Genomic DNA, 57,240 nt, shown 5'->3' on the forward strand with positions numbered 1-57,240 from the left:
GGCTGGCGGCCGGTCTGGCCCGTTTGGAGGGAGCGCTGCGGGCCGAGCGGCGCCGGCGGGAGGAGTTACGGGCGCAGCTGGCGGGTGCCTGGTCGACGGTGGCCGTGCTGGCGCTGCTGCCGGTGCTGGGTCTGGGGCTGGGCGCGGCGCTCGGGGCCGACCCGTTGCGGGTGCTCCTGCACGGTCCGGCCGGGTTGGTGTGCCTGGCGGTCGGCGGCCTGCTGGAGACGGCCGGTCTTCTCTGGGCCGGCCGGATCGTGCGGGCGGGGGAAGCCGCGTGAGCCGGGTGGCAGGCGAGGTTGTGCACCTTGTCCACGGGGTGGGTCTGCTGGGGGTGGTCCTGGGCGCGGTCGCGTATCCGGCTCTCGCCCTGGCCGGACGGCGGCGGGAGCGGGCGGTGCTTCGCCGGGGCGCGTTGCTGCTGGCGGTCGACCCAGGGAAGCGGCGGCACAGGTGGTCGGTGGGCGGGGCCCGGGTCAGGGATCTGGCCGCGCCGCTGGGCGCTGTGGTGACCGGCTGGATTCTGGTCGGTGGTCCGGTGGGGTGCGCGGCCGGACTGGCGGCCGCCTACGGCACCTGGCGGTGGCAGCGGACGCGCCATCGGAGCAGACCAGGTGTGCCCGCGGCGGAGCTGGCGGAGACCGCACAACAGCTCCCGCTGGCAGCCGATCTGCTGGCGGCCTGCATCTCAGCCGGAGCCGGGCCGTGTGAGGCGGCCGAGGCGGTGGGGGAGTCGCTCGGCGGTCCGGTCGGCGAACGGCTGGCGCGGACGGCGGCGGAGATCCGGCTGGGCGGCGAACCGGCCGTCTCCTGGGGGAGGTTCGGTGAGATACCAGGCGCCGGCGCACTGGCTCGCTGTCTGGAACGGGCGGGCTCGACGGGGGCTCCCGCGGCGGAGCCGGTCTCCCGCCTGGCCGAGGCGATGCGGGCGGAACGGTCGAGTGCGGCCGTGGCGCGCGCCCAGCGGGCCGGCGTGCTGATCACGGCGCCGGTGGGGCTCTGTTTCCTGCCCGCCTTTCTCGCGGTCGGGGTGGCGCCCGTGGTCATCGGCCTGGCGACCGGGCTGCTGCACACCGGTTGAGACAAGAGCGGCAATAGGTATTCATCCGAATTAATTCGAACCATTCTCGGGGGTTGAAATGGCACAGCGAATCAGGAGCTGGGTGCGGGGCATGGTGCGCCGAGCCCGCTCGGACGGCGGAATGACGACGTCCGAATATGCGGTGGGGACGATTGCGGCCTGCGCGTTCGCAGCGGTGCTCTACAAGGTGGTCACCAGTTCGCCTGTCATGTCGGCGCTGCAGTCGCTTCTCAAGGACGCGCTCGATGCGAAGTTCTGAGAGGCGGCCTCCCGGGAGCGGGAGCGGCGAGGCCGGGGGCGGCGGAGGGGGAGGCGACCGGGGCGCGGTGACGGCGGAGGCGGCCATGGTGATTCCGGTACTGGCGTTGTTCGCCCTGGCGCTTGTCTGGGCACTGATGGCCGCCTCCGCCCAGATCCGGTGTGTGGATGCGGCGAGGGCCGGTGCTCGGGCGGCGGCCCGCTCCGAACCGGAGGCGCAGGTGCTCGCGGCCGCCCGTTCGGCGGCACCCGACCGGGCTCGGGTCGATCTGGAACGGGCCGGGGAACTGTGGCGGGTACGGGTCGCTGCGCCGACACCCGGACCCGGCCCGCTGACCCTCACGCTGAGCGCGGAGGCGGCAGCGCTGGCCGAGGACACGGTGGGGGTGGTGCCGTGACGAGGGAGGATGCCGTCTCGGGCCAGGCGGCCCGGCGGCGGATCCGGCAGCCATGGCGGGCATGGCCGGTTCGGTGGGTGCGGTGTTTCCCGGGGGCGCGGCGGTGCGGGGGAGGGGATCGGGGAGTGGCGACCGTGTGGGTGGCGATGACCACGGCCACGCTGTGTGCGGTCTTCGCGGTCGTGCTCGCGCTCGGACAAGTGGTGGTCGCCCGGCACCGGGCCGGTGGGGCGGCGGACCTGGCGGCCCTGGCAGCCGCCGACCGGGCCCTGTGGGGGACGGAGGCCGCGTGCCGGGCGGCCGAGGAGGTGGCCGGGGCTCAGGGGGCGGTGGTGGTGCGGTGTGCGATGCAGGGGGAGATCGCCGATGTGACGGCCCGGGTGCGGTTCGGGCCGTACACGCCGACGGTCAGGTCCCGGGCGGGCCCTCCTGAGACCGTTCCGGGTCCGTCCGGCCCCCCGTGGACCGCTCCGGGACCGGGCTCGGCCCCTCCGGCTCTCCCGGCTCTTCCGGATCGGCTGGGGCGGACCTGAGGAGTTCGCCGAGGAGGCGGACGGCGCCTCGCTTGTGCAGCGGATCGTTGCCGTTGCCGCACTTGGGGGACTGGATGCAGGACGGGCAGCCCGCCTCGCACTCGCAGGAAGCGATGGCCTGGCGGGTGGCGGTGAGCCAGCTACGGGCGGTGTGGAAGGCCCGCTCGGCGAATCCGGCACCGCCGGGGTGGCCGTCGTACACGAAGACGGTCGGCAGCAGCGTGTCCGGATGGAGCGGCACCGAGACACCGCCGATGTCCCAGCGGTCGCAGGTGGCGAAGAGGGGCAGCATTCCGATCGACGCGTGCTCGGCGGCATGCAGCGCCCCGCCCAGGATCTCCGGATTGATGCGGGCGGCGTCCAGCTGGTCCTGGGTGACCGTCCACCACACGGCGCGGGTGCGCAGCGTGCGGGGTGGCAGGTCCAGCTTGGTCTCGCCGAGGACCTCGCCGGTGATCAGTTTGCGACGCAGGAAGGAGACGACCTGGTTGGTGACTTCTACGGAGCCGTAACAGAGCCGTCCGTCACCCCACGGGATCTCGGTGTCGGTCTCCAGGACGGCGATGGAGGTGGTGTCGCGGGCGGTTGTCGAGTACGGCGGGTCGGCCTGCTCGACCAGCGCGACCGAGTCCTCCAGATCCAGTTTCCGGACCAGATAGGTGCGGCCCTGGTGGAGGTGGACGGCTCCGTCGTGGACGGCGGTGTGTGCGGCCGATTCGTCGACTGTGCCCAGCAGCCGGCCGGTGCCCTCCTCGACGATCTGGACCGGACGGCCGCCCTCGCCACGGATGTCGGTGAGATCGGCGGCCCGCTCACGGCGGGTCCAGTGCCAGCCCGAAGCCCGCTTGCGGAGCAGTTTCGCGGCCTCCAGCTGCGGCAGCAGCTCGGGCACGGCGGGCCCGAACAGCTCGAGATCGGTCTCGGTGAGCGGAAGCTCCGCGGCCGCCGCGCACAGGTGGGGGGCGAGGACGTACGGGTTGTCCGGGTCGAGGACGGTCGACTCCACAGGCTGCTGGAACAGTGCCTCGGGGTGGTGGACGAGGAAGGTGTCCAGCGGGTCGTCGCGGGCCACCAGGATGGCCAGGGCGCCCTGCCCGGCGCGGCCGGCCCGGCCGGCCTGCTGCCACAGCGACGCCCTGGTACCGGGATAACCGGCGATGACGACGGCATCCAGGCCCGAGACATCGATGCCGAGTTCGAGGGCGGTGGTGGCGGCCAGGCCCAGCAGCCGGCCGGAGTGCAGGGCGCGCTCCAGGGCGCGGCGTTCCTCGGGGAGGTATCCCCCGCGGTAGGCGGCGACCCGGGCGGGCAGTGAGCGGTCCACCTCGGCGAGCCGCTCCTTGGCGATGACGGAGATGAGCTCGGCGCCGCGCCGGGAGCGTACGAAGGCGACGGAGCGGACGCCCTGGACGGTCAGATCGGTGAGGAGGTCGGCGGTCTCGGCGGTGGCCGTACGGCGTACGGGGGCGCCCTTCTCGCCGTGCAGCTCGGTCAGCGGTGGCTCCCACAGGGCGAAGACCATTTCGCCGCGGGGCGAGGCGTCGTCGGCGACCTCCCTGACGGGAAGACCGGTGAGACGGCCCGCGGCCACCGAGGGCTGCGCCGCGGTGGCCGAGGCGAGCAGGAAGACCGGGTCGGCTCCGTAGCGGGCGCAGAGGCGGCGGAGCCGGCGCACCACCTGGGCGACATGCGAGCCGAAGACGCCGCGGTAGGTGTGGCACTCATCGATGACGACGAAGCGCAGGGCGCGCAGGAAGGAGGACCAGCGGGGGTGGGACGGCAGAATCCCGCGGTGCAGCATGTCGGGGTTGGTCAGGACGTAGTTGGCGTACTGACGTACCCACTCGCGTTCCTCGACCGGCGTGTCGCCGTCGTAGACCGCCGGCCTGATCCCGTTGGCGAGCGGCGCCGCAAGCTCCTTCACCGAACGCCGTTGGTCGGCGGCCAGGGCCTTGGTGGGTGCGAGATACAGGGCGGTCGCGCCGCGGCCGTTGGGGGCCTCCGAGCCGTCGAGCAGGGCGCTGAGGACCGGGGCGAGGTAGGCCAGCGACTTGCCGGAGGCGGTTCCGGTGGCGATCACGACGGATTCGCCGTCCAGGGCGTGCTCCGCAGCGGCTGCCTGATGCGCCCACGGGTGGTCGATACCGGCTTTCTGGATGGCGGTGATCACTTCTGGTCGGATGCGATCCGGCCAGATGGCATGGGTTCCCGTACGCGGGGGCAAGTGCTCCGTATGAGTGATGCGCGCGGACCGGCCCGCCCCTGCGGCGAGCCGGTGGAGGATCATTGCCGGAGAGGGGCGGGAGTCCCCGCTCACGGGTGGTCGACTGGGGTGGTGATTCTTGGCCATCAGCACCGAGTGTGTCACCGCCGTGACGGACAATGGTCCCAAGGCGTCGTGCATGGCTGCTGGTAAGTGATTGAATGCCATCGCGGCTGGCGATCCGTCCCCTGGCTCCGTCGGGGAGACCGAGGGGCGACCGCTCGATAGCAAGGTGCTGGAGGATCCGTGGACCTGTCCTTGTCGACTCGCAATGTGTCCGGCCCTGGTGGCGACCGTACGGTCGTCGAGGTCGGTGGCGAGATTGATGTGTATACCGCGCCCAAGCTGCGCGAGCAGTTGGTCGAGTTGGTGAATGACGGCAGCTACCACCTGGTTGTCGACATGGAAGGTGTCGACTTTCTCGACTCCACCGGCCTCGGCGTGCTTGTGGGCGGCCTGAAGCGTGTCCGGGCCCATGAGGGCTCGCTGCGCCTGGTCTGCAACCAGGAGCGCATTCTCAAGATCTTCCGGATCACAGGTCTGACCAAGGTGTTTCCGATTCACACCACGGTCGACGAGGCTGTCGCGGCCACCGACTGAGGTCGGTCCGCGGCCGGATCGGCGAAGGCCGGTCCGGCAGGCAGCCCGTTCGGCGGACAGGCGGTCCATTGGGTCGTCGGTCCGCCGGGCCGGGCCGTCGGCTGCTGGTGGCCGGTGGTCGGACCGGTGTGTCGGCGGCAAGCTGTCGGCTGCTGGTCGGCCGGTGGCTCCGTCGGCTTCCGGAGGAAGAGAGCAGGGGTACCGGGCGGGCACGCCCGGGCCCTTGATATGCACGCCCGTACGTCTGAGGGGGATCGCATGGCCACCGTTGAACTCCGCTTCAGCGCCCAGCCTGAACACGTCAGAACGGCCCGCCTCGTGGCGGCCGCAGTGGCGCGCCGGGCCGGGGTCGACGAGGCTGCGCTCGACGAGGTCAGACTCGCCGTCGGTGAGGCCTGCAGCCGCGCTGTCGGACTGCACCGCAGCCATGGCATCACGGCTCCGATCAAGGTCGTCCTGACCGAGGAGGAGAAGTCCTTCTCCATCGAGGTCGGCGACGAGGTGCCCGGCCCGGGCAGCGAAGCCGGGTCCGCAACGGCGTCCGGGACACCCGGCGCCACGCCCGGTGGAGGGCTCGATGTGCCGGAAACCGAGGTTGACGCGGACGGCGAGGACGAGATGGGTCTCGCGGTCATCAGCGGCCTCGTCGATGATGTGGAAGTCAGATCGGCGGCCGACGGCGGAGTGATCCGGATGAGCTGGCCGAAGACGCCCGCACCTCTGGCCCCCTGAGGCGCCGCAGGCGCGACGGCCGGTCGGCTCGTCCCGGCGCGCAACGCTTGATCCGTTCTTCGAGGCCCTGCTGAGCAGGGCCTTTTTCATTTGTTCTTGATCAATGATCAACGGAAAATGTGTCTGCCCCATTACTGCATTCGGCTCAATCCGAGAATGCGATCATTTGCCGATCTGGTGTAGAAGGTCAATTACATTTACCGCGCACTGTTTTGATCAGGTTCCGCTCCCTACAATCCGTCCACGTCTTGAGCGCTGAGCGTCGAGGAGGACGTATGGCGGGGTTCTTCAACACACCACTGGCAGAACTGCCCGAAGTTTCCGCACTTTCCGACCGGCCCACCTCACTCGCGGCCGCGGTGCTGACCGATGACAACCGCGTCATCGTGATCGTCGTCGCCGCCGTGGCCGTCGCCGCACTGATCGTTGCCAGGCTGCTGGTACGCCAGGTGCTGGCGGCCGGTGAGGGCACCGACCGCATGAAGGAGATCGCGGCAGCCGTCCAGGAAGGCGCGAATGCCTATCTGGCCCGGCAGCTGCGGACCGTCGGCGTCTTTGCCGTCGTGGTCTTCTTCCTGCTCCTGCTGCTGCCGGCCGACAACTGGTCGCAGCGTGCGGGCCGTTCAGTGTTCTTCCTGGTGGGTGCGCTTTTCTCGGCAGCCACCGGATACATCGGCATGCGTCTTGCCGTACGCAGCAATGTGCGAGTGGCTGCCGCGGCCCGTGAGGCGACGCCCGCTGAGGGTGAACCGGAAAAAGATCTCACCGCCGTGTCGCACCGGGCGATGAAGATTGCTTTCCGTACGGGCGGCGTAGTCGGCATGATCACGGTGGGGCTCGGGCTGCTCGGTGCCTCCTGCGTGGTCCTCGTCTATGCCGCCGACGCGCCCAAGGTCCTGGAGGGCTTCGGTCTCGGTGCCGCGCTGATCGCCATGTTCATGAGGGTCGGCGGCGGCATCTTCACCAAGGCCGCCGACGTCGGTGCCGACCTCGTCGGCAAGGTCGAGCAGGGCATCCCGGAGGACGACCCGCGTAACGCCGCCACCATCGCCGACAACGTGGGCGACAACGTCGGCGACTGCGCGGGCATGGCGGCCGACCTCTTCGAGTCGTACGCCGTGACCCTCGTCGCCGCGCTGATCCTCGGTAAGGCCGCCTTCGGCGACGCCGGGCTGGCCTTCCCGCTGATCGTGCCGGCGATCGGCGTGATCACCGCCATGATCGGGATCTTCGCGGTCGCCCCGCGGCGCGCCGACCGCAGCGGGATGACCGCCATCAACCGTGGCTTCTTCATCTCCGCGGTGATCTCGCTCGTCCTGGTGGCGGTGGGCGTCTTCCTCTATCTGCCGTCCTCGTACGCCGATCTGGACGGCGTCACCGACCGCGCCATCACCTCGCACGGCGGCGACCCGCGGATCTTCGCCTTGGTCGCCGTTGCCATCGGCATCGTGCTGGCCGCGCTGATTCAGCAGCTCACCGGCTACTTCACCGAGACCAACCGGCGCCCCGTCCGGGACATCGGCAAGTCCTCGCTGACCGGCCCGGCGACCGTTGTGCTCGCCGGGATCTCCATCGGTCTGGAGTCCGCCGTCTACACCGCGCTGCTGATCGGCCTCGGTGTCTACGGGGCGTTCCTGCTCGGCGGTACGTCGATCATGCTGGCGCTGTTCGCGGTGGCCCTCGCCGGGACCGGGCTGCTCACCACCGTCGGGGTGATCGTGGCCATGGACACCTTCGGTCCGGTCTCCGACAACGCCCAGGGCATCGCCGAGATGTCCGGTGATGTCACCGGCGCCGGTGCCCAGGTCCTCACCGACCTGGACGCCGTCGGCAACACCACCAAGGCGATCACCAAGGGCATCGCCATCGCCACCGCCGTTCTCGCGGCGTCGGCGCTGTTCGGCTCGTACCGCGACGCCATCGCCACGGCGGTCGACGACGTCGGGGCCAGCGCCGGAGCGATGGGGCTGAGCCTCGACATCTCGCAGCCCAACAACCTGGTGGGGCTGATCCTCGGCGCTGCGGTCGTCTTCCTCTTCTCCGGTCTGGCCATCAACGCGGTGTCCCGGTCCGCCGGGGCCGTGGTCTACGAGGTGCGGCGGCAGTTCCGCGAGCACCCCGGGATCATGAACTACACCGAGAAGCCCGAGTACGGACGCGTCGTCGACATCTGCACCAAGGACGCACTGCGGGAGCTCGCCACGCCCGGACTGCTCGCGGTGCTCGCACCGATCGCGGTCGGCTTCACCCTCGGCGTCGGGGCACTCGGTTCGTATCTCGCGGGCGCGATCGGCACCGGGACGCTGATGGCGGTCTTCCTCGCCAACTCCGGAGGCGCCTGGGACAACGCCAAGAAGCTGGTGGAAGACGGTCATTACGGCGGCAAGGGCAGCGATGCCCACGCCGCGACGGTGATCGGCGACACGGTCGGCGACCCGTTCAAGGACACGGCGGGACCGGCGATCAACCCGCTGCTCAAGGTGATGAACCTGGTGGCGCTGCTCATCGCCCCCGCGGTGGTGCAGTTCAGCTACGGGGCGGACGCGAGCGCGGGTGTGCGGACGGTGGTGGCGGTGCTCGCCATCGCGGTCATCGTCGGCGCGGTCTATGTCTCCAAGCGGCGTGGGATCGCCGTGGGCGAGGAGGGTGACTCCGGCGGCGGCGACGACGACGGCGACGACGACGAGGACGGCGGCAGGACCGCCGAGACGACCGATCCGGCGGCCGTTTCATGAGGCGGGCGCCGGGAACGGCGCGGCAGCCCGCAGGAAGCGGCTGATCGCCGGCTGGTCAGCCCACCGGCGGCAGTCGGCCGAAGGATGAAGGGGCGTGCGGCACATCATCTGATGTGCCGCACGCCCCTTCATTTGTTCGAAGCGTTCGTCTGTTCGGCTTGTTCACCCGTCCGCGTAGGAGTGGTATCTCCCTCATTTCCCTTGGTGCAAATGGCTGCAAAAGGTCACCCACTGGACGCCCGGCACCCGGATGGAGGCCTTCCGGCGTGTAAGTTCCGGGGCCGAGAGCCTTGGAAGGGACCGATCCGGTGAACAAGAAGCTTGCAGCCGCACTGTCCGGCGGTGCGGTACTCGTACTTGCGCTGTCGGGCTGCAGCGACGACAGCAGCAGCGACGACAAGGTCAACGACTGGGCCAAGAAGGTCTGCGACCAGGTCAAGCCCCAGCTGCAGAAGATCGCGAACGCCAACGCCGCCATCCAGCAGCAGACCGCCGACAACAGCAAGCCCGCCGACGTCCAGGAGACGGACTCGGCCGCCTTCCAGCAGATCTCGCAGGCGTACAAGGCCCTGGGCGCAGCGGTGGAATCGGCGGGCGCGCCGCCGGTCGACGGCGGCGAGGCCACGCAGAAGGAGGCCGTGAAGGAGCTCAACGCCTCCTCGGTGGCGTACGCGAACCTGCAGAAGAAGGTCGACGAGCTCAACACGAAGGACCAGGCGAAGTTTGCCGACGGTCTGAAGGGCATCGCCGACGAGCTGAACAAGATCAGCAACAACGGTGACGAGGCGCTGCGGAAGCTCCAGTCCGGCGAGGTCGGCACCGCCATGGCCAAGCAGCCCGGCTGCCAGAAGCCGAAGGCTTCGGTCGCGCCGACCGCTCCCGCGCCGTCCGCCTCGCCCAGCAAGAAGTCGTAACCGGCAGCCGTACGACCGGCCCGGCGGCCCAGGTGGCTGCCGGGCCGGTGCCGTTGTCGGCGGGAGCGGCCACAATGGGCGGGTGAGTACGACCAGCCTCCCCGCGTCCGACCGTTCGCCCCGGCTCCGCGAAGCCCTGCTTGCCGCCGCCTTCACCGCCGACGGGCTCCTCGACCTGCTCGGCGCGCCCGCCTATGCCGCGCTCGCCCGCAGCGAGACGGTTCCGGCGCTCCGCGCCACCCGGGGTGACGCCCCGCTCGACACGCTGGTGCGGCTCTTCCTGCTTCAGCGCCCCGTTCCGTACGAGCGGGCCCGGGCCGCGCTCCCGCTGGCCGAGTGCATCGAGGACGGCTGGGTGGTTCAGGAGGACGACGAGGTACGGGCCACCGTCGATGTGCGGCCGTACAGCGGGCCCGAGGACCAGGACTGGTTCATCGTCTCCGACCTGGGCTGTGCCGTCGGCGGCGCGGGTGGCATCGGTTCGCACGAGGAGGGGGTGGTCCTGGGGGTCGGCGGGGCGTCCACCACGCTCGCCGGAATCACCGTGCGCAAGCCGGTCGCATCCGCGCTCGACCTCGGTACGGGCTCCGGCATCCAGGCGCTGCACGCCTCGCAGCACGCCACCCGGGTCACGGCCACGGACCTCAACCCCCGAGCCCTCGTCTTCACCCGGTTGACGCTCGCCCTGTCCGGTGCCACCCCGGCCGACCTGCGCGAGGGTTCCCTCTTCGAGCCGGTCGGCACCGAGACGTACGACCTGATCGTCTCCAACCCGCCGTTCGTCATCTCGCCCGGCGCCCGCCTCACGTACCGCGACGGCGGCATGGGCGGCGACGAGCTGTGCCGGACGCTGGTGCAGCAGGCCGGCGACCGGCTGAACGAAGGGGGTTACGCACACTTCCTCGCCAACTGGCAGCACGTCGACGGCGAGGAGTGGCAGGACCGGCTGCGTTCCTGGGTGCCGCGCGGCTGCGACGCCTGGATCGTCCAGCGGGAGATGCAGGACATCACGCAGTACGCGGAGCTGTGGCTGCGCGACAGCGGCGACCACCGTACGGACCCCGCGCAGTACGCCGCGCGGTACGACGCCTGGCTCGACGAGTTCGAGGCCCGCAAGACGAAGGGTGTCGGCTTCGGCTGGATCACGCTGCGGAAGTCGCGATCGTCCGCGGAGGACCCGTCGATCGTGATCGAGGAGTGGCCGCATCCGGTGGAGCAGCCGCTCGGCGAGGCGGTGGAGGCCCACTTCGCGCTACAGGACTACCTGCGGACCCACGACGACGCGGCTCTCCTCGCCGATCACTTCACGCTGGCGCCGGAGGTGATGCAGGAGCAGGTCGGGCTGCCCGGCGCGGAGGACCCCGAGCATGTGGTGCTGCGTCAGAACCGCGGCATGCGGCGCGCGACGAAGGTCGACGCGGTCGGCGCGGGTTTCGCGGGCGTCTGTGACGGGACGCTGCCCGCGGGCCGGATCCTCGACGCGATCGCCCAGTTGATGAACGAGGACCCGGTGCTGCTGCGCGACCGCACTCCGCAGGCGATCCGGCTGCTGGTGGGGGAAGGGTTCCTGGAACCGGCGGGGCAGGCCTGACCGGGTGCACGTCGACGGGCGGGGAGATTCGATGAGGCCGGAGGGGACGGTGAGGGCGCGATGATCCGGATCGAGCTGGACGAGGCGACGCTCGGCGCGACCCGGATCGCCATCAGCCCGCTGTGGGACGCCTTCTGCAGCCTGCATCTGGCCCGGCCGCACCGCACGCCCTCCTGGCCGTTCGAGGAGTGGGCCGTACGGGCCCGCGAGGTGCTGCGTGAGGACGACCGGACCGCGGCACTTCAGCTGCTGGTCGACGGCCCGGCGAACTTCCCGGACTTCCTGCTTCCGGTTCCGGTCGGGGCCTCTTCCATCGAGACGGAGCTGGACACCATCCGGGCGACGCCGCCCGAGGTCGTGCGGGCCGGGGTCGAGGAGCACTATCGGGGGCTGGAGGACCATCCCCGGATCCGCCCCTACCTGGACGACCCCGCGGCGGCCTGCGCCGCACTCGCCGATGCGTACCTCGCGTACTGGGAAGGCGCACTGGAGCAGCAGTGGCCGACCATGCGCCGCCTGGTCGAGGACGAAGTCCTCATCCGGGCCCGGACCTTCGCGACCGAAGGGATCGACGCGCTCTTCGCCGGGCTGGAGGCACGGGCCAGGTGGACGCCGCCCGTCCTTGAACTGACGAAGCACATCGACGCCGAGTACCGGGCGGGCGAGCGGCGGCTCCTGCTCGTGCCGCTCGTCTTCGCCGAGGGCTGCCGGCTCTACTCCACGGACGATCCCGAGGTCCTCGCCGTCTCCTTCCAGGCCCGGGGCGCGGGCGCGCTGCGCGAGCGGGCCGCGACCGGGCCGGAGGCCACCGACCGGCTCGGTGTGCTGCTCGGACGGGGCCGGGCATCGGTGCTGCGCCAGCTCGGTGGACCGCTCACCACGGCAGGGATAGCCGACCGGCTCGGCCTCGCACCGAGTACGGTCTCGGAACATCTGTCCGTCCTCGCCGACGCAGACGTCGTCACCCGCCATCGGGTCGGACGCAGCGTCTACTACCAGCTCACCGACACCGGCCGGGCGCTGCTCGCGCTGCTGTCGGGCGAGGACGTGCTGCGCGCCGTGTCCTGACCGGACCACCGGACCGGGACGTGAACGACGATTCGGCAGCCACCGAATTGATGGCGGGCGCCGTACGGGCGGGCCTAGCGTCCCCGCCATGCTTGCGATCGAGGCGAAGAATCTCCGCCGCACCTACACCAGCCGCACCGGCTTTCTGCGCCCCCGCCGCACCACGACCGAGGCCGTGCGTGGCGTCAGTTTCGAGGTCGCGCGCGGCGAGCTGTTCGGGCTGCTCGGCCCCAACGGCGCGGGCAAGACCACGACCATCAAGATGCTCAACACCCTGCTGCTGCCCACCTCCGGCACGGCTCGTGTCCTCGGCCACGACGTGGCGTCCGACCCCGTGGCCGTACGCCGCAGGATCGGTTACGTCTTCGGTGGCGACCGGGGCCTGTACGACCGGCTCTCCGCTCTCGACAACCTGCGCTACTTCGCCGAGCTGTACGGGGTCGAGCCACGCGAGCAGAAACGCCGGATCGCCGAACTCCTCGACCTGGTCGGCCTGGCCGGCCGGGAGAGGGAGCGTGTCGAGGGCTACTCGCGCGGGATGAGGCAGCGTCTGCACATCGCCCGCGGTCTGCTGCACAAGCCCGATGTCCTCTTCCTCGACGAGCCGTCCATCGGTGTCGACCCGGTGGCGGCGCGCGATCTGCGCCGTACGGTCGCCGATCTGCGGACCGGTGGCACCACCGTCCTGCTCACCACCCATTACATGGCCGAGGCCGACGAATTGTGCGACCGGATCGCGGTGATCGCGGGCGGCACGATCCGGGCGCTCGGCACCCCGGACCGGCTCAAGTCCCGGGTGCAGGAGCGCGACATCCTCGAGATCGAGGCGTACGGGGCTGCAGACGAGCACCTCGATCGCATCCGGGAACTGCCGGCAGTGCGCGGGGTGGCGGCCGAGGACCGCGGTAGCCGGCAGGCCGTCATGGTGCAGACGGAACGCGGGGCGGAGCTGCACGCGCAGGTCCTGGCGGCACTCGACGGGATCCGGATCGGACGGGTCGTCACCCGTGAACCCACCCTGGAGGACGCGTACATCGCGATCGTCGAAGAGGCTGAGCGGGCCGAGCGGGCCGAGGAGTCGGAGGAGTCAGAGATGGCGGGGATCGGCACGGCCGGTGGCGCGGGCACCGGCTCGGGCGGCAGCGCGGGCGACGACTCCCGCGCCGCGACGGCCGGCCGGTCCGAGGAGGCCTCGGTATGACTGTGTCGCGGGCCCTTCGCCTGACCGTCGTCGGAGTGCGGACCCATGTCTCGTACATGAGCCGTTCACCGCTCGAAATCACCTTCGCCGTCCTCGTGCCCCTGGTGTACGCGACCCTCGCCGTCTACCTCTTCCGCGCCGCCGACGACCCCGGCCAGCCGCTCACCGCAGTCGTCGGCGCGGGGCTGATGGGCATCTGGTCCTCGGTGCTCTTCGGGTCGGGCGGAGCCGTACAGAACCAGCGCTGGCTCGGCACGCTGGAGACGCTGGTCAGTTCGCCCACACCGCTCTCGCTCGTCCTTCTGCCCATCACCCTGGCCACGGCCGTCATCGGTACGTACGCCATGGGCGCGACCGTGGTCTGGGGCGTCGTGCTCTTCGACGTGCCCCTCGACTTCGCGCACCCGCTGCTCTTTCTGGTGGCCGTACCGGTGTGCGTCCTGTCGCTCGGGATGATGGGGCTGCTGCTCGCCGCCACGTTCGTCCTGCTGCGCAACGCCAACGCGCTCGCCAACCCGCTGGACGCCCCCGTGTGGCTGCTGTCCGGACTGCTCGTGCCGGTCGCCGTGCTCCCGGACTGGACGCGTCCGGTCTCCTGGGCGCTGCCGACCACTTGGGGTTCGCGGGCCGTGCACGCGGCGACATCGGGTGATGCGTCCGTCGGTGAGGTACTGACCCCGATGGCCGTCGCCCTCGCCCTAGGGGCGGTCTACGCGCTGGCCGCCGTGCTCGTCCTGGGGCGGGTCGAGCGCCGTGCGCGGGCCGCTGCCACCCTCTCCCTCGCCTGAAGCCCAGGAGTTTCGCCGTATGTTCCACCGGATTGCTCACCTCGCCCGACGCATCGTCCGCACGCTGCGACTCGTCGTGATCGGTGGTGCCCTCTCGTACCGGGCACTGTTCAACTGGACGACGCCGCCCATGTTCATCGGCACACTGCTGGTCGGCCCGCTGCTTCAACTGCTGTTCTTCGTCTTCCTGGGGCGACAGCTGGGTGTCGCCGACGACCGCTTCTACCTGCTGGGCAACGCCGTTGTCGCCGCCTCCACGGCCTGCGTCTACGGCGGCACCATGGCCATCGCCAACGAGCGCCGCTACGGCACCCTCGGAGCGGTGTTGCTGAGCCCTCGGCATCGGGCTCCGCTCTGGTTCGGGCGCGCTCTGCCCTATGTACTGAACGGCCTCCTCATCAGCGTCTTCACGCTCACTGCCGCCTGCCTCCTGCTGGGACTGCGGGTTCCGGTCGGCTCGCTGCCCGGTCTCGGAGCAGTGCTCGTCGCCGCCGCGGCCGGATGCTCCGCCTTCGGGCTCGCCCTGGGGGCTCTCGGACTGCGTTTCCGCGATGTGTTCCTGGTGTCCAACGTGGCGAGTTCCGTCCTCCTTCTGCTCACCGGGGCCAATGTGCCGCGCGAGACCCTGCCGGGGTGGATGCGGGCCTTCGGGGACGTACTCCCGCTGACCCACGCCGTCGAGGCCGCCCGGCAGTTGTCCGCGGGCGGTGGGCTCGACCGGGGGCGGCTCGGTGCCGAGCTGGCGACGGGGGCCGGGTATGCGGTGCTCGCCGTCGTTCTGCTGGCGCTCTTCGAACGCGGCAGCAGACGACGCGCGACGCTCGATGTGATGTGAATCCGGGTGATGTGAATCCGGCCATCGCGCACGGCCATCGGGTGCGGCGTCGGGTGCGGTCGCGGCACCGGCCGCTGCCGGGGCGCACCGCCGCCGACCATCGCCACGGGCCGGGGTGCTGGAGTTCACCCGGGGTTCGTGTCCACGACGCCCGTGCGTGGCAGCCTCCCCTGGCGAGACGACTCGACGCGGGGCACGGGCTCCGCGCCGGGGGCAGACAGAGAGGCGTACGGACATGGAGAGCGGACCTGCGGTCTTCGCCGGGACGGTGTTCGCGCTGTTCGGGGCCGCGCTGCTGGTATGGACGGGGGCGCGCATCGTCCATCGCGCGCCGGTCGCGCACGGGGTGAGCCCCGTCGTCTCCACCGCACTCGCCACTTTGTTCGGCGTACTTTTCCTCGTCCTCGGCGTGTGGTGCTTCACTCACATCTGATCCGTTCCCCGGCCCGGCGCCACCGGGCTCCCACCGCCTCCCCGACCGTGCCGCCACCGGGTCCGGACCCGGGAACACGCCCGGCGGCGGCGCCTCTCTCCCCCGGCGATCACAGCGCGGCCACCGGGCCCCGAAACCCGCAGGCAGCGACCGTGCGCACCGCGTAACGGGCACTCGGGCGGCAGGAATGGCGGAAGTCGGGTTACCGTTCGAGTGGCCGTTGCGGGCTTTTGCCGTTTGACACGGGGGCGGGTTGTACCGTCACACTCCGCAGCGACAGCACCGTCGGCAGCGCCATCGCGCTGCCCGGATGCCCACTGAGTGTCGACCGGAGAGAAGAGCGAAGTTGTCCCCGACCAGCGAGACCGCACAGGGCGGCCGCCGACTCGTCATCGTCGAGTCGCCTGCCAAGGCGAAGACGATCAAGGGCTACCTCGGCCCCGGATACGTCGTCGAGGCGAGCGTCGGGCACATCCGCGACCTGCCGAACGGCGCCGCAGAGGTGCCCGACGAGTACACCGGCGAGGTCCGTCGGCTCGGCGTCGACGTCGAGCATGACTTCCAGCCCGTCTACGTCGTCAACGCGGACAAGAAGGCACAGGTCAGGAAGCTCAAGCAGCTGCTGGCCGAGTCCGACGAACTCTTCCTCGCCACCGATGAGGACCGCGAGGGCGAAGCCATCGCGTGGCACCTGCAGGAAGTGCTCAAGCCGAAGGTTCCGGTCCACCGGATGGTCTTCCACGAGATCACCAAGGACGCGATCCGGGAGGCGGTGGCCAACCCGCGCGAGCTCAATCAGCGCATGGTCGACGCCCAGGAGACCCGTCGTATCCTCGACCGTCTCTACGGCTACGAGGTCTCGCCGGTCCTGTGGAAGAAGGTCATGCCGCGACTGTCGGCCGGCCGCGTCCAGTCCGTCGCCACCCGCCTCGTCGTCGAGCGGGAGCGCGAGCGCATCGCCTTCCGCTCCGCCGAGTACTGGGACCTGACCGGCACGTTCGCCACCGGCCGGACCGGTGACGCCTCCGACCCGTCGACGCTGACCGCCCGCCTGAACGCGGTCGACGGCCGCCGGATCGCCCAGGGCCGCGACTTCGGTCCGGACGGGCAGCTGAAGTCCGGCTCCGGCCAGGTGCTGCACCTGGACGAGACGAACGCCCGGGCCCTGGCCGCCGCGCTCGCCGACTCCGCGTTCGCCGTACGGTCCGTCGAGTCGAAGCCGTACCGTCGCTCCCCGTACGCCCCGTTCCGTACGACGACCCTCCAGCAGGAGGCGAGCCGCAAGCTGGGCTTCGGGGCCAAGGCCACCATGCAGGTCGCGCAGAAGCTGTACGAGAACGGCTTCATCACGTACATGCGTACCGACTCCACGACCCTCTCCGACACCGCGATCTCCGCGGCAAGGGCGCAGGTCACGCAGTTGTACGGCGCCGACTACCTGCCGGAGAAGCCGCGTACGTACGCCGGGAAGGTCAAGAACGCGCAGGAGGCGCACGAGGCGATCCGTCCCTCCGGCGACCGCTTCCGCACGCCCGCCGAGACCGGCCTCACGGGCGACCAGTTCCGGCTCTACGAACTGATCTGGAAGAGGACCGTCGCCTCCCAGATGAAGGACGCGGTCGGCAACTCCGTCACCGTGAAGATCGCCGGCCGGGCGAGCGACGGCCGGGACGCCGAGTTCTCCGCGTCCGGCAAGACGATCACCTTCCACGGTTTCATGAAGGCGTACGTCGAAGGCGCCGACGACCCGAACGCCGAGCTCGACGACCGTGAGCGGCGGCTGCCGCAGGTAGCCGAGGGCGACGCGCTGTCCGCCGAGGAGATCTCGGCCGACGGCCACGCGACCAAGCCGCCGGCCCGTTACACCGAGGCCTCGCTGGTCAAGGAGCTGGAAGAGCGCGAGATCGGCCGTCCCTCGACGTACGCCTCGATCATCGGCACCATCCTCGACCGCGGCTATGTCTTCAAGAAGGGCACGGCGCTCGTCCCGTCGTTCCTCTCCTTCGCCGTGGTCAACCTGCTGGAGAAGCACTTCGGCCGGCTCGTCGACTACGACTTCACCGCGCGGATGGAGGACGACCTCGACCGCATCGCGCGGGGCGAGGCCCAGTCCGTGCCGTGGCTGAGGCGCTTCTACTTCGGCGAGGGCGACGACGCCGTCAGCGGCGCGGCCTCCGCCGCGGGCAACGGCGACGGCGACCACCTCGGCGGTCTGAAGGAGCTCGTCACCGACCTCGGCGCGATCGACGCCCGGGAGATCTCCTCCTTCCCCGTCGGCAACGACATCACGCTCCGCGTCGGGCGGTACGGCCCGTACATCGAGCGCGGTGAGAAGGACGCCGAAGGCCACCAGCGCGCGGATGTGCAGGAGGACCTGGCGCCCGACGAGCTGTCCGTCGAGTACGCGGAGGAGCTGCTGGCCAAGCCGAGCGGCGACTACGAGCTCGGCGCGGACCCGGTGACCGGGAACCAGATCATCGCGAAGGACGGCCGGTACGGCCCGTACGTCACCGAGGTGCTGCCCGAGGGGACGCCGAAGACCGGCAAGAACGCGGTGAAGCCGCGGACCGCGTCGCTCTTCAAGTCGATGTCGCTGGACACGGTGACGCTGGCCGACGCGCTCAGGCTGATGTCGCTGCCGCGGGTCGTCGGCGAGGACGCCGAGGGCGTCGAGATCACCGCGCAGAACGGCCGCTACGGCCCGTACCTGAAGAAGGGCACGGACTCGCGTTCGCTCACCTCCGAGGACCAGCTCTTCGACATCACGCTCGAAGAGGCCCTCGCGATCTACGCCCAGCCGAAGCAGCGCGGACGGGCCGCCGCCAAGCCCCCGCTGAAGGAGCTGGGCACCGACCCGGTGAGCGGTGCTCCGGTCGTCGTCAAGGACGGGCGCTTCGGTGCGTACGTCACCGACGGCGAGACGAACGCCACGCTGCGCACCGACGACAGCGTCGAGGACATCACGCCGGAGCGCGGCTACGAGCTCCTCGCGGAGAAGCGCGCCAAGGGACCCGCCAAGAAGAAGACGGCGAAGAAGGCCCCGGCGAAGAAGACGGCCGCGAAGAAGGCGACGGCGAAGAAGACGACGGCGACGGCGGCCAAGAAGACCGCGGCGAAGAAGACGACGACCGCAAAGAAGGCGACGACGGCGAAGAAGGCCGTGGCCAAGAAGGCGACTGCGGCGTCCCCCGCCGAGGACTGACGGCACTCGGCTGACGGCCGAGCACGTGTGAGCGACAGGACCCGGCACCTCTCAAGGTGCCGGGCCCGGCGTTTTTCGGTGGGCGACAAGCCCGCCGCAGGCGCCCGAACACCGCCCCATCCGGCGCCGGGCGCCCATATGTTCGGATGGGGCCACCGGTGACCGCACCGCTCCGGATAGGCTGGGCGGATGACGCGAGCCGAGCAGCCAACGGTCGTGAGCCCCACCTCCGACACACTTGCCGCAGACTCACGCGAGCGCGCCGTACGAGCCCTGTTGCGTGTTCCCCCGCTGAAGCGGTTGTGGAGCGCGCAGCTCGTCGGCGGAATCGGCGATGCACTCGCCCTTCTCGTGCTGGTGCTGCTGTCGCTGCAAGCGGCGGTCCTCGAGGGCTCATTCGGATCCGGATACCGCGGGGCGGCCTTTGCCGTCGCCGCTGTCTTCGGGGCCCGAATCCTTGCCACGCTCCTCTTCGGAGCCGTACTCCTGGGGCCGCTGACGACGCTCACCGCGCCCGGCGGACCGCTGGACCGGCGGTGGCTGATGATCGGAGCGGACGGGCTGCGGCTCGCACTGCTCGTCGTCGCACCGCTGTGGATCGACTGGGTGCCCGACAAGGCGCTCATGATGATCCTCATCACCGTCTTCGTCACCGGCATCGGCGAACGGCTGTGGACCATCGCCAAGGAGAGCGCCGCGCCCGCGCTGCTGCCCGCCCCGCCCGCGGAGGGCGCCGCGGTACGCCCGCTGCCCGACCACCTCGACGCGCTGCGCCGGCTCTCCCTGCGTACGGACTTCGCCGCCGTTCCCGCCGCGGCGGCCGTCCTGCTGATCGCCACGCTCATCGGCAATCTGCTGGGTTCGGGGCTGGAGTGGTTCTCCTTCCACCAGGCGGCCCTCGGCTCGTACGTCGCGGCCGGGCTGTTCTCCGCCTCGATCTCCACCCTGTACTTCCTCGAGCTGCCCGGTTCGCCGACGCCCCGCCCGCGCTCGCCCCTGGAGGGCCTGCGCCGGCCGTCCACGGCCGACGGCCCTGACAAGGGCCGTACCGGCGCCGTCCCGCTGATCGTCGGTGCCTGCGCCGCGGTCGCCGGAGCGATCGCCGCCGCGGCCGCGGTCGCCGTACTGCACGCGTCCGACCTCGGTGGCGGCCCCGTCACCTTCGCCCTGCTGATCCTCGCCCTGACCGGCGCCACCGGGACCGGCATCCGAACCGCCGAGAAGGTGCTGCCCACCCTGTCGCGGCGGCGGCTGCTCGCCCTCGCCACGGCCCTCACCGGGGTCGCGCTCCTCGCGATGGGCCTGGTGCCGGACACGGCGACCGTGGTGTTCCTCGCGGTCCTCGCCGGATACGCGGCGGGTGTCGCCGCCTACACCGGGCACACGCTCGTGGACCAGGAGACCGAGGAGGTCCGCCGGGCCAGGACCACCGAGCACCTCCAGGCCGTCGTCCGGGTCCTGATCGCGCTCGGCGCGGTCGGGGGCCCCCTGCTGGCCGCTGCCATCGGCACGCACCGGCTGACCACAGGTGACTTCGTCTTCGCGCACGGCGGCGCCGCCTTCGCCCTCATGCTCATCGGCGCCCTGCTGCTGCCGGTCGCCGCCATCGTCCTCGCCAGGACGGACGACCGGTCCGGAGTGCCGCTGCGCCGCGATCTGCGCGAGGCCCTGCGCGGCGGCGAACCGGCCGTGGCGCCCGCAGCGACGGGCTTCTTCCTGGTCCTGGAGGGTGGCGACGGGGCCGGCAAGTCCACCCAGGTCGAGGCGCTCGCCGAGTGGATCCGCGCCAAGGGCCACGAGGTCGTCGTCACCCGTGAGCCGGGGGCGACCCCGGTCGGCAAGCGGCTGCGTTCCATCCTGCTCGACGTGTCGTCGGCCGGTCTTTCGAACCGGGCCGAGGCCCTGCTGTACGCCGCCGACCGTGCCGAGCACGTCGACTCGCTGGTCCGTCCGGCGCTGGAGCGCGGCGCGATCGTCATCTCCGACCGTTACATCGACTCGTCCGTCGCCTACCAGGGCGCCGGCCGCGACCTCTCCCCGACCGAGATCGCCCGGATCTCGCGGTGGGCGACGAGCGGCCTCGTCCCGCATCTGACGGTGCTGCTCGATGTCGACCCGGAGACCGCGCGGGAACGGTTCACCGAGGCGCCCGACCGGCTGGAGTCCGAGCCGCCCGAGTTCCACGCCCGGGTACGGTCCGGCTTCCTGACCCTGGCCGCGGCCGACCCGACCCGCTATCTGGTGGTGGACGCAGGCCAGGAACCGGAATCGATCACCACCGTCGTACGCCACCGGCTCGACCAGCTCCTGCCGCTCTCCGAGGCCGAGATCAAGGCCCAGGCGGAGGCGCGCAAGGCGGCCGAGGACGAGGCCCGGCGCAAGGCCGAGGAAGAGGCCGCCCGCAAGGCGGAGGAGGAGCGACTGGAGCGCGAGCGCCAGGAACAGCTCGCCAAGCTCCGCGCCGAGGAGGAGGAGCGCCGGCGCCGCGAGCTGGAGGAGGCGCGGCAGCGCGAGGCAGAACGGCAGGCGGAGGAAGCCCGCCGACGGGCCGAGGAGGCCCGCAGGATCGCCGAGGAGGAGCGGGTCAGGCGGGAGGCCGAGGAGCAGGCCCGCGAGGCCGAGCAGGCCCGGCTGCGCAGGCAGGCCGAGGAGGAGGCCAGGCTCCGCCAGGAGGCCGAGGCGCGGCGGCTGGAGAAGCAGCGCAAGGCCGAGGAGGCTCTGCTGCGGGCCGAGGCGGCCCGGCGGCAGGCGGAGGCCGAGGCGGCGTCGGCCGCGGGGGCTGCCCGAGCGGGGTCCGCGTCCGTCCCGGACAACGAGCTGACGGTGCCGACGCCGGTGGTCGGCCCGAACGAGGTGACCCAGGCGGTGCCGTCGCCGGTTGCCACACCGTCGCCCGAGGCCGAGACGGCGATGCTCCCGAAGATCTCCGACGCGACAGACCGATCCGAGCGGTCGGACCGGTCGCAGCGTCCTTCGGCACGGGACGCTGCGGGCGCCGCGGACGAGACGACTGCGCTTCCGCCGGTCAGGGACGTACGGGAGGCTCGTGACGAGCACCCGGCGGACCGGGTTCCGCGCGGCATCTTCCGTGACGAGCACGCGGCGGAGAGGGAGAACGAGCGAACCCGGGAGCTGCCGCAGTTCAGCGATCCGCACGCCGCCCCGCACGCTGCCGAGGAGCGGCGGCCGCGCGGTGGGCGTCCTCGTCCGGACTGGGCCGAGGAGACCCCGCTGGACGATCTGCCGACGCTGGCGGACGAGCTGCTCGGCGATCACGAAGGTGACGACGAGGACCCCGGCACCTCCGGACGCGGCCGCCGCCCGCGCCGCTGAGCGGAGCCGCTGACGGGCCCCGGCCGGATCCCCGGTCGGCGGCCCGGGTCCCGGGGACGGACCGGATCGCCGGGATTGTCAGACCCTTCCCCCACAATGGGAAGCCGGAGCCGTACACGACCACCGGAAGGGCGGTGACCCATGTCCGTATGGGACGACCTGGTCGGCCAGGACCGAGTGCAGGATCAGCTCGGCGCCGCCGCCCAGGACGCCGATGCGCTGGTCACCGCCGTCTCTGCGGGGGAGCGGGTGCCGCCGGGGTCGAGGATGACTCACGCCTGGCTGTTCACCGGACCGCCGGGCTCCGGGCGGTCCACCGCCGCCCGCGCCTTCGCCGCCGCCCTCCAGTGCACCAGCCCGGACCGCGCCCTGGGCGGCGCGCCGGGGTGCGGCTTCTGCGACGGCTGTCACACGAGCCTGGTCGGTACGCATGCCGACGTCGAGGTGGTCCGCACGGACCTGCTCTCCATCGGTGTGAAGGAGACCCGCGAGCTGGTCCGCCGCGCCCAGCTCTCGCCGGCCGTGGGCCGCTGGCAGGTGATCATCCTGGAGGACGCCGACCGCCTCACGGAGGGCGCGGGGAACGTGCTGCTCAAGGCGGTCGAGGAGCCCGCGCCCCGCACCGTGTGGCTGCTCTGCGCCCCCTCCCTCGAAGACGTGCTGCCCACCATCCGGTCCCGCTGCCGTCATCTCACGCTGTGCACCCCGCCGGTCGACGCCGTCGCCGATGTACTGATCCGGCGCGACGGCATCGATCCGGAGCGGGCCGCGTCCGCCGCGCGCGCCACGCAGGGGCACATCGGCCGGGCCCGCCGCCTCGCCACCGACGAGAAGGCCCGCGCCCGCCGCGCGGCCGTGCTCAAGCTCCCGCTCAGGGTCGACGACATCGGCGGCTGCCTGAAGGCGGCCCAGGAGCTCGTCGACACCGCTGCCGACGATGCGAAGCAGGTCTCCGAAGAGGTTGATGTCAAGGAGACGGAGGACATGAAGGCCGCGCTCGGCGCGGTCGCCGGAGGCCGGATGCCGCGCGGTACGGCGGGGGTGATGAAGGAGCTGGAGGACAAGCAGAAGCGCCGCAAGACCCGCACCCAGCGCGACAGCCTGGATCTGGCGCTCACCGATCTGACCGGCTTCTACCGCGATGTACTTGCGCTTCAGCTGGGTTCGCAGATCGCGCTCTCCAACGTCGATGTCCGGGACGCACTCGACCGGATCGCCCGGTCCTCCACACCCGAGCGCACCCTGCGCCGGATAGAGGCGGTGATCGCCTGCCGCCGGGCTCTGGACCGCAATGTGGCGCCGCTGCTCGCGGTGGAGGCGATGACCATGGCACTACGCGCAGGCTGACGCCGACTTCTGACACGAAGCCCCGGCAGGATCGCCGACACGGATCGCCGATTCACCCGATTGGGTAATGAATCGGGCGAGTCGGCGCATGGCGGCTACGCTCCGGGGATGGATACCAGGCGCCTGCTCCGTACCTTCGGCACCCTGCTCGGCACTGCCGGCCTACTCATCTCCGGCTGCAGCAGCGGCAGTTCGACGACGAGTGCGTCGAGTTCCGCGCCTGCCGCGCCCACGGAGCTTCTGCCGTACTACACCCAGCATCTGACCTGGCGGGACTGCGGCGTCTCCGGCTTCCAGTGCGCCACCATGAAGGCGCCGCTCGACTACGCGAAGCCCGGCGCCGGCGACATCAAACTGGCCGTCTCCCGCAAGAAGGCCACCGGCCCGGGCAAGCGGATCGGTTCCCTCCTGGTGAACCCGGGCGGCCCCGGCGGCTCGGCCATCGGATACCTCCAGAGCTACGCGGCCGCGGGCTACCCCGCCCCGGTCCGCGCCCGCTACGACATGGTCGCCGTCGACCCGCGCGGCGTCGCCCGCAGTGAACCCGTCGAATGCCTCACCGGACCGCAGATGGACGCGTACACCCAGGTCGATCAGACCCCCGACGACACCGCCGAGGTCACGCAGCTGAGCGACTCCTTCCAGAAGTTCGCGGACGGCTGTGAGCAGCGCTCCGGCAAGATCCTCCCGCACGTCTCCACCGTCGAGGCGGCCCGCGACATGGACATCCTGCGGTCCCTGCTCGGTGACGAGAAGCTGACGTACGTCGGGGCGTCGTACGGCACCTTCCTGGGTGCGACGTACGCCGAGCTCTTCCCCGCCCGGACCGGCCGCCTCGTCCTCGACGGTGCGATGGACCCGTCGCTCTCGTCGATCGAGATGAACCGCGACCAGACCGCGGGCTTCGAGACCGCATTCCAGTCCTTCGCCGCTGACTGCGTGAAGAAGTCGGACTGCCCGCTCGGCACCACCTCCACCGCCGATGCCGCGACCCACCTCGAGCAGCTCTTCGCCGACCTCGACGCCAAATCCATCCCCACCGGCGAGACCCGCAAGCTCGGCGAGTCCCTCGCCACCATGGGCGTCGTCGCAGCCATGTACGACGAATCGTCCTGGCCTCAGCTCCGTGAAGCCATCGCGGGCGCCCAGAGGGGCAACGGTTCCGGTCTGCTCGCCCTCGCCGACAGCTACTACGAGCGTCAGGCGAACGGCAAGTACGCGAACCTGATGGCTGCCAACGCCGCCGTGAACTGCCTCGACTCGCCCCCGGCCTTCACCGGCCCGAGCGCCGTCATGCAGGCCCTCCCGAGCTTCGAGAAGGCGTCCCCGGTCTTCGGCAAGCCTCTCGCCTGGGCCTCCCTGAACTGCGCCGACTGGCCCGTCGGCGCCACGGGCGCCCCGCACAGCATCAAGGCGAAGGGTGCTTCCCCGATCGTCGTGGTCGGTACCACGCGCGACCCGGCCACCCCGTACAAGTGGGCCCAGTCCCTGGCCGGCCAGCTCTCCTCCGGAAGGCTCCTCACCTACGAGGGTGACGGCCACACGGCGTACGGCCGCGGCAGCGACTGCATCGACTCCGCGATCAACAGGTACCTCCTGGACGGCACCCCGCCCGCCGCCGACAAGAGGTGCTCCTGACTCCCCGATCCGCCGAACCTCCCCCCTGACCAGCGGATACGGCTCCGGGGGAGGGCGGTACGGAGCACTCTCCGAAACTGTGTAGACTTGGCGACGCCGCTGATCGCACCATGGTGCGACGGGCGTGCCGCCTTAGCTCAGTTGGCCAGAGCAACGCACTCGTAATGCGTAGGTCTCGGGTTCGAATCCCGAAGGCGGCTCTGTAGAAGCCTCAGGACTCACTCGCCGTGACCTGGGGCTTTTGCTTTTATTGGATGCGGCGCCGCCGTCGAGCGCGGGCCGCGCGAGTGTCGGCGGTCTCAGTTCTGGTCTCAGTGGGGCCAGGATCCGGCTCCGGGGGCGCGGGAACGAAGAACTCGCCCATTCGCCTCATGGCGTCCTTCGACAGGTGGGACCGCCCCTTCACGTACCGCCGCGTCTGACTGATCTGGGTATGCCGAAGGATCTCCATGATCGTGGGCATGTCCACGCCCAGCTCGTTCAGGATCGTGCCGGCCGTGTGGCGACTGCCGTCGTACAGGCGGCGGTCGTCGATTCCAGCTTCCCCGAGCAGTTCCTTGAACTCTTCGTAGTCGGCGCGTGGGTCAAGCGGGCGTCCATCCGGCCGTGAGAACACGACGTCGTACTCCTGCCACAGCTCGCCCGCTGCGGCCCGCATCGCTTCCTGCCGGGCCTTGTGGTCGTGAAGGAAAGGAATGAAGACAGGTGGAATCGGAACGGCGTTCCGGCTCTTCTTCGTCTTGGGGCGCGTGAAGACGAGACCGCCCCCCTTGCGCTGCGGACACGCGCTCGCATGGCTCGTGCACGTCTTGGCGCAAGGCTTCGGGCAACCGCGCTTGTAGCCCTTGTGCGTGGTGCAGGCCGGCGGACAGGGATCGAAGCGATGAAGACGCGCGCCGCATGCGTGAGCCTCGCCACAGCCGTGGCGCCAGGTGAGGCGCTGAAGCTGCCACTCGGGACGGAACAGCTCCGCCTCCAGGTCCACGTACGACCACCTGAGACCGAGGGTCTCTCCCTGCCGGAACCCCATGCCGACGCCCACGATCCACCGCATGGAGGTGGGCCGCTTCGCGGCTGCTTCGAGGAATGCCTTGGCCTCTTCCTTGGTGAACGGGTTGGCCTCCGTCTCGTCGACACTCGGGGGGTCCACGAGGGTGGCGACGTTCTCCGCGATGATGCGCCGGCGGTGGGCAATCTTCAGAGCCCGCGACAAGATGCGGTGCACCTTCACGACGTGGGAGGGAGCGTGGCCGGCGTCGAGCATGGCCCGGTACATCCGCTCCAGGTGCTCGGGTCGCAGCTTGTCGATCCGGTGTTGACCGACCCCCGGAATGATGTCGTTACGGGTCTTGGACCAGTAGTCGTCCAGGGACCGCGGCTTGAGCTTCAGGCTCGCGATGTCGGTGAGATAGGTCTCCATCCACTTCGCCACAGTCGGCTTCCGGCCCGCAGTCGGCGCACGGCCCTGATCTCGCAGCCTTTCCAGCTCACGAACCTTGCGCTTGATCTCGGGCTCGGCCTTGGCACGGCGATGGCGGCGGTCAGGACTGCCGTCGTTCTTCACGCCCATCGTGACGCGACCGTGCCACCAGCCATCGGTGCCGAAGTAGATGGACGATTCCATGTTGGGCCTTCGCGGGCTCATGTGTTCCTCCACGAGGGAGGCGCCCCGAGCGGGATGCTCGGGGCGCCTCGGGGGTGCTCAGGTCAGTTGGACAGCGGGGTGAGGTTCTCCACGTACGCTTCGAGATCCGCACGCCGGATGCGACGCGTACGGCCCAACTTGATGTACTTGAGGGCCCCTTCGGCCATCAGTTCATAGACGGTTGACCGGCCGACGGCGAGGGCCTCGGCAGCCTCTTCCGGCTTGTACAGGAGTCGGTCGACGGGGGCGGCAATCGCGGTGCTCATCCGGGGTGCCTCCTGGGCAGTCGTCTTTGTCTTCGGGAGTTGGGCCCGGGAACTGGGCCCGCGTGTGTCCGAGGTTCGGATTTCTGCGTCATTGCGTCATCAGCGTCATTCAGGCTTCTGACCTGCGGCTTTGCGTGACGCGGCGGCTAGAACGTGCGTCATCGGTGCGTCATGGGCTGCGTCATCGGATGACGCAGATGACGCAGGATGACGCAGAGGCCGCCGTCCGCGTCATGCCTGTTGCCGCAGGTCAGGGCCCGTTTTTCGGCCTGCATGACGCAGATGACGCAGCGTCTTCCCTCTTAGGAAAAAAGAGGGGTGTCTGTTGTAGTGCGGTGCGCCTCACAGCGTGAAGAAGGAGCCGCTGCGCGGCGCGACCTTGGGGCGGCGTTCCGCCGAACAGCAAGAGGAGCACGCCTGGCCGGTGGTGCTCTTCTTGCTTGTCCGGGTGAGCGTGCGGATCGCGGGTCAGAGCAGCGGCTCGTGCTGATGCGGGGCCCGGGTGGTCAGGCGGGTCATTTCGAGGTAGCGGCCCTCGCTGGTGCGGCCCGTGTCGATGAGGACGCCGCGAGCGGCCAGCGTCGGCTGGAGGCGCTTGAGCCGGTCGGAGAGGACTTTGCCGGTGGTCGGCCAACCCTTGGGCAGGGGACGCAGTTCGTCGCCGCTGTAGAGGCGACTGAGGCAGTGCAGCCACTCGGTGGACGTCATCCGCTGCGCCGCGCTCGGCGCGATGGCGTCGGCGTGCCTGAGGACGGTCTGCGCGAGGAGATCGCCCTCGATCACGTCGTCGTTCAGGTCGTCCAGACTCGCCCGGTACGCGGTGAGCGCCCCGAGGCCGGTCGCCGTGTCGAACTGCGCGCAGAGGTGCGCGAAGTCCGCCATCCGTAGATCGGTGGGGGTCTCCGCCTCGGCCGCACGGACCTTGACCGTGAGGTCCAGAAGCGAGCCAAGAACGACAGGCAGAACCTCCGCGTACTCCGCCCACAGTTCCGCCTCGGTGCGCCGGACGCGGGGCCGCTCCAAGCGCAGCGGCAGGAGCCGTTCCGCAAGGTCGGGGCGGATGACGCCGACGTCGATGCCGGTCAGCAGCAGGGGTCGGCGGTAGCCGACGCGGAACACGTCCCCGTCGGTGAACAGGGCACGCTTGACGCTCTCGGCGCCGGTCACGATGCAGCACATCGCGTCGGACAGGTCCGGCGTCATGTGGGAGAGGTTGTCCAGGGCCGTAACCCATCCAGCCGCCACAGCCGCGATCAGGTTCTCCTCATCCTTCGGCGCCCGGCGCAGGTCACCGCTCATGCCCTCGATGATCCGCACGAGCATCCGCCCACCCGTGGACTTCCCCGCGCCCTGCGGCCCGGTGAGGAACGGCGCGGGCACGGGCACAGACGGACCGAGGCAGCCGATCAGCCAGGCGATGGCCAGGCACTCGGTCTCCGCGTTGGCGAAGTTGCACAGACGCATCAGAAGATCGATGCCCTTGCCGTCGGTGTCCTTGGCCGGCAGGGGCAGTTCCCCCGTGAGCTGCGTGCGCCGCCAGCACACTTCGCGAGGGTCGGGGGTGAGGAGGTCCCAGCCCGAAGGGTGGATGCGGACGGACTGCCCGTCGTCACGACCCAGGTCCAGCCAGGTTGCCCCGTCGAAGCCGGGGGCGACGCGGATGTGGACGGGCTGCACTTCCTCGGACAGCGCCAACGCTTCGATCAGGTCCAGTGCCTCCTTGAGCGCGGTCCCGTTGAAGACGCCGCGCCCGTCCTTGAACAGGCCGACCATGAGTTCCTGTCGGTGGCTGCCCGTCGTGCCCTGAGAACGGATCGGCCGGGCCACGGGGTGGCCGTTCCGCTGCGCGTACACGGTCCCCTCGGCAGTACGGAAGTATCGGAAGTGCGTCTGCGCGTAGTCGGCGATGATCTCGCGGGCGGGATTCTTCTCGTCGTCGGACATGGTCACAGTCCCAACCTGGTCAGGGCGTTGGTCCACGCATCGGTGCAGTGCCGGGGCGATTCGCCCTTGGCCTGCGCGGCCGTGAACAGCCGCGCGATGTGGGCCTCGGTGAGGCAGCCGCACCGGGCGTGCGTGGACAGCACGGCGAGGAACGTCCGGTAGACGGTGGCGTGCACCGCACTGCGGGCCTCGGTGATGCGCTGCTCTGCCATGGCGATGCCACGGTTCAGATAGGCCGGCGTGCGGTGGGGGCACTCCCCGCTCCCGACCAGTGCGGGCACGGTGATGGCCGCCGGTCGGACCGTGGGGGCCTCCTTCACGGCCAGCGCGCGGACGACGTCCAGCAGTGCCGTGATGGTGCCGAGGCCGGGCCCCAGCCACCGGGCGTAGGCCATCGTGGACTTGATGTCCACGCCGGGCCGTACGGCGTTGCTGGACTGCATGGCGCCCTGGTAGAGCCAGTGCTCACCCCGGGTCGTCGGCACGGTTCGTGTGGCGGGCAAGGTCGCACGGGCCCACGCGACGGCTTCCGCGTTGTCGAGGTCCACGACGGTGAGGCCGGCACCTCCGGGGTAGTAGGCCACCCCGGCCGCTTCCCGCCACGCTCGGACCCAGGTCGGCGAGATGATGACGCCGAGGTCGGTGGTGGCGGCGGCCCAGCCGTGGCACGGGTTCGGGCAGGAGCAGGGGCCGGGGATCTTCATGTTCGGCCGACCACCGCACGCGTTGTCGGCGCAGCGGCGGCAGTTGCCAAACGGCACCTTCCCAGCTCGTAACGGCAGCACGGGCACGCCGGAGGCTGCCAGGGAACGAGCGGTATGCAGGCGCTCTCCCCGAATGTCGGCCGGTTGGGTCATGCTGGAGTCTCCAGTTCTGTGAGAAGCACTGGCAGACGAGGGCGGCCCCAAATCATTGGCGTGAGATGGGGGCCGCCCTCGGTCAGTTGTGGAAGCGGTTGGAGTTGGGGTTCTGGTCGCACCAGTCCTCGGCGCACACCTTGTGGACCGGCTCGCGGTCGTGCGAGCGCATGGGGGTGGGCTTGCCGCACAGCACGCACGGCAGGTTCCGGGAGGCGTCGAAGTGGCGGGCGTCCCGCCAGTCGATCAGCGGCATGGCCCCACCCGTTAGCGGTGGTTGATGGTGCCGTTGGCCTTGCCGAACATCCCGCTCGCGGTGATGTTCTGCGTGATGTGCGTGGTGCCGGTGCCGGTGCCGGTGCCGGTCGCGGCACGGCCGAGACGAAGCAGGAGAGGAACGCCGATGGCCGCGGCGGCGATGAGGGCAACGGCGGACCAGAGGGCTTGGCTCATGGCGATCAGTCCCGGGGCTGCGTAGGAAAGTCCGATTCCCGCGGCGGCGATACCTCCGCCGATCGTCGGCGTCAGCAGGGCGGTGGTCTTGGCCCATGCCGGGATCGGCTGCACGACAGGCACCAACGGTGCGGCCGGCGCGGGCGGTTGCGTGTACGCGAGGGTCCGTATCCCGCCGGGCAGGGTGACCATCTGGACGCCGGGCGGGATCTCCGAGGGCAGCATCACCCGCCCCTCGGGGGCGGGGAGGTAGGCGGGATAGTCGTCCGGACGGCGCTGGGTGGTGATCTCATACGCGGTGTCATGCACGACGGGGCTCCTTCAGCAGCGAGGGCGGCACCCCGTGGTGTGAGGGGGTGCCGCCCGCGCTGACTTGTCGTGTCGCTTGTCGTCTGGCTTGTCGTGTGCCTTGTCGCTTGTCTTGTCTTGTCGCTTGTCGCCCTTGCAGGTCACAAGCCGTTTCCAGCCCGCACAGAGCCGCCCAGGGCCCTTCTCGTACCGGTGGCGACAAGCGACAGCCGCTCAGTCCTCGGATGGGTTGTCGGGGGCGTGTTGGCGGTGGACGTAGCGGGCTTTGGTGCCGGTGCCGACGCGGACGGCGGTGCCGTCCGCAGTCCACGTCTTGAGCCAGCCGACCACCGTCTGCCGCGTCGTTCCGTACTCCTTGGCGAGAGCTCGGGCGATCGCCGAAGCACCGGTTCCCGCCGGTCCAGCGGAGAACAGCAGGCCGAGTGCGACCTGCCGGGCGGCGTTGTCCTCGTTCTGCAGCGCGGACAGGTTCAGCCCGCCCGACGTCGGCTGCTCGGTGTTCGTCCCGGGGTCGGCGAAGGTCGCGAACTCGGCGTCGATCTGCTCCCGGAACTTCCGGGCGAGCGCCTCCTCAGCGGACTCCCGATCGCCCCGGAGCGCGGACAGGTTCAGCCCGCCGGTACTGCCGACCGACTGCGCCGGAGCGTCGGCGGCCGGGGTGTGGGTGGTGTCCCGCATCCATGCCGTGCGCTCCGGATCCCACCGCGAGGCGTAGGCATCGCCCGCGGCCTTGCTGGACACTCCGTCCAGGGTGGGGTGCATGTCGGAGGTGGCGAGGACGATGTCGCGGATCTGGTTGGGCAAGATCCGCCAGTTCTTGAACAGAGCCGCCGCAGACTCCGGGGTCCCCATGAACCCAGCACCCTTATACGGAGCCTGATCCACGCGCAGCCCGCGAGAGGCGGGAAAGACCTTGCTCAGGTCCATGCCCTCCACCTCGCCACCGGTGAGGCAGACTCGAGCCTTGGCCTCGCGGCGGATCATCAGGTTGCCCAGCACGGACCCGGTGGCACCCAGCGCCGTGAGGACCGTGCGGATGCCCATGGCCCGGAGCATGCGGATGACTTCGAGGATCTTCTTCGCGAGATCCTTCATGCGCCGGTCGGTGCTGGTCAGGATCTCCGCACCCTCATCGACGACCAGCATGATCTGCGGAATCTTCGCGCTGATGGGGAGCTGGTCGGTGTTCCGCTCCGCCATCAGATCCTGATAGGCGACCTTGCGGCGCAGCCCGACCGCCAGGGCCGCATCGAGCATCAGCACTGCTTCCTCGTAGGTGGAGGCGAGCCAGTCGATGCCGGGCGTAACCCCGTCCACGGGGGCCCCGTTCACGTCCAGTGCCGGGCGGACCCAGGGCAGGCCGGCGGATCCGGCGTTGAGGTCGATCACCCAGGTCAGCACATCGGTGGTGCGGGCGAACCCGGCGAGGATGACGTGGACCATGTTCGTCTTGCCGGACCCGGTGGGGCCGACCACCAGGGCGCACTGTTCGCGCAGGTAGACGCAGATCTCCTCGGCATTGGTGCGGTAGCCCCACGGAATGCCGGTGTAGATCGACAGGGGCGTGTAGTCGGACGGGTAGGTGCGCTCCTCGGAGAGGACGTTGACCGTGGTCACGTCGATCAGGACCCGGCCCTGATGGATCCCCTGCGAAGCAACCGCGGTGCAACCGTGCGGCAACCGGGCGTCGGCGGACAGGGCGGCGGAGTGCTGCGCGATTCGGTCGTAGGTAGTGCCGCCCGGGGGGAGTTCGGCGTCGATGGTGAAGCCGGTGCCGGTGGGCCAGATCTCCACCGCGAGGATCCGCAGGGTGATGTTGCAGACCCGCTGCACCCGGTCCACCCACTCCGCAGCGATCGCCCGCCGTTCGGCGGACAGCTCACGGGCGACCTGCCGCTCAGCCTGCGCGATGGCCTCCAACTCCCGTGCCTCCTCGTACAGGAGGGTGGAGCGGGCGGCCGCGCCCATGCCCACGCCGATCGTGGCGAGGGAGCCGATGGCGGCCCAGGTCAGGGGCCCGGTGGTCATGGCCCAGGTGGTCCACCCGGCTCCGATGAGCCACGAGGCGGACCGCATGGCGATGGTGCGGGCGGAGAGGCGTTCGCGCAGGCTGCTGATGGTGTGGCCGATCGCGCCGGCGGCGCCGATGGCGAGGGCCCAGCCGGGGGGCATGCCGGTGGCGGCTCCGGTGGTAGCGACGGCGAGGCATCCGGTGGTGGCGGACAAGGCGCCGGTCACGGGTCCGTGACCGGCAGCCCAGTCCCACACCGGCCCAGTGGAGGCGGTGTTGGTGGTCATGATCAGACGTTCCAGCCCTTCTCGGCGTCGGGCCCGTTGCGCGGGTCCTCGTGGCGGGCGATGTCCTGCTCGTGGGACTGGCGGAACAGCGGTCCCATGTCCTCGGCGACCGCGACGGCTGACATGACGGCGCCGAAGATGTCGTTGAAGCCGTCCGCGACGTCCTTCTCCAGCGGGAACTCCGAATCGGCCCGCTCGGCGAGGACTTTCATCACGTTCGCCACGCTCGTCAGCGCGGCCGGGAGCCCTTCGACCATGGCCAGGATCTCCATGGCGTTCTCGGGGTCGTACTGCCCAGCTGCGGATTCCATCTCCGCCGCGTACTCCTCGAACCGGAAACCAGACACGTTCTCTCCCTCACTCACGGTGGTGGGTGCTGCCGGCGTCGGCCCAGTGGGGCGTTCGGCCGTGGCGCTGATCTGGTCGGTGTTCTCGGCCGCTTCCGTGTCGGCGGCGGCTTCGTCGTCCTGCAGGGCGGCGCGTATCGCGTCGTCCCGCTGGTGGCGCTGTTCCTTGGCCGTGTGGGTGAGGCGGGCGTAGACGCGGCGGCCCGGGTACTGCAGCCAGGCCCAGCCGAGCTTCCGGCCCAGCGGGGTGGTGAGCATGCCGACCAGGCCCAAAGCCCCGGCGAGCAGGGCGGCGCGCAGTCGGCGGCCCTGGAACCGGGCGGCAGACCGCCACAGCGCCTTACGTGCCTTCTTCCGGGCAGGGGCCTTGCGGACCGCGCTCTGCTGTCCGGCGATCTGGTCGGTCGCCCTTCGGTCCCGCGCGGCCCGGTTGCGGTCGATCACCGCACCCTTGGCCGCACCGACCCGACCCGCGGCCTTGCCCACGGACCGGCCGATCGCCCCCCTACGGGCCATGGACGCCGACCGCGCTGCCGTCCTCGCGCCCCGGCGGGCATCCGCCACGGCACGCCGCGACCCGGTCGTCTCGGCCCGCCGGGCCGCCCGTGACGGGGCCGCCTGCCGGGCTGACGCCCGCAGCGCCTTGACCTGTCCCGCACGCCCCGCACCGTGCTGTCGAGTGGGCTTCCCGGAGGTGTGACCGGTGGCCTTCCCTGGCCGATTGCTGGTGGTCTTGCGCTGGTGCGGCACGCCTGGGGTGGAACTGGTGCGCGAGGTGCCGCGACCTGCGTGCTTCGCGGATCGACCGCTCGTTCCGCGGGAGGACGCGCTGTGCACACCGCCCGTTCCGCGACCTGTCCGGCCAGGGCTGTGCGGCGTCGCGGGACGGTTGGTGCGGCCGGTGGCGTGCTTGCGGTGGGCTCGGTGGTTGCGGGTTGCGGCGGCGACACCGAGGATGCATGCGCCGGTCGCGGCGACCGCGGCGGCGATGGGTCCGCCGGCCAGAGCAGCCGCGGCCAGCGCCGTCACGGTGGAGTTGGCGCCGGTCATCGCGATCGGGACCACGGGCCAACCACCCGCCGTGTGCTCCACGGTCACCTCGGCCGGTGCCGGAGTGGGGTCGGCCTGGGGGGGTGTGGTCGGTGCGGGCTGGTTGTCGGTCACCATCGGTTCGGTGCTGAGTTCCGTCATGCTGAACGCTCCCTTCGGATGTCATCGCAGGTGACGCACATGCCGAGCGACCGCGGGATGCAGTACCCGGCGTCCGTGCGGCAGTTGGGGCAGGTCCGGCGCGCCCGCATCGCCTTGGCGAGCGCAGCGGTACGGGCCGGGGTCATCGGGCGAACGGGCTTGGCCCGGTCGATGCGGTAGAGGTAGGCGACCAGCGGCCCGCGACGCCGGCGGGGCTTGTGGAGTTCGGCGGCGACGTCTTGTCCGCCGGGTCGCAGCCCCATCTCACGAAGCTGCCGACGGGTCGCCAGACCCTCGGGGGCCATGCGCCACCGGTAGTCGGGGACGGTGGTCATCAGAGCGTCACCCGCGCCGCGTCCGGTACCGGAACGAGGTGCGGGCGGCGGGTCACGCCGTCCTCTTCGAGCTGCTTGTAGACCTTGTGGACGTAGGAGGTGGAACGGGTGGAACGTACCGCCGCCGCGGGGATGGTGACGCCTTCCACCCAGCACTCCCGGATGATCCGGGCAGCCTCATCGGCAGGCAGCTTCACCACCTCCCGCCCGTTCCCACCACCCTGGGTGGAAGCGGGTGGAACGGTGAGGGGGAACACCCGGTGTCCACCGCAGATGACCAGCGGCGACGCCTTCCGACCGGACACCGCCGGCGCAGCCGGGGCAATGAGGGCGGGTGGGGTGGATGCCGGGGTGGAAGCGGGGTGGACGGGAGGGGCTTCCACCCGTTCCACCACGGTGTCCACCTGGTCACGCAGGACAGTGATTCGATCAAGGATCGCGCGCCGGTAGAACGTGATCGCCTCAGCGAGAACGATGAGGAGGACCGGTGGAATCGAGTGGAGGACGAGACCGGCCGGGTCCACTTCCCGCGGGACACCAAAGGCAGTGCCCGCGGGCCAGAGAGAGGCCCAGCAGTTCATCAACCACGTGCCCAGACCGGCGAACCAGCGGAGTCCCGTGGCCCAGCCGGACGGCTGCACCCCGTGCTCCGACAACCGGCCGTCCACGATCAGGACGGCCCCGAGGGCGACCGCGACCATGGGGTCGAGCAGCCAGGCGATCCACACGCTGATGTGGTGGTCGATCGCGAACAGCGTCACGTTCGTCGCGGTGAACGCGAGCGCGACCACCGCGACCGCCACGAGCACCTTCGTCAGGCCCGATTGCAGGCCCTGTAGTGCGGCGATCTGCTCGGCCGGGCTCGTCTTACGCCTCATCGCGGCCCCCGTCCCCACCGCGGAAGCGGTGCGCCCGGTGCAGGGCCATCAGGTGGAAGCAGCCGGCCGCCACGAGCAGGTTCCACAGGAACCGGGCCCACGCCGGCAACGGCACCAGCCACGACACGACGCACGCTGCGACCAGCAGCGCACCGCCGTGGCGCAGCCACCATGCCCACAGGCCAGCAGGTGGGGCGCTCATACGGCGACCGCCGTACGAGCGGTGCAGCCCTTCGCCGGGCGGCGGACCGCACGGCGCGGACGCCGGCCGGACGGGCGCGGCTGCTTCAGCGGGAGCGTCCGCAGCAGGCTCTCCGCGTACGCCGCGGTCTCCGGGTCACTCTCGCGCAGCTCTGTGAGAACCTCGTGCGCCACGTCCAGGCGGGCCGCCCGGTCCATCGCAGACTCCGTGGCCGAACCGGTGAACAGCTCCAGGTCGATTCCCAACGCCAGCTCAGCGAACTCGGTCGCGGTAACAGCTTCGTGACCAGCAACGATGGTCTTCATGGGTCGTGAACTCCTTAGACGGTGGAACGGCCCAAACAGCGGCCCCGGTGCTCCAACACCGGGGCCGCGCGCCGTCTGGTGGGTCGGTCGTGGGTACGAGCGACCGCGGCGACCCGACACCGCAAGCCGCCGAGATGGCAGGGCGAATGTCGGGCACCGTGAGCGCTGGTACGGGTTCGGATCTCCTGTTCGCACGGCGCTGTTCGTTCCGGGGAGGTCCGAAGTCCCGGAGGTCGTCGCAGTCGGTGTGCCGTTGCGGTTCTTTAGAGCCGATGGCGTGTCCCCCACACGGAGGGGTGGGGCCCGGTTGTGACACCGGGTCCGGTCTCGATCGGCTGGTCTCCACTCGCCTCGGCCGGAACGGTCACGGCCGCCGTGCTGCGGTGGATCACGCTGTGGAGTTGTTGAGCAGGACACAGCAACGTACGTGACACCCCGTACAACCTGTCTGGAGGAGTGCCTTGATCTGAGTCTGCCCATGGGTACTTGGAACGTCAAGCCCTCTCGTCTAACTTGTACGGAGGAGTTGGAGCAGAAGGGTTGGAGATGCCCGTGCGACGCGGAATGACTAAGGCGCAGGAGATTGCAGCTGACCTGCGTAGGCAGATCGAGAATCGGGAGCTCGCCCCTGGGGCGGTGCTCCCGAGCGAATCGAAGCTGATGAGCCAGTACGGCTACAGCCGCGAGACCGTGCGCGCCGGCGTCCGCGCTCTCATCGAAGAGGGGCTGGTCGTCACCGGATGGGGACAGGGCAAGTACGTCCGTGAGGACTATCCGCCGGTGGTCTGGAACTGGACGACCCTGGAAAGCCGGAGCCGGCACGCAAACGCGGTGGAGGGTCAGACCGCCGGAGACCAGTGGTCGAGCGCCATCACAGACGAGGGGAAGTCCCCTCGGCAAGAGATCACCGTGTCCATCGTCGAGCCGCCACCACACGTGCGCGACGCGCTCGCACTGCCCGACGATGGTCTAGCTGTGGCCCGCAAGCGCATTCGCTACATAGACAACCGCCCCTACGCGCTCGCCGACTCCTACTTCCCTCAGGAACTCGTCGCCGGGACGCTCCTTATGGAGCCGCGCGACGTGGCAGCACCGGGTGGCGTGCTCGCATCCGTTGGGCTCATCCAGACCAAGTACAGGGATGAGATCGCGGTGCGTATGCCGACACGGCATGAGGCCGAACTACTGGCGCTACCTGCGGCAACTCCGGTAGCGGAGCACACACGAACAGGCTACGACGCAGACGGAAAGCCTCTGCGCTGCATGGTCACCATCCTCCCCGGAGACAGGCACAAGATCCTCTATGAAGTCGACACTGACTGAGTTCCTTCGCCCGGCGCGGGCGGAGGACGTGCCTGCCCTTATGGCCCTGCGGACAGAAGCCGAGGAATGGCTCAGCTCAAAGGGCACCGACCAATGGAGCGATCCGGAGACCGGGGCCAAAGCGATCGGCAAGTGGCGAGCATCGATCGATGAGGGGCGTGCCTGGGTCGTCGTCGACTCCGGCAAGGTCCTGGGCACCGTGAGTAGAGGCCCCGTGGATCGGGACTTCTGGACAGATGAGGACCGTCCCGAAACTGCCTTCCACCTCTACAAACTCATCGTCGCTCGCCAAGCCGCCGGGCGGCACCTTGGGGCGCGCCTCGTGGACTGGGCATCAAGATTGGCCGCCATGGAGGGTCGCGATTGGGTGCGCATAGACACCTGGCGGTCGAACGAGGGCCTTCACTCCTACTACGAACGGCTCGGTTTCAGGCACGTGAGGACTGAGAGTCCGTCACATCGACTCTCAGGGTGGCTCGCTCAACGGCCCACTACCGCGCTTAGCCTCCCCGACTTCCCACTGACAGTGGGCCCGCCTCACGAGGGCAGGACGGCGCCGATCCCGTCTCAGCACACTCCGGCGGACTGACCTGAGGCGGAGCTCCCCAGGTCATATTCGAACTCCGCGGGCGAGATCGTAGTGACACCCGACGGACCGATGCGGCCGATGCCCTCGGGCCTGCTGACCCGCCAAGGACCGAGAGAGGCTCAAGCTTCAACACCCGAAAGTTCCTGTGCAACGGCCGTTCGGCGGACTGCGGCACCGCGCTGGAGTGACAAACGAGTCGGCATGCAATTACATCTCTGCGCTGTGGGATGTTCGCCCCCGGACGGTGAGGTCGCCGTGCACGTCAATCTCTTCCACAGAATGCGGAGGGCAAGGAATGGCATCGGAGATCAAGACGGTAGGTAGCCTTTCAGTGGTGACCGGGGCCGTACTCACGGCGATTCTCTTGGCCTCGCCAGCCGCCGCGCAGAGCAGCATTTATACGACAGCTCGTCACGGCTCTGTCGCGCTTGACCGCCAACACCGCGACCACGACAAGTGCCAAAGCAGCCGCCATCGGGGGGACGATGACCATTGCCCCACCGGACCTGCGGGTCCTCCCGGACCTCCGGGACCTCCGGGACCTCCGGGACCTCCGGGACCTCCGGGACCTCCGGGACCTGATGGGTCGACCGGGCCCATCCTGTGTCCCGGTTGCAATTTCGCGAGCTACGTGAGCGTGGGCAATAGATTGAGCGGTAGGGACTTCAGTAACGCATTCCTGCCGGCGACCTACATGCCGGGCCAGAATCTGTCCAACAGTAATTTCTCGGGCGCGGCGTTTAATCAATCAACCCTCACGACTACCAATCTCTCAGGCTCAAACTTCAACAATGCTGACTTCACCCAAGCAGACTTGACGGGTGCCACGACAACAGGGGCAACCTTTACAGGTGCCATCTGGAGTAACACCACTTGCCCAGACGGCACGAACAGCGACAGCCACGGCAACACTTGCGTTGGGCATCTCTAGCCTGTGCGTTTCACTAAAGGCTGTCCCGTAATCCCTGGTAGGCGCAAGACGAGCTGGTCCAGGAAAGGCAGATCCAGCGGGAGCTGTAGTAGTGGCACCCGCCGACGTGGCCGCCGTTGCACCGAAGGAAGGTGCAACGGCGGCCGCTCGTTTTTCACGGCAGCTGGATCGGGGCCGCTACGACTCGTCGGTCCTGATGGTCACGGTGGCGCCCGCCTCTCGGGCTGTCTCCCGCAGAACGGCCAGTGTGTCCGTGAGGCGCGCGCGGGGACCACCGCGTGGGGTGGTGGCGATGAGGCAGGGCATGCACCGGTCCAACCAGCGGCGGCCATGTCCGGGTGTGTCGACGCCCACGGTCGCTCTGGCGGGCTTGCCGCAGAGCGCGCACGGATGGCTGCCGTCGAGCCGCTCGGTGCCGGCCCTGGGTGCCCATGGTGGCGCGGGGTCCAGCTGCGACGGGTCGACTCCGAGGGATCGCAGCAGGTCAGCGTCGGCCATGCGTGCGGCTCCTCTCGTCGGCTTCCGAACGATACGCCCGCTTATGACGCTCAAGCGCCCGACGTAGACTCGAACACGTGTCCGATCTCCTCCCGAGCGACCTGGCGCGGCTCCGTACGTTGCGGACCTGGGATGCCATGTGGGTGGAGCGCATCGACGGAGGCAATCGCGGCGGCCGAACAGCGGGAAGAAAGAGTGGCAGCAGGGCGAGGAGCGGCGACCGCCCGCCCCGGACTGGATCATTGAGCTCAGCATCGGGGTCGGCGCCCAGCCCATCGAGGTTCACGTCGGCGGGTGCTACGCCGCCGGAAAGTGCCACCGCACCATCACCCGCGAACAGGCCCTCGCCGCCCTCGCCGACGGGATCCGGGCATGCATCCACTGCCGGCCTGACACCGAGCTGGGGGTGCTGTGAACAACTCACCCACAGTGGCTCACCATCGGCGTCAGCGAGCGCGGTAACTTTCTCTACTTCATCAAGGTGCTCACGCCGCGCACAGTGCGGCGACCGTCACGCGTATGCCGCAGTACCGCAGCGTCACGGAGCGCTTCCTACGCCGCATCAAACTGTGAGTGACGGAAGGCACTAGAAGAGAGGGGTCTGACTTTCGGAATTCACATCAACCCCTGGCGTTTCCGGAGTTACGTTGACCAGCTCAATAATCTCAGGGTCATATAGCCAGTAGTAGTGGCCTTCAAGCTCTTGTCGTCCGGAAATTCGGACAGCGAAGTTGTTGCGGTGGGCGTCCACGGCTAGATCGTAGTCGTCAACCTTTAGGCGCACTCGCATCTTGCGGGCGGTTGTCCCGCCCAGTACGTCCAGGCGAACCACGCCCGGATTTCCGGGCTTTGGTCTCTCCAGGAGAGTCACCATGCCCAATACCGTAACCGGCTCCGGCCTGACGGCCGCGGCAAGCATTGTTCCTGCCTTCTCCAGGACGGAATAATCAGATGGCGAAAACTCTAACTTGTGCCGTTGGGTCGATGTTTCAGTGAAGATATCGTCACCGGAATTGAATTCAATCTCGACTTCCGCTCCGTCTGAATCTCTGATCAGATTGCGTACGGCCTGCGTCAATTCATAGCAGAAGCCTCGGCTTACGTTTTCGATGAACCCGTACGTGGATCCGGATGCAACGAAGTGGTCTACAGACTCTCGAGCGGCTTCGAGTGCGGATACCAAGCTGAGGGTGATCTCCCTGCCCGTGTGCTGGCCGATCAGGGGGATGGAATCACCTGGTTTTGGCTTCTTCTCGCTGAACACCTCATCGGATGGGGCGTAGGCAGTCACAACGTAGCTTCCGACCTCTGTCTGCCCCATCAGAACGGAATCTAGGAATGACTTGGCGAGAAAAGTATTGGAGTTACCAAAATAGGCTGCCTTGGATTTTCTGGTCTTAGCGGCAACAACCATTGACTTACGTGCGCCTTCGTGAAGATCCTCCCCTGCAGTCCACGGGATTGTTCCTCGCCGAGAGCGGGCCTCCTTGTGGAACTTCATCTCGTCACCCAATGAGTGCAGCGTTGCGGCTCGTTGCAGAATAGTCCGGATTTTTGCATCGCCGAGATTCCAGGCGCGGGCCACCGCTTGAGTGAGTAGATCCTGATAGTCGTCGGTTTCTGCGTCTTGCGGGAGCAGCAGTCGGCCGCCGACGGTGAGGGAATCTGCTTCGAGGCGCCATCGCGAATACAAACCGTCTTGGCCGCCAAACTTCTGCCAACCGCTTCGTTCCAGCGCGAGAGCTAGCTGCGAGTCCGTTAGATGCCCTGCGATCTCGCTGAAATCAGGCGTGCTCACGGTGTCCCCCCCTTGCCGATCCTCTCCATGATGCTGCATAGGGCATTGTCGTCGAAAATCTGGCTGGTGGAGACTCTCACTGCTGTGTGTTTTATTCCCGAAGGTTCGACGCCAGTTACGCTGCGCCAGTAGGCGCAATGTCGCAACTGAAAGATATCGTGACTCGCATCAATCCACTCGGCAACGTCTTCTGGAACTACCATTGCTACTAGGATTCGGTGAACTGTGACTCGCGCACTCGCGAGCATCTTTAGTCGATCGTTGGAGATATTCACGGATACGAATCCATTGACAGGGTTCGGCCCGCTCGTCCACGTGCTTTTGAGCTGTAACCTCAGGTCTATTTGTTCGTCGGTTTCGTGTTTGTCCGACGAATGGCTCAGTGTCCAGTCGATGCCGTTGTCCGGATTGGGCTTGGCCATGGTGCAGCCTGCCGCGGCTGCCACTGCATGCAGGTAGCTGTCTTGCAGCATCTCCATGCGGCGGGTCTTCTCTAGCTCCCCCCGGAGCGGCCCCGCAGGAACGCTGTGCGCGATGTCGATCATTGCCCCCCACATCTGTGTTGCCTAGATCACATCGTAGAACCGAGGTGTGCGTCTGGCAGCAGCTTTGCGGGTGTCCGGTTATGGGCCATGTGTGGGCCAGGGGGCGCCTTCGGGCGCCTAAAGCGGGCTTGAGTGCAGGTCAACGCGTTGCGCTGTCCGCATGCGCGGCGGTCTTGAAAGCCGTCGCGCACTCGCACGAGTCACGATCGCAAGCGAACCTCTGTGGAGGTGTCAGGAATATGGTCAGTGGAGTCCATGACCAGTCTTGCCTTGTGTTCGAACGCACCTCGGACCGTCAGGGCATGCCGATGGGACGACCTGCTCGATACTTGCCGGGGTGCAGGCAGTCCGGAGGCCTCAGCCAGCAGCGCTTCCACTGTCCCCTTAACGGCAACGAGCGTCGCAGCAGCGGCGCTTCCCGCTTCCACGGGGCCTTCAAGTGCAACCTTGGTTTGGGCGCGGCGCACCGCGATCACCTGCGACGAAAGATCGGTCAAAGCCTGAGGCAGGCTTGCAATATCGCCTCTATCGCTGATGCTCCACGCCGATACGAGCGAATCCTCATATTGCGCGAAAGTATCCAGGAAAGCCACATATGCATCCCTACGGGACTGCCGCCGCCATTGCGTATGTTGTCCCCGAGTCTGCTGTCGACCGGTAAGTCGAGCTGCAAGCAGGGCTCCACAAGCGCCTAGAGATCTTTAAGGGTGTGGGTTACGCGGGGGGTCGTGACGGCTGCCGTGGGCCGCGCTATGCCAGAGGGATGAGGTATCCCGATGGCGGAGGGCTGACGGCTGAGGAGCGGGTTCAGCGTGAGCGGGTCCGGTTGGCGGCCGCCGATCTGATCGAGGCAGGGGCCAGTGACCGGGAGGTGGCCCGGGGGTTCAGGGTGACCCGGATGTCGGCGAACCGCTGGCGGCGGGGTTTGGCTTCGGGCGGGCGGCAGGCCATGGTCTCCAAGGGGCCCGGCGGTGCCCGCTGCAAGCTCGATGCGACTCAACTGCGTGTGCTGCAGGTGGTGTTGGATACCGGCCCGGCCGCCGCCGGCTGGAGCGACCAGTGCTGGACTCTGGCGAGGATCGCCGAGGTCGTGCGACGCCGGTTCGGCGTCGAGTACACCTTGACCGGGATGGACCTGCTGCTGCACCGCATCGGCTGGACCGTACAGATCCCGTCCCGCAAGGCCGCCGAGCGCGACGAGGAGAAGATCGCCGCCTGGAAGGACGAGCAGTGGCCCGTCATAAAAAAGACGGCGGCGGACCTGGGCGCCTGGCTCTGTTTCGAGGACGAAGCCGGCCAGGGGCTGAGGCCGCCCAAAGGCCGCACCTGGGGCCGCCGAGGCCACACTCCCGTCGTGCGGGTCACCGCCGCAGGCACTAAACGCGTCTCCATGGCGGGACTGATCTGCACGAAGTCCGGCCATCGGCCCCGGCTGATGTACCGCACCCACCTCGACCGCGGCCCCGCCAAAGGCCGCCGCAAAGGCTTCACCGAGGCTGATTACGCACGCCTGCTCGACGCCGCGCACCAGCAACTCGGCGGCCCGATCGTCCTGGTCTGGGACAATCTGAACACGCATGTCAGCCGCACCATGCGGCAGCTGATCGACACCCGATTATGGCTGACCGTCTACCAGCTGCCGCCGTACGCCCCGGAGTTCAACCCGGTCGAGGGCGTCTGGTCGCACCTGAAACGGTCCCTGGCCAACCTCACCAAGCACAGCCTCGACCAGCTCACCGCGCTGGTGAAGACCAGGCTCAAACGAATGCAGTATCGACCCGGCGTCATCGACGGTCTCCTCGCCAAGACCGGCCTCGACTTCCAACCGCCGTAACCTCAGCCATTGGATCTCCTAGAAGGTGAAGTCCTCGGGCGCACCTTCGCCAACGCGGCCATCCACTGTCTCGCGAAGGATGTCCGCGTGGCCCGTGTGCCGCGCGTACTCCTCAATCATGTCCAAGAGCATGTCCCGGACGCTGGGCGTGCGACCGTCCGGCCAGGTGAAGGACGCCGGTCCGTCGAGCCCGCGCTCCTTGATGATGTCAGCGACGAGCTCGCGCGATCGCTCGACAGCATCTCGCCACACTGTGTAGACATCATCCGGGGAGTCCAGAGCCCCGGTGCGCCATTCCCAGTCGGGGTTGGCGTCGAAGTCCACGGCGTCCCAAGGGGCGCCGTACTCGTGACCGGCCAGCTTCACGGCCAGCCAGTCCGCCTCGACCAGGGCCACATGTTTGACGAGGCCACCGAGCGTCATCGAACTGGCGGCCGTGGTCGCGCGCAAAGCCTCCTCATCGAGCCCTGACGTTTTCCAGGCGAAGGTCCGCCGGTTGCGCTCGAGAACTGAGCGCAGGGACTCCGCCTCAGCGAGGGCCGCAGACGGGTCAGGAAGGGGAGTTGACTCGCTCATGACCAGGAGCATAGTCGGACACGGCCCTCGGCTACCGCTTTATCCAGCGACGATACGCAAGTGACATCGCGGACCTCATCGAGCGACCACGTCCGGCATGTCCACCCGGAGCTGGATCTCAAATCTCAGTAACGCCCACGGTTAAAGATCTCTAGTGCTGCACCGATCATCCCCGCGATCCCTGCATCCATGGGCTCATCATGCCTGGCGTGGCCCAACAGGGTTCAGGTTGGGTCTACTTATCGCGGGCATGGTCGTAAGCACGAGCGTCCCAGCCCGAGTCGATCCGCTGCTTTGATCTTTTTGATCGCCGCTCATTGTCCTGGTCCTTGTCCAGTGCGCCGATGGCCGTTGGCGCTCACCGTTGTACCCGTACCCCGTCTTAGCTGCCTGCCGCGCGAACACCTATGAACGCCACAGAACGGGGACGCGGGCAGTTGGAAAGCGTCGCCCTCAGTGAGAGGTCCCGCCGGCAGGACTGCGCCCCGGCCAGGACAGATCTTCCATTGTGTAAGCCACGGACATGCATCCCCGAACAAAGTCACGTGCTGCCTGGGGGGTGACTGCAGCGGTTCCATGCACTGTGGTGTTGCGCAAGCGACGGAGGTCGTTCATTACGTCCACCGCTTCCGGGTCCAACCCTGCCACTTGCAGCATCTGCACCAACTCGCCCGGTGCCACCCGTCCTGATCCCGGACGTCGTGGCTGCACACTTGGGTACAACGTGAGGATCTCCTCAGCGAACGTCTGCAAGGCGTTCCACGCAGACACGATCGCTCCTGTTGGAGACCGTTCGATGACGTCGTCTGGCTGATCAATTGCCGTAAAGAGAGCGAGCAAGCGTCTGCGTACCGCCTCACCTGGAGGCTCCTCAGACCAGGCAGGCTCAGGGCGCGGCTCCGGCTCAGGGCGCGGCTCCGGCTCAGGCACGGGGCCAGCCGACGCCGATTCTTCTTCCGCTACCGCTGCGGCGCGATCACGAACGCGCCGCGCTTCATTTTGGAACTCCAAGGCGCCGGCTGGTGTCTCTACACGGCTCAACCGTCCGATGGCCTCACCGACTCGATCACGCCATGTCCACAGCAGCGCCAGTGTGACCGTAGGCCAGATGAGTGCCTGTATGTACTTGAGAACCAGCTCAGCAGCTTCCACGTAGGCAGTGTGACGCCCCCTCAGGGCTGCTCGCCACATGATCAGGAAACCCAGGTCCGGTAACACCCGCGGAACGTTCGTGGTCCTGGTCTTTGTCCATTGCGCCGACGGCCGCCACCGTTCACTGCCGTACACGCGACCCGTCTGACCTGCCCCGTGAACCCCCACGGACGCCCGCATACAGGCACGCGGACAGTTGGAAAGCGTGTTGGGTGGAGCCCCAGTTTCCCCGCCCCTGATCAGTCGGCGCTGCGGGTCACGGCGCCGGCGACGTCAGCGGCGAGGCTGTAGCCGGGACTGTCGTCGACCAGGCCAACTATGGGCAACTCGCCCCACGGGTCGGATCAAATGCTCCCGGAGAATCTGGCGGGAATTCTGCACACCAGATCGGCTGATCTGGTGACACGGTGCGTTTCGCCTCGGATGATGTGCCATATCTGTGGCGAGACAACGGACATGACGAGCCGTCGGTCCGGGCGCCCACGAGGGATGGAGAGACCCACCCGCATGAGATCCGGAGAGCCGGTTCGCGCGGCGGATGAGCCCGGCGGCAGCATTGACTTCCCGCCCGTGGCGAACGGGATCGACTATCTGGTCAACGTCGTCCAGCTTCTTGCTCGCGAGCAGGGCGAGGTGACCCCTGGCCAACTGAAGTACGCGGTGCTGCACCTTCAGGCCGCGACCGAGGTGCTGCTGAAGTACCGGCTCTACCTCGAACACTGGACTCTGGTCCTGCAGAACCTGGACCTGACCAGGATGAACAAGAACAAGAAGATGACCCGTGCGCTCTTCGATCGGGGCGACTTCGTCAGCTGTACCCCTCAGGAGACTGTGGAACGGCTTCGTCACGTCCTTGGGCTGCGCATCAGCGATGAGGAGCAGGATCAGATCCTTGCCCTGGCCAAGTCCCGCAACGCGCTGCAGCACTACGGCCTGACCGACTCGGAGGGCACGATCGAAGCCCGAACGGCGGAAGTGCTCGACTTCCTGATCCGCTTCCTGGACGAAGTGCTGCTGCCGAAGATGCGCGAGGACAGCGAACGGCTCACCGAGGATGTCGACCAACTCGCCGAGGATGTTGATGGCATTCGCCGTGGCCTCACCAAGATCCGTGGCTACGTCGAGCAGCGCATGGAGCGGCTGAAGGATGAGCTCGCACCGCTCAAGGAACGCACCCTGCAGTGCCCGAACTGCCGGCAGTGGGCCCTGGTCGTGCGCGGCGGACTGACCTCATGCTGGTTCTGCCCCGCGGATGTGGATCCCCAGCTGACCGCATGGGACTACGCGGACAACATCCTCCGGCTCCCCTGGCGCAGTCCTCCGCAAACACACGATCAATTCAGACAGCCAGCCAGCCCCCCGACCGATGTATGCCCGGACTGCGGCATTGACGCCGTGGTCCAAGGCGCGGTCACCGCTGCCGCGCCGGACCGCCCCACCAGCTTCTGCTTCAACTGCGCCGCCGCCTTTCCCGACATCTGCGAGATCTGCAGCAAGCCGTTCCGTGCAGTGGATGAGCAGTCCATCTGCGACAACTGCTTCGCCGGCGAGGTGAACGACTGATCACAGAGTGGCCTGGTCGACTGACTCAGGGGCAGTGCCCCCATCACGCCACCAGCCGCTTCCACACGGCCCGCAGGCGAACCTCGGATGCGGAGTGGCCAGCTGCCCGGAAGCGAGTGGCTGCCGGCTCACCAGCCAAGGGCGGCACGTTCACGCGCCGGGCACGAGGTCTGACCGTGGCTTGAGTCTCAGTTGCAGTCTCGTTTGTAGCCTGATCCGTGGACGTCCGCGGCGGTGTCGTTCTGTCCGCCATGCTTGATGAGCTGCGGAAATGAGAGTTCGACGTACGGCCTCGGACGACCACGGAACAAGATCCGACAACTCGTAATGCCTAGGTCTCGGGTTCGAATCTCGAAGGCGGCTCAGAGAAACCTCAGGGCTCACTCGCCGTGACCTGGGGCTTTTGCTTTTGTCGCACGCGGCGTCGCCCTCGCCCCGTCCGCGATGTGCCCTGATACCTTCCCGTCCGGGCCTGGACCCGGCGGCGGCCGGACCTGAATCGTTTGCTTGGATCAGCTGCATGACGGACTGGTCCCGGCTCAACCACGCCTACGGCACCGCCCAAGACATTCCCAGCCTCCTCGACGCCATGAGCCCGGATCCGCAGGACGCTGGGTGGGATGCGCTGTGGTCCCGCCTGTGCCATCAGGGCACGGTCTACTCGGCCAGCTATGCGGCACTCCCCGCATTCGCCGATACGGCCCGCCAGTGGTCAGCCACGGAGCGAAGGGCGCCGCTCTATCTGGCCGGCGCCATCGTCGCCAGCATCGACCGCCCCGACAGCGGAGAAGACCCCTACCTGTCCCACCCGGCCGCGATCGCCGAGCTGCGCGGGCTGACCGAGGAAGCCCTGCAGGACCCCGGGCTGACCGGAGACCCCCTCAACTACGTCCAGCTGCTGGGGACCCTCCTCAGCTTCGAGGGCGTCGAGGTCTGGGGCGAGCAGATCGACGGACTCAACGGCGAGGAGTACGAACTGCCCTGCCCCGCCTGCGAGACGGAGAACTTCGTCGTCTTCGGCGAGCACGGCTACTTCTCGACCACGGACGACATGTACATGCGACACACGCCCGCCAAGCAGCTCCCCCTCCGGCCACAGGACCCCTCGGTCATGCAGGGCCTGGCCAGAAGACTGCACGCGCGCATGGTCGCGGACGGTCACCCTGACCTCGCGCACAAGCTGACCTACGTCTTCGGCAGGGCTCAGTGCGCGGACTGCGGCATGCCCTTCAGCGTTGAGGAGGCCGTCGTCACCCGATGGGGCGCCTGACACGCCGGCCGCGGAGCCGATACGGAAAGGCGCTCGGGTTCAGCCCGATGACGGAGTCCGCGCACCGGTCTCATTTGTGGTCTCGATAGGCGACCGATCCGGAGCGGTCCGCCACGGTCCGTGCCCGTACGTATCACCCCCTGACCAGCCATGCGGGCACAGCGGCGGACGCCTGTGGACCGAGGTCGGACAACTCGTAATGCGTAGGTCTCGGGTTCGAATCCCGAAGGCGGCTCTGTGGAAGCCTCAGGACTCACTCGCCGTGACCTGGGGCTTTTGCTTTTACTGGATACGACGGCGGCGCCGTGCACGGGCCACGCGGCGATCCCCAGTCTCAGTTCTAGGCGCGTGGCTCCCGCGCCGGCCTGAAGGGCGGACGGTCAGGGCTCCGACCTGGGAACGTAATCAGGCTGCGGCGGGCCTGACCCCGGGGCCCGGCCCGCGCGCCCCGCTGGCGACTTGGCATCCTCCGGCCGGCCGCGGCGCGCACTAGTGAGGAACCGCGAGGACGTCCCGGAGTACGTCTTCGAGGGTGACGCGCGCCAACTCGCTCCTCAGGGTCTCCTCGATGCCCGCGTAGATGCCCTGCATCGCGGGCTGGATGCCGTGGCCCACCACGCAGCCTTCGTCCGGTGCGGCCCGGTGCATGGCGAACAGTGGGCCGTCCTCCACCGCTTCGTACACGTCGAGCAAGGTCATCGACTCCAGCCCGCGTGTCAGCGACCAGCCCGCGCCGACGCCCCTGCGGGACTCGACGAGTCCCGCCCTGCGCAGTTCGCCGAGCAGTCTCCTGATCACCACGGGATTGGTGTTCGCGCTGGATCCGATCTGCTCGGACGTCGCGACCTCGTGGCCCTGGCGCTGGTAGAGGCCGATCCAGGCCAGAGCGTGGGCAGCGATCGTCAACCTGCTGTTGGCGCTCATCGGGCCACTCCTCTCCGCCGTAACGATCCATGTTACGACGGCTCAGTCGTAACAAGAAATGTTGCAATCGACTGTCGTAACAACTACTGTTTCGACTGAATCAAGGGTCAATCAGCGAGGTGGGAAAAATGAACAAGCCGCTCACGGGCAAGGTCGCCCTGGTCACCGGGGGGTCCCGCGGACTCGGGGCCGCGACCGTGCGCCTACTGGCCGAGCAGGGCGCAGACGTCGCGTTCACCTACGTCAGCTCCGAGCAACGGGCGCGCGCGGTCGTCGACGAGGTACAGGCCAAGGGGGCCAAGGCGCTCGCCGTGAAGTCCGACCAGGCCGACATGGGCGGGGCGCCGGCCCTGATCGACGAGGTGGTCGCGCACTTCGGCGGCCTGGACATCCTCGTCAACAACGCGGCGATCTCTCCCGAACAGGGCCGCACCGTGGACGACCCGGACGTCGACACCGCCGCGCTGGACCGGATGCACGCCACCAACTACCTGGGCGTCATCGCCGTCATCCGGGCCGCCTCCCGGGTACTGCGCGAGGGCGGCCGCATCGTCACGGTGAGCTCGGGACTCGGGACCCGCGTCGGTCTCCCCGGCCTCGCCGACTACTCGGCCACCAAGTCTGGGATCGAGAGGTACACCATGGGCGTCGCCCGTGACCTCGGTCGCCGCGGCATCACCGCCAACGTCGTGGAGGCCGGGCTGATGGAGAGCGGCATGGAGCCGCCGGACCCCGAGGCCCTCAAGGCGCTGGTCGGCTCGCTGTCGCTGCAGCGCATGGGACACCCCGACGAGATCGCGGCGGCGATCGGCTTCCTGGCCGGCCCCTCCGCGTCGTACGTCACCGGCGCGGTGCTGGACGCCCACGGCGGCTACAACGCCTGATCACAGCAGCGCGCCACGTACCCGAAGGTCTCCTGGCGTGGGAGGGGGCGCGCGGCGCGCTCCGCGCAGTGGCGACCGCAGGCGCCCCGGCGCGGTCTCCGGTGTGGACACAAAGTGCCGCATGGGAGGGCTTCGAGCATAGTGGCGATATGGGCATATGGGGCAAGCGGGACGACATGATCGTGCACCAGGCCGAGCCCTACAACGCTGAACCACCTCCTGGCGCGCTCGTGGACCCGGTCACCCCTCTGGACACTTTCTACAGCCGCAACCATGCCCCGATCCCCCGCGTGGACGGGGCGAGCTGGCGGCTGCGGGTGGACGGCATGGTCGACCGCCCGCTGGAATTGTCGATGGACGAACTGCGGCGTCGCTTCCCCGAACGGAAAATGCTCGCCACTTTGCAGTGCGCGGGCAACCGCCGCGCCGACCTCGTGGAGTTCCGCGACATACCCGGCCAGGTCCCCTGGGGCCCCGGCGCCATCTCCACGGCATGGTGGACCGGTGTGAGCCTGGCGGATGTACTGACCGAGGCAGGGCTGCAGGCAGAAGCGGCCCACATCGCCTTCACCGGCGCCGACCTGTCGCAGGACGCCGACCCGCCACAGCCCTTCGGCGCCTCCATACCGGCGGCGAAGGCCACCTCCAGCGAGGTGCTCCTGGCCTGGGCGATGAACGATCAGGCTCTTCCCGTCGCGCACGGCGCCCCGCTGCGCGCCGTCGTCCCGGGCTACATCGGCGCCCGAAGCGTCAAATGGCTCCAGCGCGTCACCGCACAGACCGAACCGTCCGACAACTACTTCCAGTGGGAATACAGCCTCCTGCCTCCCGAGGCCGACCCCCGCAAGGCAGGACCGGGCGACGGCATCACGCTCGGGCCGGTCGTCATTCACAGCGCCATCCTGCGGCCCGGCGAGGGCGCCCGGCTGCCGTCCGGGCCTACCGAGGTCACCGGCGTGGCCTTCGCCGGCGACGACCGCACGGTGACACGCGTGGACGTGTCCGCCGACGGCGGCACCACGTGGGTCCACGCCGATCTGAACGCACCGGACAACCCATGGACGTGGCAGCACTGGCGCGCCTCGCTCACCCTCCCGGCAGGCGAGACGGAACTCCTCGCCCGCGCCTGGGACTCCGCCGCAGCCGTCCAGCCCGAGTCCCCGGCGACGGTCTGGAACCCCAAGGGCTACGCCAACAACGCCTGGGCCCGCCTCCACGTCACCTGCGACCGCTGAAAGCCGGGCGGCCAGGCCGCAGATCCCGGCGGCACGCCTCCAACCCTGGTTTGTGCGTCCAATCCCGACGATGTCGCCAGCGGCCGCCGCAAGGGGACGACAGAAGCTGATTTTTTTTACGCGCTTCTTCTCTTGACTACGGACAAATAAGGAGGAAGCTAGCTAATACACCAGGCAACCGGTGAGAGCCGCACCGCCGATGAAGACGTTCATCGACCCGAGTGACACCCATCTCGGCAACTGGCTAGGCTCCCGGGAGAGCAACGTATCGGCATCGGAGTCGTCAGCGACGACCGACGCTTACGGACCGATATGGGGCACCGGGAGCCACCGTCTGTCCGGCTCCGTAGTAGCGCCAGAGCTCAAGTAACCCCAGAACTCACTCGTCGTGATCTGGGGCTTTTTCTTTTCCCGGGGGTCGGCCGCCGGGATCGCGATGATCTCCGTGCGGACGGCAGGGGCCCCGCTCGGGTGTCGAGGGGGTCACCCGGCCAGTTCGCCGATCAGGTCCGCGGCTTCGTCGATGAGGGCCAGTTCGTCCGGGCTCAGGTGCGGGTCCATCGCGCGGCGCCGCTTGGCCCGGGCGAGGTGGGGGGCGGGGAGGCGTCCCCGGTCGGCTAGGTGCGGGAGCAGGGCCTTGAGCAGAGAGCGGGCGCCCGCTGCCGACGGCGATGCGGGATCCACCGCCACCTGGGCCAGGATCAGCGACGACATGGCCCGGTCCAGGGCCGGCGGACCTTCCGCGGTGGTCCGCCAGTCGATCACCACCGGACCGTCCGGCGTCAGCATCACATTGTCCGGGTGCAGGTCGAGGTGGAGCATCCGGTCCTCCGGGTCCTGGGAGACCCTGGCCGGGATCGTGTGCAGGTCGGTGAGGAGGCCGGCGAGCATGGCGCCGCCCTCGTCCTCGGTGAGCGCACCGGAGAGCAGCGACTCCAGCATCGTCGGGCCGGTCAGGCGTTGCAGGACCAGGTCGGAGGAGGTGGCAGTGGCCGGGCTCGGGCCGAGGCGGGGGACGGGATAACCGCACGCCGAGAGGTAGGACATGACGGCGAGTTCCGGTGTGGCATCACTGCTGTCGCGGTACCGGCGCAGGACCCAGGCCTCGTCGATCGCGTACACGTCGGCAGATCGTCCCGTGCCCAGCAGTTGGCCTATTCGCATGAGGGGAACCTACTGGTGCGGTCCTCGGCCGGGGAGATCTCCCACACATATCGGAGTGGCCCATGAACAGGCCTTCCCTCGTCCTCCATAGCCCACGGCGCCGGGACGAAAGCGTTCCCGGTTCAGGCCGTTTTGTATGGAGTAGTCTGGAAATGTCGAGAACGTTCCGTACGCCGGTTCGTCGGTCTGCGTCGTTCCCGGCGATTCTTGTTCTTTCGGCCTGCGCGTTCGAAGGGGGCCGTCTCTTATGGACATCTTGATCATGGCGGCGGTCGTCGTGGCGATGATCGCGCTGACCGCGTTCCTGATTCATCTGCTCAATGCGCGGCACCGGCATCAGCATCTGCGAGCGGTGCATTACGACCACGGCCTGGCCGGGTTCGGCGGGTTCGGGGGGCCCGGCGCGGGTACTGGGCGTGTCGTTCCGCCGGTGGAGACCGTGCAGCCGACGCAGTCCTTGCGGAAGAGTGAGCCCCGGGCGGTCGATCGGCCCGGTGGTTCCGATTCCGGTTCCGGGGAGTGACGGAAGTGGCGGGGAGTGACCTCTCCTGATCGGCCCTACTTGGCGTCGGAGTAGCGTTCCACGATCGCCGTCGTGAAAGGGAAACGCACCGGCGTCTCGCCGAAGGCGGTCCGCCCGGCCCGTTCCCCTGCTGCCCGGATCGCCTCCGCCACCGCATCCGCCTCCTCCTGGGGGCAGTGCACCATCACCTCGTCGTGCTGGAAGAAGACCAGCTCGGCCCGGAGACCGGCGGTTGTCAGGGACTGGCGCAGCGCGGCCAGGAACAGCAGTGCCCAGTCCGCGGCACTGCCCTGCACCACGAAGTTACGGGTGAAGCGGCCTCGCGCGCGGGCGTTCGACGAGGCGTAGCCCGGTGTGAAGTCGCCGTCGCCGGGCGGCTGCTCGTCGCTCTCCTGCGGGATACCCGCTTCGTCGTCGTCCCCGCTCCCGGCGGCCGGCGGGCTGGTCCTGCCCAGCCATGTCCGTACGAGACGGCCCTCCTCGCCCTCCTTCGCCGCGTCGTCGACATACGCCACGGCCAGCGGGAACCGTCGCCGCAGCGCCGCCAGATTCTTCAGCCCGTCGCCCGACGTCTGGCCGTAGATCGCGCCCAGCAGCGCGATCTTGGCATGGTCGCGGTCGCCGTGGAACGCGCGGTCCGACAGTGCCGTATAGAGGTCGCCGTCGTGGCCCGCCACCTCCATCAGGCCGCGGTCGCGGGAGATCGCGGCCAGGACCCTCGGCTCCATCTGATCGGCGTCCGCGACGACCAGCCGCCAGCCGTCGTCGGCGACGACCGCCTGCCGGATCACCTTGGGGATCTGCAGCGCCCCGCCGCCGTTGGTCGTCCAGCGGCCACTGACCGTTCCGCCCGGCTGGTACTCGGGGCGGAACCGGCCGTCCCGCACCCAGTCCTGGAGCCAGCTCCAGCCGTGCGCCGTCCAGATCCGGTACAGCTTCTTGTACTGGATCAGTGGCTCCACCGCCGGATGGTCCAGCTCCTCCAGCTCCCAGCGGCGGGTCGACTTCACCTTGATGCCGGCCTGCGCGAACGCCTTCACCACATCGGCGGGGAGGTCCGGGCGGACACGACGGCCGAACGCCGCTGACACCTCGTCGGCCAGCTCGGCCAGTCTGCGGGGTTCGCCGCCGCCGGCGTAGCGCTCGCCCAGCAGGTCGTGCAGCACTTCCCGGTGGACGTCGGCCCGCCAGGGCAGGCCGGCCCGGTGCATCTCCGCGGCGACCAGCATGCCGGCCGACTCGGCGGCCGTCAGCAGGCGCATCCTGCCGGGGTGCGCGGTGGCGTCGTGGCGGCGCAGCTGTTCCGCGTAGACCTGGAGGAGCGCCTCGAACGGGATGTCCGTGCCGGACGGCGGCTCGAAGAGGGAGGACTGCGAGCCGGGTTCGGCGGAGCGGGACGGGGGATCCGGAGGCACGGGGGCGTTACGGAGGCGGGCGTAGGCGGCCGCGGCGGAGCGGGGCTCGCCCAGTCGGCCCTCGTGCGCGAGGAGGAGTGACTCGGCGACTTCGATGTCGTAGCAGCGGCTGACCCGTACGCCCGCTGCGAGCAGGCGTGGGTAGATCTCGGCGGTCGACCGCCACACCCAGCGGGTGACGTCCGGGCGGGAACGGACGGCTTCCACCAGGTCGGGCTCGGTGTGGAACGGGGCCGCGGGCAGACCGGTGGGGGCCAGCGGGGCGAGGTGGGCTCCGCCGGTCTCTGTGGTGGTCAGAGCCCAGCGCTCGGTCATGCGTTTGAGTTTGGCAGGTGGGACTGACAGTGGGGGGCCGCCGCGCGGCGGCCCCCGCACGGCCCCACCCCGCCTCGTCCCGAAACCGGGACTCCGCCCCCCCCCCGGCCGGACCCCCAGCCCTCGATCGCCTGACGGGCTGGGGGTGGGGGCGGCGATTCACCCGTGTCGAACGGCCTTCGGCGCCATGGCCGCCGCCACCGCGACCACTGCACACGCCCCGGCCGTACCCCCCACCACCGGCCACTGGACCGCCACCGTGACCGGCGCGGACAGCGTGGCCAGCGCGGCGCCGAGTCCGGCCAGATTCACCGCGGTCACGGCCATACCGAGCACCGAGCCGAGCCCCACGGCGAACAGCGTCTCCCCGGCGACGACCCCGAGCACCTGCGACCGGGTGGCCCCGGCCAGTCGCAGTGCGTTCAGCTCCGTGGACCGTACGGACCCGGCCATCAGCAGGGTGTTGGCGAGCGCGAGCGCCGTGTACACGAGGGCGATGCCCAGCACCACGATCAGGCCGAGCCGCGTCTGCGGGCTCGTGCGCGGATGAGTCGCGGCCAGCCACCGATCCGTCGACCGCACCGTCCCCCCGGTGTCGCGCAGGGCGGCCGTGACCGCCGCCCTGTCCGCGCCGGGGGCGAGGCGTACGTCGATCCGGTCCACCGGAGCCGTCGGCGCGTTCGCCGCCGTGACGTACGCCCCGTTGTTCCCCGTCCCGATGGCCAGCACCGCCGCGATCCGCAGTGACACCGGCCGCCCGTCGCCGAGCCACACCCGTACCGTCGCACCGACCGTGTGCCGCTCCCACTCCTCGTTCACGACGATCGAGCGGTCGTCGAGATCGCGCAGGTCGCCCGCCACCACCGGCAGCCGCTCGACGGCCGCCAGGGTCTTCGCGTCGTCGACCGCCCGTGCCTGCGATCTGATGAGGGCGGTGCCTTCCTCCCGTACGAAGACCGCGGTCGACGCCGACGCGGACAACACCGCCCCGGGAACCGGCCGCGCCTCCAAGCCCTTCAGGTCCTCGCCTGTCACGACCAGATCGGCCCGGGTGTGTTCGCGCGCCTCGGCGGCCCTCGCCTGCGACACCGTCATCGCGGAGCCCAGCACCGAACCGGCCAGTGCCACCGTGATCAGGACGGGAGCGGCCACCGCGGCGGTGCGGCGCAGGGACGCGGCCGTATTCGCCCGTACGAGCATCCCTGTCGCCCCGGGAAGACGGAGCAGCCTGGTCGACGGGCGTACGAGCAGCGGCGCGAGCAGGGCCGCGGCCGTGATCAGGACCATCGGCTGGGTGGTGTAGGTCTTCCGCTTCAGCAGCCCGGACGCATCCGTGACCAGCGACTTCGTCATCAGGAACACGGCGCCGGCGAGCAGTGCGAAACCCAGCAGCCGGCGCACGGGCGGCAGGACGCCCGTATCGACGTCGGCCTCGCGCAACGCCTCGGCCGGGCCGGTCCTGCCCGCTCGCCGCGACGCCGCCCATACGCCCGCCAGTGCCACGGCCGGGCCGGTCCAGAAGGCCGCGTGCAGCGGCCAGGCCACGGGGCGGATGGTGAACCAGGAGGGCGCCGCCTCGCCGTCGACCAGCAGTTGCGCGAGGTGCGGTGCGCCCCAGTGGCCCAGCGCGCACCCGGCCGCCGAGGCGAGCGTGCCGACCACGGCCGCTTCCGTCAGCAGCAGCCGCCGTAGTTGGCCGGGGGTGGCGCCCGCCGTGCGCAGCAGACCGAATTCGCGGCGACGCAGTGCCACCGCGAACGCGAACGTCGATGAGACGACGAAGACCGAGACGAATGCGGTGATACCGGCCGCCGTGCCGAGCAGCGCGTTCACGGTCAGCAGCGCCTCGGCGTCCTGTTCCGTGGACGGGTCGGCGCGGCGGCGGTCGTCGCCGGTGAGGACCTGGGCGCGGTCGCCGACGACGCGGCGTACGTCGGCGACGGGGGCGTCCACGCCGACGGCGTCCGGGCCGCCGCTGCCGGTCGCCTGTCGTCCGGCCGGGGCCACCGGGCCGAGCGCCCGAAGGTCGCTCAGGAGTTCGCTGTCCACAGGGTGTGGATGAGCCAGTCGCTGCGTGACCTGCGCGGTGGACGCCCCACGCCGCACGGGCACGGTCAGCGTGTCCTTGCCCATCACCACCGCCGGGGAGGCGGCGAACCGTTGCGGCTCACGGTCGGGGGCGTCGAACGTCGAGGCCAGTCCCAGCCCCATGGTCGCGATCAGCCCGACGCCGAGCGCGAGGGCGACGAAGGTGCCGATGAGGGTGGTCCAACGGGTCCGCAGCGCGGCCAGGGCGACGGTCAGCACGACGCCGCCTCCGTGTGAGCGGGAAGGAGGGGAGCCGTCCGGCCGGAGACGTTCTGCCGGGTGCCTGTTCGTCCTGCGGCCGTCCAGGCCGCGATCCGTTCCGCGGTGAGGCCGGTCAGGTCGTCCGCCACTTGCCCGTCGACCAGGAAGACCACCCGGTCCGCATGGGCCGCCGCCACCGGATCGTGCGTGACCATCACGATCGTCTGCCGCTCCCGGTCCACCAGTTCGCGCAGCATCACCAGCACCTGCCGGCTGGTCGCGGTGTCCAGCGCGCCGGTGGGTTCGTCGCCGAAGAGCACCGCGGGCCGGGTGATCAGCGCCCGTGCCAGCGCCACCCGTTGCTGCTGGCCGCCGGAGAGTTCGGTGGGCCGGTGGTTCGCCCGGTCGGCGAGACCGACCCGGGCGAGCGAG

General features: G+C 69.3%; 51 protein-coding genes, 1 tRNA gene and 1 pseudogene (2 of these 53 only partly in view). 30 read left to right on the forward strand and 23 right to left on the reverse strand.

Features of this window, described 5'->3' with window-relative positions; genetic code table 11:
- The 5 genes and pseudogenes from OHB49_RS23350 to OHB49_RS23370 form a co-directional block, all read left to right on the forward strand.
- Positions 1-281, forward strand: partial view of a type II secretion system F family protein gene (locus tag OHB49_RS23350; RefSeq protein ID WP_392752982.1) — the 3' end only. It extends 601 nt beyond the left edge of the window; the window shows 281 of its 882 coding nt (coding positions 602-882); its start codon lies off the left edge, out of view; it ends in the stop codon at positions 279-281.
- Positions 278-1,081, forward strand: coding sequence for a type II secretion system F family protein (locus OHB49_RS23355; RefSeq protein WP_329162701.1), 804 nt, complete (start codon positions 278-280; stop codon positions 1,079-1,081). Before OHB49_RS23350 ends, OHB49_RS23355 begins: the two co-directional genes overlap by 4 nt.
- Before the next feature lie 58 nt (positions 1,082-1,139).
- The gene (locus OHB49_RS23360; protein ID WP_329162703.1) at positions 1,140-1,340 is read left to right on the forward strand and encodes a DUF4244 domain-containing protein; all 201 of its coding nucleotides are present in this window, start codon (positions 1,140-1,142) and stop codon (positions 1,338-1,340) included.
- Positions 1,327-1,737 (forward strand): TadE family type IV pilus minor pilin, encoded by a 411-nt coding sequence (locus tag OHB49_RS23365; protein WP_329162705.1) that lies wholly within the window; start codon positions 1,327-1,329, stop codon positions 1,735-1,737. Before OHB49_RS23360 ends, OHB49_RS23365 begins: the two co-directional genes overlap by 14 nt.
- Positions 1,738-1,883: 146 nt before the next feature.
- A pseudogene (locus OHB49_RS23370) lies at positions 1,884-2,105 on the forward strand (Rv3654c family TadE-like protein); the annotation flags it as partial.
- Between the two features lie 40 nt (positions 2,106-2,145).
- On the opposite strand, the gene OHB49_RS23375 reads toward OHB49_RS23370, so the two are convergent.
- A complete protein-coding gene (locus OHB49_RS23375; protein WP_329162706.1) occupies positions 2,146-4,701 on the reverse strand; it encodes a DEAD/DEAH box helicase in 2,556 nt (851 codons plus the stop codon).
- Positions 4,702-4,779: 78 nt separating this feature from the next.
- Here OHB49_RS23375 and OHB49_RS23380 point away from each other — a divergent pair, with 78 nt between their 5' ends.
- The 15 genes from OHB49_RS23380 (at position 4,780) to OHB49_RS23450 (ending at position 25,150) form a co-directional block, all read left to right on the forward strand.
- The gene (locus OHB49_RS23380; RefSeq protein WP_003967428.1) at positions 4,780-5,133 is read left to right on the forward strand and encodes an STAS domain-containing protein; all 354 of its coding nucleotides are present in this window, start codon (positions 4,780-4,782) and stop codon (positions 5,131-5,133) included.
- 258 nt (positions 5,134-5,391) lie between these two features.
- The gene (locus OHB49_RS23385; protein ID WP_329162708.1) at positions 5,392-5,865 is read left to right on the forward strand and encodes an ATP-binding protein; all 474 of its coding nucleotides are present in this window, start codon (positions 5,392-5,394) and stop codon (positions 5,863-5,865) included.
- A gap of 275 nt (positions 5,866-6,140) precedes the next feature.
- Positions 6,141-8,600, forward strand: coding sequence for a sodium-translocating pyrophosphatase (locus tag OHB49_RS23390; RefSeq protein WP_329162710.1), 2,460 nt, complete (start codon positions 6,141-6,143; stop codon positions 8,598-8,600).
- Positions 8,601-8,908: 308 nt separating this feature from the next.
- A complete protein-coding gene (locus OHB49_RS23395; protein ID WP_030972233.1) occupies positions 8,909-9,514 on the forward strand; it encodes a hypothetical protein in 606 nt (201 codons plus the stop codon).
- 82 nt (positions 9,515-9,596) lie between these two features.
- Positions 9,597-11,105 (forward strand): class I SAM-dependent methyltransferase, encoded by a 1,509-nt coding sequence (locus OHB49_RS23400; RefSeq protein ID WP_329162713.1) that lies wholly within the window; start codon positions 9,597-9,599, stop codon positions 11,103-11,105.
- 60 nt (positions 11,106-11,165) lie between these two features.
- The gene (locus OHB49_RS23405) at positions 11,166-12,173 is read left to right on the forward strand and encodes a helix-turn-helix domain-containing protein (protein WP_329162715.1); all 1,008 of its coding nucleotides are present in this window, start codon (positions 11,166-11,168) and stop codon (positions 12,171-12,173) included.
- Positions 12,174-12,261: 88 nt separating this feature from the next.
- Positions 12,262-13,374, forward strand: coding sequence for an ABC transporter ATP-binding protein (locus OHB49_RS23410; protein ID WP_329162717.1), 1,113 nt, complete (start codon positions 12,262-12,264; stop codon positions 13,372-13,374).
- The gene (locus OHB49_RS23415; RefSeq protein ID WP_329162719.1) at positions 13,371-14,162 is read left to right on the forward strand and encodes an ABC transporter permease; all 792 of its coding nucleotides are present in this window, start codon (positions 13,371-13,373) and stop codon (positions 14,160-14,162) included. Before OHB49_RS23410 ends, OHB49_RS23415 begins: the two co-directional genes overlap by 4 nt.
- A 19-nt stretch (positions 14,163-14,181) precedes the next feature.
- Entirely contained in the window at positions 14,182-14,997 is an 816-nt protein-coding gene (locus tag OHB49_RS23420; RefSeq protein ID WP_329162721.1) for an ABC transporter permease, read from the forward strand.
- A gap of 235 nt (positions 14,998-15,232) precedes the next feature.
- Positions 15,233-15,430 (forward strand): hypothetical protein, encoded by a 198-nt coding sequence (locus tag OHB49_RS23425; protein WP_329162723.1) that lies wholly within the window; start codon positions 15,233-15,235, stop codon positions 15,428-15,430.
- Positions 15,431-15,776: 346 nt separating this feature from the next.
- Entirely contained in the window at positions 15,777-18,632 is a 2,856-nt protein-coding gene (topA, locus tag OHB49_RS23430; protein WP_329162725.1) for a type I DNA topoisomerase, read from the forward strand.
- A 189-nt stretch (positions 18,633-18,821) separates the two neighbouring features.
- Positions 18,822-21,965 (forward strand): dTMP kinase, encoded by a 3,144-nt coding sequence (gene tmk / locus OHB49_RS23435; RefSeq protein WP_329162727.1) that lies wholly within the window; start codon positions 18,822-18,824, stop codon positions 21,963-21,965.
- A gap of 141 nt (positions 21,966-22,106) precedes the next feature.
- Positions 22,107-23,312, forward strand: a complete 1,206-nt coding sequence (locus OHB49_RS23440; RefSeq protein WP_329162729.1) for a DNA polymerase III subunit delta' — start codon at positions 22,107-22,109, stop codon at positions 23,310-23,312.
- Positions 23,313-23,420: 108 nt separating this feature from the next.
- Positions 23,421-24,950, forward strand: coding sequence for an alpha/beta hydrolase (locus tag OHB49_RS23445; protein WP_030972250.1), 1,530 nt, complete (start codon positions 23,421-23,423; stop codon positions 24,948-24,950).
- Between the two features lie 126 nt (positions 24,951-25,076).
- A tRNA-Thr gene (locus tag OHB49_RS23450) sits at positions 25,077-25,150 on the forward strand.
- A gap of 47 nt (positions 25,151-25,197) precedes the next feature.
- Here OHB49_RS23450 and OHB49_RS23455 read toward each other — a convergent pair.
- From OHB49_RS23455 to OHB49_RS23510, 12 genes are all read right to left on the reverse strand, one after another.
- The gene (locus OHB49_RS23455) at positions 25,198-26,595 is read right to left on the reverse strand and encodes a tyrosine-type recombinase/integrase (RefSeq protein WP_329162731.1); all 1,398 of its coding nucleotides are present in this window, start codon (positions 26,593-26,595) and stop codon (positions 25,198-25,200) included.
- Between the two features lie 62 nt (positions 26,596-26,657).
- Positions 26,658-26,861 (reverse strand): helix-turn-helix domain-containing protein, encoded by a 204-nt coding sequence (locus OHB49_RS23460; protein WP_329162733.1) that lies wholly within the window; start codon positions 26,859-26,861, stop codon positions 26,658-26,660.
- Positions 26,862-27,329: 468 nt separating this feature from the next.
- Positions 27,330-28,805, reverse strand: a complete 1,476-nt coding sequence (locus tag OHB49_RS23465) for an ATP-binding protein (RefSeq protein ID WP_329166594.1) — start codon at positions 28,803-28,805, stop codon at positions 27,330-27,332.
- A 2-nt stretch (positions 28,806-28,807) separates the two neighbouring features.
- Positions 28,808-29,662, reverse strand: a complete 855-nt coding sequence (locus OHB49_RS23470) for a bifunctional DNA primase/polymerase (RefSeq protein ID WP_329162735.1) — start codon at positions 29,660-29,662, stop codon at positions 28,808-28,810.
- 82 nt (positions 29,663-29,744) lie between these two features.
- On the reverse strand, positions 29,745-29,918 hold the full coding sequence (locus OHB49_RS23475) for a hypothetical protein (protein ID WP_329162736.1): 174 nt from the start codon (positions 29,916-29,918) through the stop codon (positions 29,745-29,747).
- A gap of 11 nt (positions 29,919-29,929) precedes the next feature.
- Positions 29,930-30,424 carry a hypothetical protein gene (locus OHB49_RS23480; RefSeq protein WP_329162738.1) on the reverse strand — a complete coding sequence of 165 codons (495 nt, stop codon included), beginning with the start codon at positions 30,422-30,424 and terminating at the stop codon, positions 29,930-29,932.
- A 213-nt stretch (positions 30,425-30,637) separates the two neighbouring features.
- Positions 30,638-32,722 carry a hypothetical protein gene (locus OHB49_RS23485; protein WP_329162739.1) on the reverse strand — a complete coding sequence of 695 codons (2,085 nt, stop codon included), beginning with the start codon at positions 32,720-32,722 and terminating at the stop codon, positions 30,638-30,640.
- Positions 32,723-32,724: 2 nt separating this feature from the next.
- Positions 32,725-34,260, reverse strand: coding sequence for a hypothetical protein (locus tag OHB49_RS23490; RefSeq protein ID WP_329162740.1), 1,536 nt, complete (start codon positions 34,258-34,260; stop codon positions 32,725-32,727).
- Positions 34,257-34,595 carry an RRQRL motif-containing zinc-binding protein gene (locus OHB49_RS23495; RefSeq protein WP_329162742.1) on the reverse strand — a complete coding sequence of 113 codons (339 nt, stop codon included), beginning with the start codon at positions 34,593-34,595 and terminating at the stop codon, positions 34,257-34,259. The genes OHB49_RS23490 and OHB49_RS23495 overlap by 4 nt, the downstream gene beginning before the upstream one ends.
- Positions 34,595-35,473, reverse strand: a complete 879-nt coding sequence (locus OHB49_RS23500) for a hypothetical protein (protein ID WP_329162743.1) — start codon at positions 35,471-35,473, stop codon at positions 34,595-34,597. The genes OHB49_RS23495 and OHB49_RS23500 overlap by 1 nt, the downstream gene beginning before the upstream one ends.
- Positions 35,463-35,675, reverse strand: coding sequence for a hypothetical protein (locus OHB49_RS23505; RefSeq protein ID WP_329162744.1), 213 nt, complete (start codon positions 35,673-35,675; stop codon positions 35,463-35,465). The genes OHB49_RS23500 and OHB49_RS23505 overlap by 11 nt, the downstream gene beginning before the upstream one ends.
- A complete protein-coding gene (locus tag OHB49_RS23510) occupies positions 35,672-35,980 on the reverse strand; it encodes a hypothetical protein (protein ID WP_329162746.1) in 309 nt (102 codons plus the stop codon). The genes OHB49_RS23505 and OHB49_RS23510 overlap by 4 nt, the downstream gene beginning before the upstream one ends.
- A 546-nt stretch (positions 35,981-36,526) precedes the next feature.
- On the opposite strand from OHB49_RS23510, the gene OHB49_RS23515 reads away from it, so the two are divergent.
- From OHB49_RS23515 to OHB49_RS45855, 3 genes are all read left to right on the forward strand, one after another.
- Positions 36,527-37,303 carry a GntR family transcriptional regulator gene (locus tag OHB49_RS23515; RefSeq protein ID WP_329166595.1) on the forward strand — a complete coding sequence of 259 codons (777 nt, stop codon included), beginning with the start codon at positions 36,527-36,529 and terminating at the stop codon, positions 37,301-37,303.
- Positions 37,284-37,892 carry a GNAT family N-acetyltransferase gene (locus OHB49_RS23520; protein WP_329162748.1) on the forward strand — a complete coding sequence of 203 codons (609 nt, stop codon included), beginning with the start codon at positions 37,284-37,286 and terminating at the stop codon, positions 37,890-37,892. The genes OHB49_RS23515 and OHB49_RS23520 overlap by 20 nt, the downstream gene beginning before the upstream one ends.
- 295 nt (positions 37,893-38,187) lie before the next feature.
- Positions 38,188-38,823, forward strand: coding sequence for a pentapeptide repeat-containing protein (locus OHB49_RS45855; RefSeq protein ID WP_443079553.1), 636 nt, complete (start codon positions 38,188-38,190; stop codon positions 38,821-38,823).
- 177 nt (positions 38,824-39,000) lie between these two features.
- Here the strand turns inward: OHB49_RS45855 and OHB49_RS23525 are convergent, their stop codons facing one another.
- Entirely contained in the window at positions 39,001-39,321 is a 321-nt protein-coding gene (locus OHB49_RS23525; protein ID WP_329162750.1) for a hypothetical protein, read from the reverse strand.
- A 139-nt stretch (positions 39,322-39,460) separates the two neighbouring features.
- Between OHB49_RS23525 and OHB49_RS23530 the strand changes: the two genes are divergently transcribed.
- Positions 39,461-39,736 carry a DUF6233 domain-containing protein gene (locus OHB49_RS23530; RefSeq protein ID WP_329162752.1) on the forward strand — a complete coding sequence of 92 codons (276 nt, stop codon included), beginning with the start codon at positions 39,461-39,463 and terminating at the stop codon, positions 39,734-39,736.
- A 171-nt stretch (positions 39,737-39,907) separates the two neighbouring features.
- On the opposite strand, the gene OHB49_RS23535 is transcribed toward OHB49_RS23530, so the two are convergent.
- The 3 genes from OHB49_RS23535 to OHB49_RS23545 all read right to left on the reverse strand — a co-directional run bounded on the left by OHB49_RS23535 (position 39,908) and on the right by OHB49_RS23545 (position 42,257).
- Positions 39,908-41,119 (reverse strand): hypothetical protein, encoded by a 1,212-nt coding sequence (locus OHB49_RS23535; RefSeq protein WP_329162754.1) that lies wholly within the window; start codon positions 41,117-41,119, stop codon positions 39,908-39,910.
- On the reverse strand, positions 41,116-41,664 hold the full coding sequence (locus OHB49_RS23540; RefSeq protein WP_329162756.1) for a DUF4365 domain-containing protein: 549 nt from the start codon (positions 41,662-41,664) through the stop codon (positions 41,116-41,118). Before OHB49_RS23540 ends, OHB49_RS23535 begins: the two co-directional genes overlap by 4 nt.
- Before the next feature lie 200 nt (positions 41,665-41,864).
- Positions 41,865-42,257, reverse strand: coding sequence for a hypothetical protein (locus OHB49_RS23545; RefSeq protein WP_329162758.1), 393 nt, complete (start codon positions 42,255-42,257; stop codon positions 41,865-41,867).
- A 170-nt stretch (positions 42,258-42,427) separates the two neighbouring features.
- Here OHB49_RS23545 and OHB49_RS23550 point away from each other — a divergent pair, with 170 nt between their 5' ends.
- Positions 42,428-43,498, forward strand: coding sequence for an IS630 family transposase (locus OHB49_RS23550; RefSeq protein WP_328627928.1), 1,071 nt, complete (start codon positions 42,428-42,430; stop codon positions 43,496-43,498).
- An 18-nt stretch (positions 43,499-43,516) separates the two neighbouring features.
- On the opposite strand, the gene OHB49_RS23555 is transcribed toward OHB49_RS23550, so the two are convergent.
- Positions 43,517-44,074, reverse strand: coding sequence for a DinB family protein (locus OHB49_RS23555; protein ID WP_329162761.1), 558 nt, complete (start codon positions 44,072-44,074; stop codon positions 43,517-43,519).
- Positions 44,075-45,544: 1,470 nt separating this feature from the next.
- Between OHB49_RS23555 and OHB49_RS23560 the strand changes: the two genes are divergently transcribed.
- Positions 45,545-46,789 carry a hypothetical protein gene (locus OHB49_RS23560; RefSeq protein ID WP_329162764.1) on the forward strand — a complete coding sequence of 415 codons (1,245 nt, stop codon included), beginning with the start codon at positions 45,545-45,547 and terminating at the stop codon, positions 46,787-46,789.
- 520 nt (positions 46,790-47,309) lie between these two features.
- Entirely contained in the window at positions 47,310-48,059 is a 750-nt protein-coding gene (locus tag OHB49_RS23565) for a hypothetical protein (RefSeq protein ID WP_329162766.1), read from the forward strand.
- A 489-nt stretch (positions 48,060-48,548) separates the two neighbouring features.
- On the opposite strand, the gene OHB49_RS23570 is transcribed toward OHB49_RS23565, so the two are convergent.
- The gene (locus OHB49_RS23570; RefSeq protein WP_030972252.1) at positions 48,549-48,983 is read right to left on the reverse strand and encodes an Rrf2 family transcriptional regulator; all 435 of its coding nucleotides are present in this window, start codon (positions 48,981-48,983) and stop codon (positions 48,549-48,551) included.
- A gap of 128 nt (positions 48,984-49,111) precedes the next feature.
- Here OHB49_RS23570 and OHB49_RS23575 point away from each other — a divergent pair, with 128 nt between their 5' ends.
- Both OHB49_RS23575 and OHB49_RS23580 read left to right on the forward strand, forming a co-directional pair.
- Positions 49,112-49,867, forward strand: coding sequence for an SDR family NAD(P)-dependent oxidoreductase (locus OHB49_RS23575; protein WP_329162769.1), 756 nt, complete (start codon positions 49,112-49,114; stop codon positions 49,865-49,867).
- Positions 49,868-50,016: 149 nt separating this feature from the next.
- Entirely contained in the window at positions 50,017-51,102 is a 1,086-nt protein-coding gene (locus OHB49_RS23580; RefSeq protein ID WP_329162771.1) for a sulfite oxidase, read from the forward strand.
- Positions 51,103-51,585: 483 nt separating this feature from the next.
- Here OHB49_RS23580 and OHB49_RS23585 read toward each other — a convergent pair whose 3' ends face one another.
- Positions 51,586-52,266: a phosphotransferase gene (locus OHB49_RS23585; RefSeq protein ID WP_329162772.1), complete on the reverse strand. Its 681-nt coding sequence runs from the start codon at positions 52,264-52,266 to the stop codon at positions 51,586-51,588.
- A 262-nt stretch (positions 52,267-52,528) separates the two neighbouring features.
- Here OHB49_RS23585 and OHB49_RS23590 point away from each other — a divergent pair, with 262 nt between their 5' ends.
- Entirely contained in the window at positions 52,529-52,789 is a 261-nt protein-coding gene (locus OHB49_RS23590; protein ID WP_329162774.1) for a hypothetical protein, read from the forward strand.
- Positions 52,790-52,824: 35 nt separating this feature from the next.
- On the opposite strand, the gene OHB49_RS23595 is transcribed toward OHB49_RS23590, so the two are convergent.
- The 3 genes from OHB49_RS23595 to OHB49_RS23605 form a co-directional block, all read right to left on the reverse strand.
- Positions 52,825-54,519 carry a bifunctional 3'-5' exonuclease/DNA polymerase gene (locus OHB49_RS23595; RefSeq protein ID WP_329162776.1) on the reverse strand — a complete coding sequence of 565 codons (1,695 nt, stop codon included), beginning with the start codon at positions 54,517-54,519 and terminating at the stop codon, positions 52,825-52,827.
- A 159-nt stretch (positions 54,520-54,678) separates the two neighbouring features.
- A complete protein-coding gene (locus tag OHB49_RS23600) occupies positions 54,679-56,826 on the reverse strand; it encodes an ABC transporter permease (RefSeq protein ID WP_329162778.1) in 2,148 nt (715 codons plus the stop codon).
- On the reverse strand, positions 56,820-57,240 hold the 3' portion of the coding sequence (locus tag OHB49_RS23605) for an ABC transporter ATP-binding protein (RefSeq protein WP_329162780.1). 395 nt of this gene lie beyond the right edge of the window; 421 of the gene's 816 nt are visible here — the last part of the coding sequence; its start codon lies beyond the right edge, outside the window — the gene reads right to left on this strand; the stop codon is at positions 56,820-56,822. The genes OHB49_RS23600 and OHB49_RS23605 overlap by 7 nt, the downstream gene beginning before the upstream one ends.

This window comes from Streptomyces sp. NBC_01717, assembly GCF_036248255.1.
Lineage (GTDB): Bacteria > Actinomycetota > Actinomycetes > Streptomycetales > Streptomycetaceae > Streptomyces.

Coding starts and splice junctions, on each gene's coding strand:
- OHB49_RS23360 (WP_329162703.1), top strand. CDS start 1,140: ATGGCACAGCGAATCAGGAGCTGGGTGCGGGGCATGGTGCGCCGAGCC.
- OHB49_RS23365 (WP_329162705.1), top strand. CDS start 1,327: ATGCGAAGTTCTGAGAGGCGGCCTCCCGGGAGCGGGAGCGGCGAGGCC.
- OHB49_RS23375 (WP_329162706.1), bottom strand. CDS start 4,701: ATGGCATTCAATCACTTACCAGCAGCCATGCACGACGCCTTGGGACCA.
- OHB49_RS23385 (WP_329162708.1), top strand. CDS start 5,392: ATGGCCACCGTTGAACTCCGCTTCAGCGCCCAGCCTGAACACGTCAGA.
- OHB49_RS23390 (WP_329162710.1), top strand. CDS start 6,141: ATGGCGGGGTTCTTCAACACACCACTGGCAGAACTGCCCGAAGTTTCC.
- OHB49_RS23405 (WP_329162715.1), top strand. CDS start 11,166: ATGATCCGGATCGAGCTGGACGAGGCGACGCTCGGCGCGACCCGGATC.
- OHB49_RS23410 (WP_329162717.1), top strand. CDS start 12,262: ATGCTTGCGATCGAGGCGAAGAATCTCCGCCGCACCTACACCAGCCGC.
- OHB49_RS23415 (WP_329162719.1), top strand. CDS start 13,371: ATGACTGTGTCGCGGGCCCTTCGCCTGACCGTCGTCGGAGTGCGGACC.
- OHB49_RS23420 (WP_329162721.1), top strand. CDS start 14,182: ATGTTCCACCGGATTGCTCACCTCGCCCGACGCATCGTCCGCACGCTG.
- OHB49_RS23425 (WP_329162723.1), top strand. CDS start 15,233: ATGGAGAGCGGACCTGCGGTCTTCGCCGGGACGGTGTTCGCGCTGTTC.
- tmk (WP_329162727.1), top strand. CDS start 18,822: ATGACGCGAGCCGAGCAGCCAACGGTCGTGAGCCCCACCTCCGACACA.
- OHB49_RS23440 (WP_329162729.1), top strand. CDS start 22,107: ATGTCCGTATGGGACGACCTGGTCGGCCAGGACCGAGTGCAGGATCAG.
- OHB49_RS23445 (WP_030972250.1), top strand. CDS start 23,421: ATGGATACCAGGCGCCTGCTCCGTACCTTCGGCACCCTGCTCGGCACT.
- OHB49_RS23455 (WP_329162731.1), bottom strand. CDS start 26,595: ATGAGCCCGCGAAGGCCCAACATGGAATCGTCCATCTACTTCGGCACC.
- OHB49_RS23460 (WP_329162733.1), bottom strand. CDS start 26,861: ATGAGCACCGCGATTGCCGCCCCCGTCGACCGACTCCTGTACAAGCCG.
- OHB49_RS23465 (WP_329166594.1), bottom strand. CDS start 28,805: ATGTCCGACGACGAGAAGAATCCCGCCCGCGAGATCATCGCCGACTAC.
- OHB49_RS23470 (WP_329162735.1), bottom strand. CDS start 29,662: ATGACCCAACCGGCCGACATTCGGGGAGAGCGCCTGCATACCGCTCGT.
- OHB49_RS23475 (WP_329162736.1), bottom strand. CDS start 29,918: ATGCCGCTGATCGACTGGCGGGACGCCCGCCACTTCGACGCCTCCCGG.
- OHB49_RS23485 (WP_329162739.1), bottom strand. CDS start 32,722: ATGACCACCAACACCGCCTCCACTGGGCCGGTGTGGGACTGGGCTGCC.
- OHB49_RS23490 (WP_329162740.1), bottom strand. CDS start 34,260: ATGACGGAACTCAGCACCGAACCGATGGTGACCGACAACCAGCCCGCA.
- OHB49_RS23495 (WP_329162742.1), bottom strand. CDS start 34,595: ATGACCACCGTCCCCGACTACCGGTGGCGCATGGCCCCCGAGGGTCTG.
- OHB49_RS23500 (WP_329162743.1), bottom strand. CDS start 35,473: ATGAGGCGTAAGACGAGCCCGGCCGAGCAGATCGCCGCACTACAGGGC.
- OHB49_RS23505 (WP_329162744.1), bottom strand. CDS start 35,675: ATGAGCGCCCCACCTGCTGGCCTGTGGGCATGGTGGCTGCGCCACGGC.
- OHB49_RS23510 (WP_329162746.1), bottom strand. CDS start 35,980: ATGAAGACCATCGTTGCTGGTCACGAAGCTGTTACCGCGACCGAGTTC.
- OHB49_RS23515 (WP_329166595.1), top strand. CDS start 36,527: ATGCCCGTGCGACGCGGAATGACTAAGGCGCAGGAGATTGCAGCTGAC.
- OHB49_RS23520 (WP_329162748.1), top strand. CDS start 37,284: ATGAAGTCGACACTGACTGAGTTCCTTCGCCCGGCGCGGGCGGAGGAC.
- OHB49_RS45855 (WP_443079553.1), top strand. CDS start 38,188: ATGGCATCGGAGATCAAGACGGTAGGTAGCCTTTCAGTGGTGACCGGG.
- OHB49_RS23525 (WP_329162750.1), bottom strand. CDS start 39,321: ATGGCCGACGCTGACCTGCTGCGATCCCTCGGAGTCGACCCGTCGCAG.
- OHB49_RS23540 (WP_329162756.1), bottom strand. CDS start 41,664: ATGATCGACATCGCGCACAGCGTTCCTGCGGGGCCGCTCCGGGGGGAG.
- OHB49_RS23550 (WP_328627928.1), top strand. CDS start 42,428: ATGAGGTATCCCGATGGCGGAGGGCTGACGGCTGAGGAGCGGGTTCAG.
- OHB49_RS23555 (WP_329162761.1), bottom strand. CDS start 44,074: ATGAGCGAGTCAACTCCCCTTCCTGACCCGTCTGCGGCCCTCGCTGAG.
- OHB49_RS23560 (WP_329162764.1), top strand. CDS start 45,545: ATGGGCAACTCGCCCCACGGGTCGGATCAAATGCTCCCGGAGAATCTG.
- OHB49_RS23565 (WP_329162766.1), top strand. CDS start 47,310: ATGACGGACTGGTCCCGGCTCAACCACGCCTACGGCACCGCCCAAGAC.
- OHB49_RS23570 (WP_030972252.1), bottom strand. CDS start 48,983: ATGAGCGCCAACAGCAGGTTGACGATCGCTGCCCACGCTCTGGCCTGG.
- OHB49_RS23575 (WP_329162769.1), top strand. CDS start 49,112: ATGAACAAGCCGCTCACGGGCAAGGTCGCCCTGGTCACCGGGGGGTCC.
- OHB49_RS23580 (WP_329162771.1), top strand. CDS start 50,017: ATGGGCATATGGGGCAAGCGGGACGACATGATCGTGCACCAGGCCGAG.
- OHB49_RS23585 (WP_329162772.1), bottom strand. CDS start 52,266: ATGCGAATAGGCCAACTGCTGGGCACGGGACGATCTGCCGACGTGTAC.
- OHB49_RS23590 (WP_329162774.1), top strand. CDS start 52,529: ATGGCGGCGGTCGTCGTGGCGATGATCGCGCTGACCGCGTTCCTGATT.
- OHB49_RS23595 (WP_329162776.1), bottom strand. CDS start 54,519: ATGACCGAGCGCTGGGCTCTGACCACCACAGAGACCGGCGGAGCCCAC.